The sequence below is a fragment of the Pseudomonas sp. App30 genome (assembly GCF_047947025.1).
In the GTDB taxonomy this organism is placed as follows: Bacteria; Pseudomonadota; Gammaproteobacteria; order Pseudomonadales; family Pseudomonadaceae; genus Aquipseudomonas.
Genome location: NZ_CP133165.1, coordinates 3693840 through 3749206, shown reverse-complemented (window position 1 = coordinate 3749206; position 55367 = coordinate 3693840). Strand labels below are relative to the sequence as shown.

56 protein-coding genes and 1 pseudogene (2 of these 57 cut by a window edge) are annotated in these 55367 nt (G+C 64.7%); 23 read left to right on the top strand and 34 right to left on the bottom strand.

Translation table 11 applies throughout. From position 1 onward, the window contains the following. A protein-coding gene (locus RAM80_RS17515) for a BON domain-containing protein (RefSeq protein WP_416421746.1) crosses the window boundary here: on the bottom strand, positions 1-386 show its 5' end (the start). Its footprint begins 466 nt before the window's first position; only the first 386 of its 852 coding nucleotides appear in the window; its start codon is at positions 384-386; the stop codon falls past the left edge of the window. Between the two features lie 211 nt (positions 387-597). On the opposite strand from RAM80_RS17515, the gene algB reads away from it, so the two are divergent. Both algB and RAM80_RS17505 read left to right on the top strand, forming a co-directional pair. Then, entirely contained in the window at positions 598-1944 is a 1347-nt protein-coding gene (gene algB / locus RAM80_RS17510; RefSeq protein WP_416421745.1) for a sigma-54-dependent response regulator transcription factor AlgB, read from the top strand. Beyond that, positions 1941-3728 (top strand): KinB sensor domain-containing domain, encoded by a 1788-nt coding sequence (locus tag RAM80_RS17505; protein WP_416421744.1) that lies wholly within the window; start codon positions 1941-1943, stop codon positions 3726-3728. The genes algB and RAM80_RS17505 overlap by 4 nt, the downstream gene beginning before the upstream one ends. Here RAM80_RS17505 and RAM80_RS17500 read toward each other — a convergent pair. The 7 genes and pseudogenes from RAM80_RS17500 to RAM80_RS17470 form a co-directional block, all read right to left on the bottom strand. Then, positions 3725-5344: an EAL domain-containing protein gene (locus RAM80_RS17500; protein WP_416421743.1), complete on the bottom strand. Its 1620-nt coding sequence runs from the start codon at positions 5342-5344 to the stop codon at positions 3725-3727. The genes RAM80_RS17505 and RAM80_RS17500 overlap by 4 nt on opposite strands. A 79-nt stretch (positions 5345-5423) precedes the next feature. Then, on the bottom strand, positions 5424-6200 hold the full coding sequence (locus RAM80_RS17495; protein ID WP_416421742.1) for an N-acetylmuramoyl-L-alanine amidase: 777 nt from the start codon (positions 6198-6200) through the stop codon (positions 5424-5426). A gap of 241 nt (positions 6201-6441) precedes the next feature. Next, on the bottom strand, positions 6442-8478 hold the full coding sequence (locus RAM80_RS17490; RefSeq protein ID WP_416421741.1) for a diguanylate cyclase: 2037 nt from the start codon (positions 8476-8478) through the stop codon (positions 6442-6444). Then, positions 8475-9353 carry an endonuclease/exonuclease/phosphatase family protein gene (locus tag RAM80_RS17485; RefSeq protein ID WP_416421740.1) on the bottom strand — a complete coding sequence of 293 codons (879 nt, stop codon included), beginning with the start codon at positions 9351-9353 and terminating at the stop codon, positions 8475-8477. Before RAM80_RS17485 ends, RAM80_RS17490 begins: the two co-directional genes overlap by 4 nt. Before the next feature lie 13 nt (positions 9354-9366). Further along, positions 9367-10017: a thiol:disulfide interchange protein DsbA/DsbL gene (locus RAM80_RS17480; protein WP_416421739.1), complete on the bottom strand. Its 651-nt coding sequence runs from the start codon at positions 10015-10017 to the stop codon at positions 9367-9369. Between the two features lie 156 nt (positions 10018-10173). Continuing rightward, positions 10174-10782, bottom strand: a complete 609-nt coding sequence (locus RAM80_RS17475) for a c-type cytochrome (RefSeq protein WP_416421738.1) — start codon at positions 10780-10782, stop codon at positions 10174-10176. Further along, positions 10782-10925, bottom strand: a pseudogene (locus RAM80_RS17470) (hypothetical protein); the annotation flags it as partial. The gene RAM80_RS17475 and the pseudogene RAM80_RS17470, both read right to left, overlap by 1 nt. Positions 10926-11156: 231 nt before the next feature. Here RAM80_RS17470 and yihA point away from each other — a divergent pair. Further along, the gene (gene yihA / locus RAM80_RS17465) at positions 11157-11789 is read left to right on the top strand and encodes a ribosome biogenesis GTP-binding protein YihA/YsxC (protein ID WP_416421737.1); all 633 of its coding nucleotides are present in this window, start codon (positions 11157-11159) and stop codon (positions 11787-11789) included. A 386-nt stretch (positions 11790-12175) separates the two neighbouring features. Here the strand turns inward: yihA and polA are convergent, their stop codons facing one another. Then, positions 12176-14941, bottom strand: coding sequence for a DNA polymerase I (gene polA, locus RAM80_RS17460; RefSeq protein WP_416421736.1), 2766 nt, complete (start codon positions 14939-14941; stop codon positions 12176-12178). Positions 14942-15015: 74 nt separating this feature from the next. On the opposite strand from polA, the gene RAM80_RS17455 reads away from it, so the two are divergent. Together RAM80_RS17455 and RAM80_RS17450 are read left to right on the top strand one after the other, a co-directional pair. Next, complete coding sequence (locus RAM80_RS17455; RefSeq protein ID WP_416421735.1) at positions 15016-15306, top strand: DUF2782 domain-containing protein; 291 nt, start codon at positions 15016-15018, stop codon at positions 15304-15306. A 57-nt stretch (positions 15307-15363) separates the two neighbouring features. Beyond that, positions 15364-16314: a homoserine kinase gene (locus RAM80_RS17450; protein ID WP_416421734.1), complete on the top strand. Its 951-nt coding sequence runs from the start codon at positions 15364-15366 to the stop codon at positions 16312-16314. A 78-nt stretch (positions 16315-16392) separates the two neighbouring features. On the opposite strand, the gene RAM80_RS17445 is transcribed toward RAM80_RS17450, so the two are convergent. Beyond that, entirely contained in the window at positions 16393-17316 is a 924-nt protein-coding gene (locus RAM80_RS17445) for a zinc ABC transporter substrate-binding protein (RefSeq protein ID WP_416421733.1), read from the bottom strand. A gap of 66 nt (positions 17317-17382) precedes the next feature. Between RAM80_RS17445 and zur the strand changes: the two genes are divergently transcribed. From zur to RAM80_RS17425, 4 genes are all read left to right on the top strand, one after another. Beyond that, complete coding sequence (gene zur, locus RAM80_RS17440) at positions 17383-17865, top strand: zinc uptake transcriptional repressor Zur (protein ID WP_416421732.1); 483 nt, start codon at positions 17383-17385, stop codon at positions 17863-17865. Beyond that, positions 17865-18656, top strand: a complete 792-nt coding sequence (gene znuC, locus RAM80_RS17435) for a zinc ABC transporter ATP-binding protein ZnuC (RefSeq protein ID WP_416421731.1) — start codon at positions 17865-17867, stop codon at positions 18654-18656. The genes zur and znuC overlap by 1 nt, the downstream gene beginning before the upstream one ends. Continuing rightward, positions 18649-19431, top strand: coding sequence for a zinc ABC transporter permease subunit ZnuB (gene znuB / locus RAM80_RS17430; RefSeq protein ID WP_416421730.1), 783 nt, complete (start codon positions 18649-18651; stop codon positions 19429-19431). Before znuC ends, znuB begins: the two co-directional genes overlap by 8 nt. A gap of 85 nt (positions 19432-19516) precedes the next feature. Continuing rightward, complete coding sequence (locus tag RAM80_RS17425) at positions 19517-20227, top strand: PA5502 family lipoprotein (protein ID WP_416421729.1); 711 nt, start codon at positions 19517-19519, stop codon at positions 20225-20227. A gap of 103 nt (positions 20228-20330) precedes the next feature. Here RAM80_RS17425 and katE read toward each other — a convergent pair whose 3' ends face one another. Further along, positions 20331-22469, bottom strand: a complete 2139-nt coding sequence (katE, locus tag RAM80_RS17420; RefSeq protein WP_416421728.1) for a catalase HPII — start codon at positions 22467-22469, stop codon at positions 20331-20333. A gap of 258 nt (positions 22470-22727) precedes the next feature. Here katE and RAM80_RS17415 point away from each other — a divergent pair, with 258 nt between their 5' ends. From RAM80_RS17415 to RAM80_RS17405, 3 genes are read left to right on the top strand one after another with little or no spacing between them, the layout of a single operon-like run. Then, positions 22728-23735 (top strand): methionine ABC transporter ATP-binding protein, encoded by a 1008-nt coding sequence (locus tag RAM80_RS17415; protein ID WP_416421727.1) that lies wholly within the window; start codon positions 22728-22730, stop codon positions 23733-23735. Then, positions 23735-24406 carry a methionine ABC transporter permease gene (locus RAM80_RS17410; RefSeq protein ID WP_416421726.1) on the top strand — a complete coding sequence of 224 codons (672 nt, stop codon included), beginning with the start codon at positions 23735-23737 and terminating at the stop codon, positions 24404-24406. The genes RAM80_RS17415 and RAM80_RS17410 overlap by 1 nt, the downstream gene beginning before the upstream one ends. 60 nt (positions 24407-24466) lie before the next feature. Then, entirely contained in the window at positions 24467-25240 is a 774-nt protein-coding gene (locus tag RAM80_RS17405) for a MetQ/NlpA family ABC transporter substrate-binding protein (protein WP_416421725.1), read from the top strand. Positions 25241-25325: 85 nt separating this feature from the next. Here RAM80_RS17405 and RAM80_RS17400 read toward each other — a convergent pair whose 3' ends face one another. The 5 genes from RAM80_RS17400 to RAM80_RS17380 are packed head-to-tail and all read right to left on the bottom strand — an operon-like array spanning position 25326 to position 29242. Continuing rightward, the gene (locus tag RAM80_RS17400; RefSeq protein ID WP_416421724.1) at positions 25326-25958 is read right to left on the bottom strand and encodes an SCO family protein; all 633 of its coding nucleotides are present in this window, start codon (positions 25956-25958) and stop codon (positions 25326-25328) included. Next, on the bottom strand, positions 25955-26851 hold the full coding sequence (cyoE, locus tag RAM80_RS17395; RefSeq protein WP_416421723.1) for a heme o synthase: 897 nt from the start codon (positions 26849-26851) through the stop codon (positions 25955-25957). The genes RAM80_RS17400 and cyoE overlap by 4 nt, the downstream gene beginning before the upstream one ends. Positions 26852-26868: 17 nt before the next feature. Next, the gene (locus RAM80_RS17390; protein WP_416421722.1) at positions 26869-27918 is read right to left on the bottom strand and encodes a COX15/CtaA family protein; all 1050 of its coding nucleotides are present in this window, start codon (positions 27916-27918) and stop codon (positions 26869-26871) included. 9 nt (positions 27919-27927) lie between these two features. Then, positions 27928-28521, bottom strand: a complete 594-nt coding sequence (locus RAM80_RS17385) for a hypothetical protein (RefSeq protein WP_416421721.1) — start codon at positions 28519-28521, stop codon at positions 27928-27930. Then, complete coding sequence (locus tag RAM80_RS17380) at positions 28487-29242, bottom strand: SURF1 family protein (RefSeq protein ID WP_416421720.1); 756 nt, start codon at positions 29240-29242, stop codon at positions 28487-28489. The genes RAM80_RS17385 and RAM80_RS17380 overlap by 35 nt, the downstream gene beginning before the upstream one ends. A gap of 25 nt (positions 29243-29267) precedes the next feature. Here RAM80_RS17380 and RAM80_RS17375 point away from each other — a divergent pair, with 25 nt between their 5' ends. Beyond that, entirely contained in the window at positions 29268-29471 is a 204-nt protein-coding gene (locus RAM80_RS17375) for a twin transmembrane helix small protein (protein ID WP_416421719.1), read from the top strand. A gap of 6 nt (positions 29472-29477) precedes the next feature. Here RAM80_RS17375 and RAM80_RS17370 read toward each other — a convergent pair whose 3' ends face one another. From RAM80_RS17370 to coxB, 4 genes are read right to left on the bottom strand one after another with little or no spacing between them, the layout of a single operon-like run. Continuing rightward, positions 29478-30365 carry a cytochrome c oxidase subunit 3 gene (locus RAM80_RS17370; protein WP_416421718.1) on the bottom strand — a complete coding sequence of 296 codons (888 nt, stop codon included), beginning with the start codon at positions 30363-30365 and terminating at the stop codon, positions 29478-29480. Positions 30366-30398: 33 nt separating this feature from the next. Next, entirely contained in the window at positions 30399-30932 is a 534-nt protein-coding gene (locus RAM80_RS17365) for a cytochrome c oxidase assembly protein (protein WP_416421717.1), read from the bottom strand. Continuing rightward, a complete protein-coding gene (gene ctaD, locus RAM80_RS17360; protein WP_416421716.1) occupies positions 30929-32521 on the bottom strand; it encodes a cytochrome c oxidase subunit I in 1593 nt (530 codons plus the stop codon). Before ctaD ends, RAM80_RS17365 begins: the two co-directional genes overlap by 4 nt. A gap of 34 nt (positions 32522-32555) precedes the next feature. After that, positions 32556-33683: a cytochrome c oxidase subunit II gene (coxB, locus tag RAM80_RS17355; RefSeq protein WP_416421715.1), complete on the bottom strand. Its 1128-nt coding sequence runs from the start codon at positions 33681-33683 to the stop codon at positions 32556-32558. A gap of 327 nt (positions 33684-34010) precedes the next feature. Here coxB and RAM80_RS17350 point away from each other — a divergent pair, with 327 nt between their 5' ends. Continuing rightward, positions 34011-34649 (top strand): hypothetical protein, encoded by a 639-nt coding sequence (locus RAM80_RS17350; RefSeq protein WP_416421714.1) that lies wholly within the window; start codon positions 34011-34013, stop codon positions 34647-34649. A gap of 42 nt (positions 34650-34691) precedes the next feature. Here RAM80_RS17350 and RAM80_RS17345 read toward each other — a convergent pair whose 3' ends face one another. The 6 genes from RAM80_RS17345 to RAM80_RS17320 all read right to left on the bottom strand — a co-directional run bounded on the left by RAM80_RS17345 (position 34692) and on the right by RAM80_RS17320 (position 42526). Continuing rightward, a complete protein-coding gene (locus RAM80_RS17345) occupies positions 34692-36221 on the bottom strand; it encodes a SulP family inorganic anion transporter (protein ID WP_416421713.1) in 1530 nt (509 codons plus the stop codon). 202 nt (positions 36222-36423) lie between these two features. Next, positions 36424-37143 carry a carbonic anhydrase gene (locus RAM80_RS17340; protein ID WP_416421712.1) on the bottom strand — a complete coding sequence of 240 codons (720 nt, stop codon included), beginning with the start codon at positions 37141-37143 and terminating at the stop codon, positions 36424-36426. Between the two features lie 220 nt (positions 37144-37363). Beyond that, positions 37364-38422 carry a PA0069 family radical SAM protein gene (locus RAM80_RS17335; protein WP_416421711.1) on the bottom strand — a complete coding sequence of 353 codons (1059 nt, stop codon included), beginning with the start codon at positions 38420-38422 and terminating at the stop codon, positions 37364-37366. Positions 38423-38684: 262 nt separating this feature from the next. Continuing rightward, positions 38685-39986 carry a c-type cytochrome gene (locus RAM80_RS17330; RefSeq protein ID WP_416421710.1) on the bottom strand — a complete coding sequence of 434 codons (1302 nt, stop codon included), beginning with the start codon at positions 39984-39986 and terminating at the stop codon, positions 38685-38687. 12 nt (positions 39987-39998) lie between these two features. Beyond that, the gene (locus RAM80_RS17325) at positions 39999-41783 is read right to left on the bottom strand and encodes a GMC family oxidoreductase (RefSeq protein ID WP_416421709.1); all 1785 of its coding nucleotides are present in this window, start codon (positions 41781-41783) and stop codon (positions 39999-40001) included. A 2-nt stretch (positions 41784-41785) separates the two neighbouring features. After that, a complete protein-coding gene (locus RAM80_RS17320; protein WP_416421708.1) occupies positions 41786-42526 on the bottom strand; it encodes a gluconate 2-dehydrogenase subunit 3 family protein in 741 nt (246 codons plus the stop codon). 322 nt (positions 42527-42848) lie between these two features. On the opposite strand from RAM80_RS17320, the gene RAM80_RS17315 reads away from it, so the two are divergent. Next, entirely contained in the window at positions 42849-43490 is a 642-nt protein-coding gene (locus tag RAM80_RS17315) for a dual specificity protein phosphatase family protein (RefSeq protein WP_416421707.1), read from the top strand. Here RAM80_RS17315 and RAM80_RS17310 read toward each other — a convergent pair. Both RAM80_RS17310 and prlC read right to left on the bottom strand, forming a co-directional pair. Beyond that, positions 43487-43768 (bottom strand): YheV family putative zinc ribbon protein, encoded by a 282-nt coding sequence (locus tag RAM80_RS17310; protein ID WP_416421706.1) that lies wholly within the window; start codon positions 43766-43768, stop codon positions 43487-43489. The genes RAM80_RS17315 and RAM80_RS17310 overlap by 4 nt on opposite strands. Beyond that, positions 43765-45816, bottom strand: a complete 2052-nt coding sequence (prlC, locus tag RAM80_RS17305; protein ID WP_416421705.1) for an oligopeptidase A — start codon at positions 45814-45816, stop codon at positions 43765-43767. The genes RAM80_RS17310 and prlC overlap by 4 nt, the downstream gene beginning before the upstream one ends. A gap of 89 nt (positions 45817-45905) precedes the next feature. On the opposite strand from prlC, the gene RAM80_RS17300 reads away from it, so the two are divergent. Beyond that, positions 45906-46469, top strand: coding sequence for a gamma carbonic anhydrase family protein (locus tag RAM80_RS17300; RefSeq protein WP_416421704.1), 564 nt, complete (start codon positions 45906-45908; stop codon positions 46467-46469). A 14-nt stretch (positions 46470-46483) separates the two neighbouring features. Next, positions 46484-47137: an HAD family hydrolase gene (locus RAM80_RS17295; RefSeq protein WP_416421703.1), complete on the top strand. Its 654-nt coding sequence runs from the start codon at positions 46484-46486 to the stop codon at positions 47135-47137. 104 nt (positions 47138-47241) lie between these two features. On the opposite strand, the gene RAM80_RS17290 is transcribed toward RAM80_RS17295, so the two are convergent. Next, positions 47242-48327, bottom strand: a complete 1086-nt coding sequence (locus tag RAM80_RS17290; RefSeq protein ID WP_416421702.1) for an aminopeptidase — start codon at positions 48325-48327, stop codon at positions 47242-47244. 59 nt (positions 48328-48386) lie between these two features. Between RAM80_RS17290 and RAM80_RS17285 the strand changes: the two genes are divergently transcribed. Next, on the top strand, positions 48387-48800 hold the full coding sequence (locus RAM80_RS17285) for a hypothetical protein (RefSeq protein ID WP_416421701.1): 414 nt from the start codon (positions 48387-48389) through the stop codon (positions 48798-48800). 50 nt (positions 48801-48850) lie between these two features. After that, positions 48851-49264 (top strand): hypothetical protein, encoded by a 414-nt coding sequence (locus RAM80_RS17280; protein WP_416421700.1) that lies wholly within the window; start codon positions 48851-48853, stop codon positions 49262-49264. Here the strand turns inward: RAM80_RS17280 and RAM80_RS17275 are convergent. After that, positions 49261-49497 carry a DUF1161 domain-containing protein gene (locus RAM80_RS17275; protein WP_416421699.1) on the bottom strand — a complete coding sequence of 79 codons (237 nt, stop codon included), beginning with the start codon at positions 49495-49497 and terminating at the stop codon, positions 49261-49263. The genes RAM80_RS17280 and RAM80_RS17275 overlap by 4 nt on opposite strands. Positions 49498-49582: 85 nt before the next feature. Then, complete coding sequence (locus RAM80_RS17270; protein WP_416421698.1) at positions 49583-50011, bottom strand: OsmC family protein; 429 nt, start codon at positions 50009-50011, stop codon at positions 49583-49585. A 199-nt stretch (positions 50012-50210) separates the two neighbouring features. On the opposite strand from RAM80_RS17270, the gene RAM80_RS17265 reads away from it, so the two are divergent. Beyond that, positions 50211-51212, top strand: coding sequence for an LLM class flavin-dependent oxidoreductase (locus tag RAM80_RS17265; RefSeq protein ID WP_416421697.1), 1002 nt, complete (start codon positions 50211-50213; stop codon positions 51210-51212). A 125-nt stretch (positions 51213-51337) separates the two neighbouring features. On the opposite strand, the gene RAM80_RS17260 is transcribed toward RAM80_RS17265, so the two are convergent. Beyond that, positions 51338-51553, bottom strand: coding sequence for a DUF1161 domain-containing protein (locus RAM80_RS17260; protein WP_416421696.1), 216 nt, complete (start codon positions 51551-51553; stop codon positions 51338-51340). Between the two features lie 123 nt (positions 51554-51676). Beyond that, on the bottom strand, positions 51677-51892 hold the full coding sequence (locus RAM80_RS17255; RefSeq protein WP_416421695.1) for a dodecin: 216 nt from the start codon (positions 51890-51892) through the stop codon (positions 51677-51679). A gap of 150 nt (positions 51893-52042) precedes the next feature. Between RAM80_RS17255 and RAM80_RS17250 the strand changes: the two genes are divergently transcribed. Next, the gene (locus RAM80_RS17250; protein ID WP_416421694.1) at positions 52043-52366 is read left to right on the top strand and encodes a DUF883 family protein; all 324 of its coding nucleotides are present in this window, start codon (positions 52043-52045) and stop codon (positions 52364-52366) included. Here the strand turns inward: RAM80_RS17250 and RAM80_RS17245 are convergent. After that, complete coding sequence (locus RAM80_RS17245) at positions 52363-53259, bottom strand: LysR family transcriptional regulator (protein ID WP_416421693.1); 897 nt, start codon at positions 53257-53259, stop codon at positions 52363-52365. The two genes, RAM80_RS17250 and RAM80_RS17245, sit on opposite strands and share 4 nt — an antisense overlap. A 113-nt stretch (positions 53260-53372) precedes the next feature. On the opposite strand from RAM80_RS17245, the gene trpB reads away from it, so the two are divergent. Together trpB and trpA are read left to right on the top strand one after the other, a co-directional pair. Next, entirely contained in the window at positions 53373-54596 is a 1224-nt protein-coding gene (gene trpB / locus RAM80_RS17240; RefSeq protein ID WP_416421692.1) for a tryptophan synthase subunit beta, read from the top strand. After that, positions 54593-55367 carry the 5' portion of a tryptophan synthase subunit alpha gene (gene trpA / locus RAM80_RS17235; RefSeq protein ID WP_416421691.1) on the top strand. The gene runs 38 nt beyond the window's last position, so 775 of the gene's 813 nt are visible here — the first part of the coding sequence; its start codon is at positions 54593-54595; the stop codon falls past the right edge of the window. The genes trpB and trpA overlap by 4 nt, the downstream gene beginning before the upstream one ends.

Below are 55367 nucleotides of genomic sequence, written 5' to 3'. Positions count from 1 at the left end.
GTGGCGGTCAGGGTGGCGTCATCGAAACGCTGGGCGATGCGCTTCTGCACGGGCGGCTGGTTGGCCAGGGTCGGGTCCACGGTCAGCAGATTGTCGACCTTGGTGATGCCGGAGGTCTGCGCGGCAATCTGCTCGGCCAGGTCGCGGTCCACCTCGTTCTCTACCTGGCCCTTGAGCGTCGCTACCCCGTTGGCGACGCTGACGTCGATCTTGAACGGGCTCAGGTGACGGTTGAGGGCGAAGGCCGTCCAGATCGACCCTTCCTGCCGGGCGGCTTGCAGTTGGCTGCTGACCTGGTTGGTGTCGAGGGTCGCGGCGTGGCTCATGGCGGGCGCCAGCACGGCGCCCAGTGAACAGGCCAGGGCCAGGCGTTTGAGGGCATTCATGACAAAGCTCCTTATTACAGACGGTCGGGTGAGACCCGCAACGGCCATGCCAAGGGCTTAATTTTCTATTTTTTCTTTGGGAACCAGTGGGTTAGTGCAGTTATCAACAGATAGTTACCATGCAGGTCGCCGAATGAATCAGAATTGACCATGCAACTTGCCCGATTATTCTGACACTAACCCAAGACAATTCTTAAAGGAGCGTAGGAAAATGGAAGCTGGCACGGAACACCAAGGCCGAATCCTCTTGGTGGATGATGAGTCCGCCATCCTTCGCACCTTCCGTTACTGCCTGGAAGACGAAGGCTACAGCGTCGCCACCGCCAACAGTGCGGCGCAGGCTGACGCGCTGATGCAGCGCCAGGTGTTCGACTTGTGCTTCCTGGACTTGCGCCTGGGCGAGGACAACGGCCTGGACGTACTGGCGCAGATGCGCATCCAGGCGCCGTGGATGCGCGTGGTGATCGTCACCGCCCACTCGGCGGTGGACACCGCCGTGGACGCCATCCAGGCCGGCGCCGCCGATTACCTGGTCAAGCCCTGCAGCCCAGACCAACTGCGCCTGGCCACCGCCAAGCAGCTGGAAGTGCGCCAGCTGTCGGCCCGCCTGGAAGCGCTGGAAGGCGAGGTGCGCAAACCCAAGGACGGCCTGGACTCCCATAGCCCGGCCATGATGGTGGTGCTGGAGACCGCCCGCCAGGTGGCCAATACCGACGCCAACATCCTCATCCTGGGTGAGTCGGGCACGGGTAAAGGCGAGCTGGCCCGTGCCATCCACGGCTGGAGCAAGCGCGCGAAAAAAGCCTGCGTGACCATCAACTGCCCGTCGTTGACCGCCGAGCTAATGGAAAGCGAGCTGTTCGGCCACAGCCGCGGCGCCTTCACCGGCGCCAGCGAAAGCACCCTGGGCCGGGTCAACCAGGCCGACGGCGGCACCCTGTTCCTCGACGAGATCGGCGACTTCCCGCTGACCTTGCAGCCCAAGCTGCTGCGCTTCATCCAGGACAAGGAATACGAGCGCGTGGGCGACCCGGTCACCCGCCGCGCCGACGTGCGCATCCTCGCCGCCACCAACCTCAACCTCGAGGACATGGTGCGCGAAGGGCGCTTCCGCGAAGACCTGCTGTACCGCCTCAACGTCATCACCCTGCACCTGCCGCCCCTGCGCGAGCGCAGCGAGGACATCCTGACCCTGGCCGACCGCTTCCTGGCGCGCTTCGTCAAGGAATACGCCCGCCCCGCGCGCGGCTTCAGCGAGGAGGCACGGGCGGCGCTGCTCAACTATCGTTGGCCAGGCAACATCCGCGAACTGCGCAACGTGGTGGAACGCGCCAGCATCATCTGTGCCCAGGAACGCGTGGAAGTCAGCCACCTGGGCATGGCCGAGCAACCGGCCAACAATGCCCCGCGCATTGGCGCGGCGCTGAGCCTGGATGAGCTGGAAAAAGCCCACATCGGCGCCGTGCTGGCCACCAGCGACACCCTGGACCAGGCGGCCAAGACCCTGGGCATCGACGCCTCGACGCTGTATCGCAAACGCAAACAGTACAACCTGTGAGGTTGCCGATGAAGTTGCGGACCCGGCTGTTTCTCAGCTTCTCGGCGCTGATCACCGTGGCCTTGCTGGGCCTTGCCCTGGGGTTGGTCAGCGTGATGCAGCTGGCCAGGTCCCAGGAAGGCCTGGTGCACTACAACTTCGTCTCCCTGGACCTGGGGCTCAAGCTGCGCCAGAACCTGGGCGACCAGTTGATCATGATGCTCAACGAGCAGTCCGACAAGAACGCCCTGGCCAACTCCCAGCAGCAATTCCAGGACCTGATCAGCCAGGGCCTGGCCCATGAGCAGGAGCATGACCAGCCCGCCGGTTTCACCCAGACCGCCCGCGACTACCAGCGCTTCCTGGCCGCCTACCAGCAGGCCATCGCCCAGGACGGCGACATCAGCGACAACCCAGCCTTCAGCGACGCCCTCAACGCCCTGCGCAACGGCATGCTCGACGCCCACAAGCAGGCGCTGGACAACATCAATAGCGCCCAGGAAAGCACCCATGAACGTGCGGTCATGGTCTCGGCGCTGCTGGGGCTGGTGGGCCTGGCGGTGATGTTGATCGGCTTCTTTACCGCGCACAACATCGCCCGGCGCTTCGGCGAGCCCATCGAGGCGCTGGCCACCGCTGCCGACAACATCAGCCAGGGCAACTTCGATGTGGCCTTGCCCCAGTCTTCGGCGGCCGAGCTCAACCAACTGACCCAGCGCTTCGACACCATGGCCCAGGTGCTGCGCAAGCACCAGGAAACCAACGTCGACGAACTGCTGGCCGGCCAGCAACGCCTGCAGGCGGTGCTCGACAGCATCGACGACGGCCTGCTGATGATTGACCGCGACGGCCGCCTGGAGCACCTCAACCCGGTAGCCCAGCGGCAATTGGGCTGGGAAAATGACCGCGTGGGCATGGGCCTGGGCGAAGCCTTGCAGCGCCCGGAGATGGACACGCAACTGAAGCTGATCCTGCGCGGCGGCAGCCTGGAGCGGGCGCTGGAAGACCTGAGCTTCGAGCTGGACGGCGAAACCCGCCTGCTGGCCTACAGCCTGACCCCGGTCAGCCACACCGAGGGGCATATCCTCGGCGCGGTGATGGTGCTGCACGACGTCACCGAGCAGCGCGCCTTCGAGCGGGTGCGCAGCGAGTTCGTGCTGCGCGCCTCCCACGAGCTGCGCACCCCGGTCACCGGCATGCACATGGCCTTCGGCCTGCTGCAGGAGCGGGTGCACTTCGCCCCCGACTCCCGCGAGGCCGACCTCTTCGACACGGTGAAAGAAGAGATGCAGCGGCTGATGCAGCTGATCAACGACCTGCTGAACTTCTCCCGCTACCAGAACGGCCTGCAGAAGCTCACCCGCGGGCCGTGCGCCATCGACGACCTGCTCAGCCGTGCCCAGCAGCGCTTCACCGAGCAGGCGCGGGAGAACGATATCGACCTGGTGATCGAACACCAGGACGCCCTGCCGCGCCTGCACGCCGACCAGGCCCAGCTGGACCGCGTGCTCGACAACCTGCTGGACAACGCCCTGCGCCACACCCCCCACAGCGGGCGCATTCGCCTGCAGGCGCGGCGCCATGCCGAACGGGTGATCATCAGCGTCGAAGACAACGGCGAGGGCATTGCTTACGGCCAGCAGGGGCGCATTTTCGAGCCTTTCGTGCAGGTGGGCCGCAAGAAAGGCGGCGCCGGCCTCGGCCTGGCGCTGTGCAAGGAGATCGTGCAGCTGCACGGCGGGCGCATGGGCGTGTATTCGCGCCCGGGGCAGGGCACGCAGTTCTACATGACCCTGCCGCTCTAGGCCTCGTCGTCAATGCGCCGGCCGGCCAGGCGCCGGCCGCGGGTCACCAGTTCGCTGAACTGCCGCGCGTTGAGCGGGTGGGCAAACAGCCAGCCCTGGCCGTAGTTTACCCCTTCACTGCTCAGCAGCAGCGCCTGGGCCTCCAGCTCGATGCCCTCGGCAATCACCCGCAGCTGCAACGCGTGGGCCATGCGAATGATGTGCGGGGCCACGCCGCTGCTGGCGGCGTCATGGCCCAGGGCGTCGATGAACGCCTTGTCGATTTTCAGGCAGTCCACCGGCAGCGTCTGCAGGTAGGCCAGGCTGCAATAGCCGGTGCCGAAGTCGTCGATCAGCACTTGATGGCCCACGTCCCGCAAGGCTTGCAGGTTGTCACGCGCCACCACCACGTCAATCAGGCCGCGCTCGGTCACTTCGAAGGCAATCTGGTGCGCCGACACCCGGTGCTGGGCCAGCAGCCGTGCGACCACGCGGCCAATGCGCGGCACCATCACGTCGACGGCCGCCAGGTTCACCGAGACATACAGGTGGGGGTTGGCACGAAGCAGCTGGCCTAACTGTTCCAACAGCTGTTGCAGGACAAAATCGGTGATTTCGCGAATCTGGCCGGTGTTCTCCGCCATGGGGATGAACAGATCGGGGCTGGTCAGCGTGCCATCCGGGCGACGCCAGCGCACCAGCGCCTCGGCGCCCACGCATCGTCGGCTGTTGAGGTCGAAGATCGGTTGGTACAGCACCTTCAGCTCGCCCCGGCGCAACGCCCCCTGCAGTTCATTGCTCAGGGAGCGGCGTTCGTGCACCAGTTCAAGCACCATCCAGCCCACGAACCCGGCCAGCAGCAGGCTGCCGGGGAACAGCGCCCACAAGGCCGCGTTCATTTTCGGCAGCAGGTTGGTCCGCGGTGCGATCAACACCAGCTGGTAGTCCGGCGACTTGGTGAACATGCGGTAGATCAGGCTGTCGCGGGTCACCAGCAGCGGCTGTTGCGAGGGCGGCGGCCAATCGCTGGCTGGCGGCCAGGCCTGGGCCGGGCCCAGCACCGGCACTGCGCGCTTGCCCTTGTCGAGTACCACCAGCAGGCTGCCGCCGGGTGCCAGGTCGACCACGTCGGTGAGGTGCCCGCGGGAGGTGGACACGCTGAACGGCCCCCGGCCCAGGCGCAGGGCGGCGAGGTTATCGTCGGGCTGGGTGGTGGTGTTGAGCCAATAGCTGTAGGTCGGGCCCTTGATGTCCGGGGCACGCATGGCCAGGGTGCCAGCCTCGGCCGGGCGGCTGGAGCAGCTTTGCTCGCCATCGTTGTAGACCGCGTCGTAGACGAAGCGGTTGTCGAAGCCCACCTGTTGCAGGGCCGCCGTCATCGCCGGCCCGCAGCCGCGCAGGTTCTGTTCGTTGAGCAGGTCGACGCTCTCGCGCAGCTGGCCGAAGATCTGCTCCAGGCGGTCGAGGAAACGGTCGCCACGGGCATTCATCTGCTCGATTTCAGTCTGCTGGACCTGGTGCATCACCAGCCCGAAACTGGCGCTGAGCAACAGCGCCGCGCACGCGACAGCCGCCAGCGTCGCCATTAACCAGGGACGATAAAGGGCGCTGCGAAGACGCACGTAGGCGGAAGACATGGGTGAATATCCAGTTGCTCACCTTGAGGTATAGCAACTGGACGGGATTTAGCCTTGCCGTTGGGCGGAGCTGGGCAACTCAGCGCTGGCTGTTGAGCGCCTGCAGGATGGCGGCGGTTTCGGCGTCGGGCTCGCCGTCGAAGCGGGCCGGGCGGAAGTGCATCTGGAACGCGGCGATGACGTGGCGGGTGGTGACGTCCAACTGGCCGGTCTGCACGGTCATGTAGCCCAGCCGCGACAGCTGCTGCTGGTACCAGGTCATGCTCGGCGGGTTGACCTCGAAACGGGCCTTGTTGCGCGCCACGGCGCCGGCGTCGGGCCAGATGCCCAGGCCTTCGTCGGCCAGGCGCTTCCAGGGGAACAGCGGGCCCGGGTCCTGCTTGCGCAGGGGGGCGATGTCGCTGTGGCCGATGATGTGCCGTGGTTCGATGTTGTAGCGCTTGACGATGTCCTTGAGCAGCGCTTCCACGGCCTGGATCTGGGCCTCGGTGTAGGGGTACCAGAGCCGGCCATTGGGGCCGTCGGTGAAGCCTGGATTGACGATCTCGATGCCGATGGAGCTGGAGTTGAGCCAGGTGCGGCCATCCCACTCGCTTTCACCGGCGTGCCAGGCGCGCTGGCCTTCATCCACCAGCTGGTAGACCGTGGGCGGGTTGAGGCCCACCAGGTAATGGGCGCTGACCTCGCCGTGGGTCAGCAGCGCCAGCGAGCGCTCGTCCGAGGCCGAGGTGTAGTGCAGCACCACGAACTGAATCCGGCTGTCATGGTTGACCGAGGGATGACTGTGGTCGATACGCAGACCGTTGGTACAGCCCGCCAACGCGAGCAACAGCAGGGCACAGCCGAGGAATTTCATAAAGGTGGGCGGCAACTTGGTGGGCAGTAATGCAATAGTATAACACACCGCCACCACAACCCCGTAGCAGCGGCCAAAGGCCGCGTCATGGCCGCCGCTGTGAGCCTGAGGCACCGCGCATGCAAGACGCAGCCTGCGGCAGCTGCTACATCCTGTGGGAGCTGGCTTGCCAGCGAGTTGTTGGGGCCTAAAAGCTCGCTGGCAAGCCAGCTCCCACAAGACAGTTGCTGCTACGGGGGCGTCAGGCGTGGAGCACGCGGTTGCGGCCAGCCGCCTTGGCGCGGTACAGGGCTTCGTCGGCGCGCTTGAGCACCAGTTCGCTGCGCTCGCCGCCACGGAAGCCGGCGAGGCCGATGGAAATGGTGATGGTCACGCGCTGGCCCTTAAAGTGGAACGGGCAGGCTTCCACCGCCGCGCGCAGGGTTTCCACCAGGCGCACGCCTTCGATCATGGAGGTGTGCGGGATCAACATGACGAACTCCTCACCACCAAAGCGTGCCATGAAGTCCATGGGCCGCAGGCGCTTGCGCAGTTCGTTGGCGATGATCTTCAGCACCTTGTCGCCGGCCAGGTGGCCGTAGCTGTCGTTGATGGACTTGAAGTGATCCAGGTCCAGCATCGCCAGCAGCAGCTCGCTGCCGTCCTCCTGGCGCAGGGCCACGGCCTGCTCCAGGCGCTCGGTCCAGGCCGCGCGGTTGGGCAGGCCGGTGAGCGGGTCGATCAGCGCCTTCTGGCGCTGCTCTTCCAGGTGCTCGCGGTAGCCCTGGGCTTCGCCTTCCATGCTGGCCACGCGTTCGGCCAGGCCTTGCAGGCGCGTGGCGATTTCCTGCTCGCGCTGGTCGCGTTGCTGCTGGTGGGCATCAATGGTGCCGATCAGGCCTTCCAGACGCTGTTCCAGGACCTGCTTGAGGCTGGCCACGTCGGTGGCGCCCTGCATGCTGGTCTGCATGCCATCGACGTGCTCGCGCAACTGGTTGTCCAGCTCGCGGGCGGCCGAGCGGCTGTCGGCATGGCCTTCGCTGGCCGCCTGCAGATGGTTCTGGAAGGTATCCAGGCGCTCGTTCAACTGCTTGAGGTACAGCTCGAAATCATGCTGGCCGCTGTCGTTGATGGCCAGCATCAGGGTGGCCAGGTCGTCGAGAATCGGCAGCAACTCGTACCAGTTCAGCCCGTGGCGCAGCCGGTCCTGCATGGCCTCGGCCTGCGGGCGATGCCGTTCCGGTAGCGTCAGGTCGTTGAGCAGCCCCAGCAGGGTTTCTTCGATGTGCGCGGCCACCGAGCTGTAGGACGGTTCTGGCGAGGGGGGCAGGGCGTACAGCAGCTCCTCGCCAGGCTCCTGGGGATCGATGGCGGCGATCGCCTCGGCCATTACCGAAGGCAGCGGCAGGCGGTCGATGAACACCGGCGGCGCGACCTCGGGGGCAGCGGCGGGCGGCTCGCTGGCGGCGGCCAGCACCGTGGGTACGAAGGGCTGCACCTGCAGGGCCGGCTGCTCGTCGACCGGCTGCGCCACTGACTCGTCGGGCTCCGGGGGCTGGGCCGGCTGCAGCAGGGGCTGTAGTTGGGGCGCGGGCTCAGGTGCAGCCACTTCAACAGGCGTCGGTGCAGGTTGCGGCGCCAGGGCTGGGGTTTCAGCTGCCGGCGCAACATCAAGCACCTCAACCGGCGGCGCCTCCACCACGGCCGGGGCGGCAGCAGCGACGGGCTGTGGCTGCACAGGCGAAGGCTCTGGCACGGCTTCCGGCTGCTCGGCGTCACGGCCACCGAACAGGCGCTGGAACAGCCCCTGGCGCTGCGAGTCGGCGGTATGCTCAATGCCCGCCAGGGCCTGGCCTTGCAGGCCACTGAGTTCACTGAGCAGCAGCGGAATCTCCCGCGCCTGGCCGGCGCGTTCCTCCAGCTGCTTGGCAAACTTCTTCAGCGGCTTGCTGACATCGCGGGGCAGCGGCAGCGTCTGCAATTGGTCGACCAGCGCGGTCAGTGCAGTGCTGATCTGGGTGACACGGGTTTCGCGGCGCTGTTCGGAATCCAGCACGGCCTTTTCCAGGCGTGGAATCAGTGCGGCCAGCCCGGCGTCCATGTCGTCGGTGCGCACCACCTCGCGCATTTCCTTCATGCACTGGTCCACGGCCTTGTCGGTACCCTCGGCAGCCAGGGTGCTGCGCACCAGGCCGCGGCGCAACAGGTCGAGCCGCGCATTCCAGCGGCGCTCCAGTTTCTCCTGCTGTTCAATACTCTTGAGGTACTTCTCTTTCCAGCGCTGGGCTTCTTCGGTCATGCCAAGGGTCTGCGAGGTGAGGGGAGAAGCGCCGGCAGCGCATCGGCCACGAGGGTGTCGGGCAAGCGGATCTCTACCGCCACGGGCAGATGATCGGAAATGGGTTGGGCCAGCACCTGCACCCGTTCAAGGGTCAGGCTGGGGCTGAGCAAAATATGATCAAGGCAACGCTTGGGCTGCCAGCTGGGAAACGTGGCTTCGGCCTGGGGCGCCAGCAGGCCCAGGTCGCGCAGGGGCGAATGCTGCAGCAGGTCGCTGGCATGGGTGTTCATGTCGCCCATGAGGATCTGGTGCTTGTAGCCGCCAATCAGTTCGCGAATGTAGGCCAGTTGCCGCGCCCGGGTACGCGTGCCCAGGGCCAGGTGCATCATGACCACCACCAGCGCCTCGTCACCCTCGCCAAAGCGCGCCAGGATGGCACCGCGGCCGGCCGGGCCGGGCAACGGGTGGTCTTCCAGGCTCGAGGGGCGCAGGCGGCTGAGAATGCCGTTGCTGTGCTGGGCCAGGCGGCCAAGGTTGCGGTTGAGTTGCTGGTACCAGTAGGGGAAGGCGCCCAGGTGGGCCAGGTATTCGACCTGGTTGACGTAACCGGAGCGAATGCTGCCGCCGTCCACCTCCTGCAGGGCCACCAGGTCGAAGTCAGCGAGCAGGCTGCCGATCTTCTGCAGGTTGTTGGTGCGGCCGGTGTGCGGCAACAGGTGTTGCCAGCTGCGCGTCAGGTAGTGGCGGTAGCGTTCGGTGCTGATGCCAACCTGGATGTTGAAACTGAGCAGGCGCAGCCGGCCATCCTCGGGGAGGCCGCTGGTGTTTACATGATGCTCGTTGACCCGCGGATCACGCAGGCCAACGACACGTTCGGTTCTCCAGCGGCGCACAGGTCACCTGAGGTTAGTTGGCAGCGCTCTTGTTGGCTGCACGTTCTTTGGCAATCAGTGCATCGGCCACTTTCAGCGTTTCTTCAGGGCCACCTGCAGTGCCAAGGTCAAAACGGTACTTGCCGTTGACGATCATGGTCGGCACGCCCTGCACACCGTAGGCCACGGCCAGGTCTTTGTACTGCTTGACCTTGCCCTGCACCGCGAACGATTTGTAGGTTTCCAGGAACTTGGCGCGATCCACGCCCTGGGTGGCGACGAAGTCGGCCATCTGCTCAGGGTCGGTCAGGCGCTTGCCTTGTTTCTGGATGGCGTCGAACACGGCCGAGTGCACCTTGTGCTCCACACCCATCATGTCGAGGGTGATGAACAGTTGGCCGTGCAGGTCCCACGGGCCGCCAAACATGGCAGGGATACGGATGAAGTGCACGTCAGCCGGCAGCTTCTCGATCCATGGGTTGATGGTTGGCTCGAAGGCGTAGCAGTGCGGGCAGCCGTACCAGAACATTTCGACCACTTCGATCTTGCCAGGCTGGGCGACCGGCACCGGGCTGGTCAGTTCCACGTATTGCTTGCCCGCTTCCAGCGGGGCATCGGCGGCTTGGGCGGTCATGCCGAACAGGCTGGCTGCGACCAGCGCGGCGCCGAGGATCAGATTACGCATGCTTTACTCCTGAGCAAAAAGGGATCGCCATGCGGCGACGGGCCGTGAGACCCGTTGCCGAAGGGTTCAGTTCGCTAGTGTAACGGCAGACTTCATGAAAAAGGGCAGCCATGGCCGCCCTTTTTAATTGTTTCATTTCAAGGCAAGACAAGCGCTTCAGTGCAGGCCCTGCACGTAGGACGCCAGGGCCTCGATGTCCTTGTTGCTGAGCTTGGCGGCGATGCTGCGCATGACCATGGTGTCACCGTCGTTGGTGCGGTTGCCCTCGCGGAAGTCAGTGAGCTGCTTGGTCACGTACTGCGCATGCTGGCCGCCCAGGTGCGGGAAGCCAGCCATGGGGTTGCCGACGCCGTTGGGCGAGTGGCAGCCGGTGCAGGCCGGCATCCCGCTATCCAGCTTGCCGCCGCGGAACAGCGCCTCGCCCTTGGCCACCAGGTTGGGGTCGGCGGCGCCGACGCTGCCGTTCTGGCTGTTGAAATAGGCGGCAAGGTCAGCCAGGTCCTGGTCGCTGAGGTTGGTCAGCAGGCCAGTCATCTCGGGCACCTGGCGCTTGCCCGACTTGATGTCGTGCAGCTGTTTGTCCAGGTAGCGCTGGCCCTGGCCGGCCAGTTTCGGGAAGTTGGGCGCCATGCTGTTGCCGTCCGGCCCGTGGCAGGCACCACAGACCGCCGCCTTGGCCTGCCCGGCAGCCGGGTCACCCGCCGCATGGGCCATGCCGGTCAGCCCTGCTGCGGTCACAAGCAGACTTACTATTATTTTTTTCATCAGCTAATCCAACTACGGCTAAGGGTGATAGATCTGTGCCGCAGGCTTGGGCCGCTCATCCAGTGGATTACGGTCTTGTAGTCTTCGGCACTGCAGTCCGTGCACAATCCACGCGGCGGCATAGCCTTGAAACCCTGTATTACATCAAAGACGCTAGCAGCAAGCCGCTGTTTCGTCCTGAAACGAGAGGTTCAGGGTTGGGGAAATTTGCGTTCTAATGCGCAACTACGACAGAGATGCCCCCAAGGTGTGTCCCCGGCAACGGGACAAAGCACACACGAAATCTACGGCATTATATACTACCGACGTCAGCGAAGCGGAAACGACCCGCCTGCCAGGGCCCTTGCCCGGCGTCGCCCCACAGCGGAAATCACATGCAAGTCAAAAACCCCATCCTCGGTCTGTGCCAACAGGCTACCTTCTCGCTCAGCGCCGCCAAGGTCGACCAGTGCCCCGACGACGAAGGCTTTGAAGTGGCCTTCGCCGGCCGCTCCAACGCCGGCAAGTCCAGCGCCCTGAACACCCTGACCCACGCCAGCCTGGCGCGCACATCCAAGACCCCGGGGCGCACGCAGCTGCTGAACTTCTTCCAGCTGGACGAGGAACGCCGCCTGGTGGACTTGCCCGGCTACGGCTACGCCAAGGTGCCAATCCCGCTCAAGCAGCACTGGCAGCGCCACCTCGAGGCGTACCTGGGCAGCCGCGAGAGCCTCAAGGGCCTGATCCTGATGATGGACATCCGCCACCCGATGACCGACTTCGACCAGCTGATGCTCGACTGGTCGGTGGCCAGCCACATGCCCATGCACATCCTGCTGACCAAGGCCGACAAGCTGACCTACGGCGCGGCCAAGAACACCTTGCTCAAGGTGCAGTCGGAAATTCGCAAGGGCTGGGGTGATGCGGTCAGCATCCAGCTGTTCTCGGCGCCCAAGCGCATGGGCCTGGAAGACGCCTACGCCGTGCTGGCGCGCTGGATGGAACTGCCGGACAAGGTCGAAGGCTGAATTCCAGGCAAAAAAAACCCCGGACTTCGTATGGGGAGGGGAAGTTCGGGGTCCAAGTTCCGGACCGCTAGGGCGGGGTCCAGATATCTGCCAACACTTAACACAACATAGGAGCATCGAACGGCTTCACCAGCCATTCAGGTACTCTGAGTCGGGTTTGACAGGTTTAGTTCCCGGGGCGCTCAAAACTTATTGTCCTAAGCGGGTGCGTGCTTAGACGCGGCCTTCGGCCGCTGCTACGTTGTTGTGGGAGCTGGCTTGCCAGCGAGCTGTTGAGGCCCTACAAACTCGCTGGCAAGCCAGCTCCCACAAAGACAGTTGCTGCTACGTAGGTCGGCGCATCGCCCCGTAGCAGCGGCCAAAGGCCGCGTCCGAACGCACCGCTATCAGTGCGCCTCGTCCCAGTTATTGCCCACACCCACTTCCACCAGCAACGGCACATCCAGTTCGGCGGCACCGCTCATGTGCGGGCGGATCTGCTCGCTGACCTGCTCGACCAGGTCTTCGCGCACTTCCAGCACCAGTTCGTCGTGTACCTGCAGGATCACCCGGGCGTCCAGGCCCGACTCGCCCAGCCAGCCATCCACGGCCACCATGGCGCGCTTGATGATGTCCGCCGCCGTGCCCTGCATTGGCGCGTTGATGGCGGTACGCTCGGCGCCCTTGCGCAGGGCCGGGTTCTTGGCGTTGATGTCGGCCAGGTACAGGCGGCGGCCAAACAGGGTTTCCACGTAGCCTTGCTCGGCGGCCTGGGTGCGCGTGCGCTCCATGTAGGCCAGCACGCCGGGGTAGCGGGCGAAGTAGCGGTCGATGTATTCCTTGGCCTGCTTGTTGTCGACGCCAATCTGCTTGGCCAGGCCGAAGGCGCTCATGCCGTAGATCAGGCCGAAGTTGATGGCCTTGGCGCTGCGGCGCTGGTCGATGGTGACCTGCTCCAGCGCCACGCCAAACACTTCCGCAGCCGTGGCACGGTGCACGTCGAGGTTGTTCTGGAAGGCGTGCAGCAGGCCTTCGTCCTTGGCCAGGTGGGCCATGATGCGCAGTTCGATCTGCGAATAGTCCGCCGCCAGCAGCTTGTAGCCCGCCGGCGCCACGAAGGCTTGGCGGATGCGCCGGCCTTCGGCGGTGCGGATAGGGATGTTCTGCAGGTTCGGGTCGCTGGACGACAGGCGGCCGGTGGCGGCCACCGCCTGGTGGTAGGAGGTGTGGATACGCCCGGTGCGCGGGTTGATCTGCTCCGGCAGGCGGTCGGTGTAGGTGCTCTTGAGCTTGCTCAGCGAGCGGTACTGCATCAGCACCTTGGGCAGCGGGAAGTCCTGCTCGGCCAACTCCGCCAGCACCGCCTCGGCGGTGGACGCCTGGCCCTTGGCGGTCTTGTTGAGCACCGGCATGCCCAGCTTGTCGTAGAGAATCACGCCCAGCTGTTTTGGCGAACCGAGGTTGAACTCCTCACCGGCGATCTCGTAGGCCTGGCGCTCCAGCTCGGCCAGCTTCCCGCCCAGCTCGCCGCTCTGCACGCCCAGCAGCGCAGCATCGACCAGCGCGCCCTGGCGCTCGATCTTGGCCAGCACCGGCACCAGCGGCATCTCGATGTTATCCACCACGTTGATCAGGCTTGGCGCCGCGGCCAGCTTGGCCTGGAACAGCTGGTGCAGGCGCAGGGTCACGTCGGCGTCTTCCGCCGCATAGGGGCCGGCCTGTTCCAGGGGAATCTGGTCGAAGGTCAGCTGCTTGGCGCCCTTGCCGGCGATCTGCTCGAAGGTGATGGTGGTGTGGCCCAGGTACTTGGCCGCCAGGCTGTCCATGTCATGGCGGGTAGCGGTGGAGTCCAGCACGTAGGATTCGAGCATGGTGTCGAACTTCACGCCCTGCACGCTGATGCCCTGGGCCGGGTCGCCGCCGATGGCGCAGTTGGCCAGGATGTTCATGTCGTACTTGGCGTTCTGGCCGACCTTGGCCTTGGCCGGGTCCTCCAGCAGCGGCTTGAGCGCGCGCAGCACGGTGTCGCGGTCCAGCTGCTCGGGAGCGCCCATGTAGGAATGGGTCAGCGGGATGTAGGCCGCTTCGTGAGGCTGCACGGCGAACGACAGGCCTACCAGCTGCGCCTTCTGGGCGTCCAGGCCAGTGGTCTCGGTGTCGAAGGCGAACAGCTCGGCCTGGTTCAGTTTTTCCAACCACGCATCGAAACGCGCCTGGTCGAGGATGGTTTCGTAGCGGGTTTCCACCGCAGCCACCGGGGCGGCCTCGGCCACCACTTCCTGGCCGGCGCGCTTGGCGTCGCGCTGCACCTCATCGATCCAGCTCTTGAATTCCAGCTCGGTGTACAGCTCCACCAGGGCCTCGCGGTCCGGCTCGCCGCACACCAGGGCTTCCACTTCCACGTCGAGCGCGACGTCGATCTTGATGGTGGCCAGCTGATAGGACAGGAACGCCATGTCCTTGTGCTCTTCAAGCTTGGCCGGCAGGTTCTTCGCGCCGCGAATCGGCAGGGCAGGGACCTTGTCGAGGTTCTCGTAAAGCTCCTTCAGGCCGCCACCGATACCCACCAGCAGGCCCACGGCCGTTTTCTCGCCCACACCGGGAACGCCGGGGATGTTGTCGACTTTGTCGCCCATCAGGGCGAGATAGTCGATAATGTGCTCCGGCCCCACGCCGAATTTTTCCTTCACGCCTTCGATGTCCATGACGCTGCCGGTCATGGTGTTGACCAGGGTCACGTGGCCATCCACCAGCTGGGCCATGTCCTTGTCGCCGGTGGAGATGATCACCGGGCGGTCGGCGGCGGCGCTGCTGCGGGCCAGGGTGCCGATGACGTCGTCGGCCTCCACGTTGTCCACGCACAGCAGCGGGTAGCCCAGGGCGCGCACGCTGGCGTGCAGCGGCTCGACCTGCACGCGCAGGTCGTCGGGCATGCTCGGGCGGTTGGCCTTGTAGTCGGCGAACATTTCATCGCGGAACGTGCCGCCCTTGGCGTCGAACACCACGGCGAACGGGCTGTCGGGGTACTGCTTGCGCAGGCTCTTGAGCATGTTCAGCACGCCCTTGACCGCGCCGGTCGGCATTCCCTTGGAGGTGGTCAGTGGTGGCAGCGCATGGAACGCCCGATACAGGTAGGAAGAACCGTCCACCAGGACGAGGGGAGCTTTGCTCATGAGCAGAATCAACCTTTTCGGCGGGTCCGGCGCTAGAATGTCCGGAACATTGACGACAAAGGGACAAGGTTATCATGCGAACCGCTAAACGCTTGTTGCTGGCCAGTCTGTTGATCGCCTGTCCGATGGCCGTGATGGCCGCGGATGAAGGTGTAACGGCTGATCCGGATGTCACCATTCGCCAGGAAGGCGACAAAACAGTCCAGGAATACCGGCAGAATGGCTTCCTGTACGCGATCAAGATCACCCCGAAACACGGCAAGCCGTACTTTCTGGTTCGCGCCGACGGTACCGATGCCAACTACATCCGGTCTGATCAGCCGGACATGCTGATTCCGGCATGGAAGATCTTCGAATGGAAATGACTCAACCTTAACTTCAACCGGGCACCCCGACGGGGTGCCAGTATGGGCAAATTTTTCATGTCAGTGTTTACACCCCTGTCGCGGCCTGAGCTTGAAACCTTTCTCGCACCTTACGGCCTGGGCCGTCTTCGCGACTTCCAGGGCATTGCCGCCGGTACCGAGAACAGCAATTTCTTCATCAGCCTGGAACAGGGCGAGTACGTCCTGACCCTGGTGGAACGCGGCCCGGTGCAGGACCTGCCGTACTTCGTGGAACTGCTGGACGTGCTGCACGAGGCCAACCTGCCGGTGCCGTACGCGCTGCGCACTACCGACGGCGTGGCCCTGCGCGAACTGGCCGGCAAGCCGGCGCTGCTGCAACCGCGCCTGCCGGGCAAGCACATCAAGGAACCCAACAGCCAGCACTGCGTGCAGATGGGCGAGCTGATCAGCCACATCCACCTGGCCACCCGCGACCACGTGCTCGAGCGCAAGACCGACCGTGGCCTGGACTGGATGCTGGAAGAGGGCGAGCGCCAGATCAGCCAGCTGGGTAGCGAGGCCGCTGCCCTGCTGCGCAGCGCGCTGGAAGAGATCAAGGCGCACAAGGCGCAGATCCTGGCCCTGCCACGCGCCAACCTGCACGCCGACCTGTTCCGCGACAACGCCATGTTCGAGGGCACCCACCTGACGGGCGTGATCGACTTCTACAACGCCTGCTCCGGGCCGATGCTGTACGACCTGGCCATCAGCCTGAACGACTGGTGCTCGGACGCCGCCGGCGCGCTGGACGCGCCGCGTGCGCGGGCGATGCTGGGGGCTTATGCGGCGCTGCGGCCGTTCACGGCGGCGGAGGCCGAGCTGTGGCCGGTGATGCTGCGCGTGGCCTGCGTGCGCTTCTGGCTGTCGCGCCTGGTGGCGGCGCAGGCGTTCGCGGGGATGGATGTGTTGATCCACGACCCGGCGGAGTTCGAACACCGCCTGGCGTTGCGCCAGCAGGTCAGCGTGGCGCTGCCGTTCGCGTTGTAACCCAACCGTGTGGGAGCTGGCTTGCCAGCGAGCTTTTCAGGCCCTCAAAAGCTCGCTGGCAAGCCAGCTCCCACACACTCAGAGCTGCTCCAGGCAACCCGCCAAATCGTTGCCCAGCTTCTCCATCAACTGCTCATAGCCCTGCGACGACGCCTCGGCAAAACCACCCAGGCCATCCAGCTCCGCCAGGCGCACCGGCAACCCTGCCGTCAGCGTCTCGGCCAGGCGCGGCCGTGCCGGCGGCTCGCTGAACACACACGACTTGCCCACTTCCTGCAACCGCGCACGCATGGCGGCCACGTGCTGGGCGCCCGGCTGCACTTCGGCGGCCACGCTGAACACGCCGGTGTGCTTGACCCCGAACTCATCCTCGAAGTAGTCGAAGCCCTCGTGGAACACGAAGAACGGCTTGCCGGCCACGCCGGCCAGGCGCGACTTCAGGCGGCCATCCAGCGCGTCCAGGCGGCCGTCGAAGGCCTTGAGGTTGCCGGCGTAGCGCGCGGCGTTAGCCGGGTCGGCCTTGCTCAGGTCGGCGGCCATGCGCGCGGCAATCACCCGGGCATTGAAGGTCGACAGCCACAGGTGCGAGTCCAGGCTGCCGGGGCGGTGGTCGTGGTCATGCTCGTCCGGGTCGGCTTCCTCGTGGGACTGGCTGTCCGCGGTGAAGTGGCGCAGTTTCAGGCCGGCCATGTCCTGGATGGTCACCGTAGGCTTGCCACGGGTAGCCACCACGCGCGGCAGGAAGCCTTCCATGTCCGGGCCGATCCAGTACAGCAGGTCGGCATCGGCCACCCGGCGCACGTCCGAGGGGCGCAGGGCGTAGTGGTGCGGCGAGGCGCCCGGCGGCAGCAGCACTTCAGGCGTGCCCAGGCCGTCCTGCACGGCGGCGGCAATCAGCTGCAGGGGCTTGATGCTGGTGAGCACGCGAACCTCGGCCTGGGCGGGCACGGTCACGACAGCGGCAAGGCAGAAACCGACAAAAAGAGTAAAAATGCGGGACACAATGACCACTCAACTGGGCGAGAACAGGTAATATAATAACGTCTCTTGCTGATATCGTCGCCGCTCATGCCCAATACTCCGCTGGCCAACCGCCCCCACGACCACTCCCACTGCGTGCACAGCGCCCTGTCGGAAGCCGATGCCCTGTGCGCACGCATGGGCCTGCGCCTGACCGCCCTGCGCCGCCGGGTGCTGGAGCTGGTGTGGCAGAGCCACAAGCCGCTGGGCGCCTACGATATCCTCGCCGTGCTGAGCGACCAGGACGGCCGCCGCGCGGCGCCGCCCACCGTGTACCGCGCGCTGGATTTCCTCCTGGAAAACGGCCTGGTACACCGCATCGCCTCGCTCAACGCCTTCATCGGCTGCAACCACCCCGAGCACGCGCACCAGGGCCAGTTCCTGATCTGCCGCGTGTGCCACGTGGCGCTGGAGCTTGAACAACCCGCCATCAGCCAGGCCATCATCAAGAGCGCCGCCGACGTGGGCTTCAAGGTCGAAGGCCAAACCGTGGAAGTGGTCGGTCTCTGCTCGGCCTGCCAGGCCGCCTGATGAACAATGCCCTGATCCGCCTGGAACAGGTGGCGGTCACGTTCGCCGGCCAGAACGTGCTGGATAACATCCAGCTGAGCGTGCGCAGCGGCGAAATCGTCACCCTGATCGGCCCCAACGGCGCCGGCAAGACCACCCTGGTGCGTGCCGTGCTCGGCCTGCTGAAGCCAGACAGCGGCGTGGTGTGGCGCAAACCCAAGCTGCGCATCGGCTACATGCCGCAAAAACTCCACGTCGACCCGACGCTGCCGCTGTCGGTGCTGCGCTTCCTGCGCCTGGTGCCCGGCGTGGACCGCAAGCGCGCCCTGGCGGCGCTGGCCGAAGTGGGCGCCGAACAGGTCATCGACAGCCCGGTGCAGAACATTTCCGGCGGCGAGATGCAGCGCGTGCTGCTGGCCCGCGCCCTGCTGCGCGAGCCCCAGTTGCTGGTGCTGGACGAGCCGGTGCAGGGCGTCGACGTGGCCGGCCAGGCCGAGCTGTACAGCCTGATCACCCGCCTGCGCGACCGCCATGGCTGCGGCGTGCTGATGGTGTCCCACGACCTGCACCTGGTGATGAGCACCACCGACCAGGTAGTGTGCCTGAACCGCCATGTGTGCTGCTCCGGCCACCCCGAGCAGGTCAGCGGCGACCCGGCTTTCGTCGAGCTGTTCGGCGACCACGCGCCCAGCCTGGCGGTGTATCACCACCATCACGACCACGCCCACGACCTGCACGGCGAAGTGGTGGCCGGCGAAGGCGACCCCGTTCAAACCCCTCATGTACATGGAGACGGCTGCAAGCATGGCTGATTTTCTGCTCTACGCCTTGCTGGCCGGCTTGTCCCTGGCAGTCGTCGCCGGCCCCCTGGGCTCGTTCGTGGTGTGGCGGCGCATGGCCTATTTCGGCGACACGCTGTCCCACGCCGCCCTGCTGGGCGTGGCCATGGGCTTCCTGCTGGACGTCAGCCCGGCGCTGGCGGTAACTGTGGGCTGCCTGCTGCTGGCGATCCTGCTGGTGACCCTGCAGCAGCGCCAGCCGCTGGCCTCCGACACGCTATTGGGCATCCTGGCGCCCAGCACCCTGTCCCTGGGCCTGGTGGTGCTGAGCTTCATGCACGACGTGCGCATCGACCTGATGAGCTACCTGTTCGGCGACCTGCTGGCCATCAGCCCCACCGATCTTGCCTGGATCCTGGGCGGCAGCGCCGCGGTCATGGTGCTGGTCTTGGCGCTGTGGCGGCCGCTGCTGGCGGTTACCGTGCACGAGGAACTGGCCAAGGTCGAAGGCCTGCCGGTGGCCGGCCTGCGCATGACGTTGATGCTGCTGATTGCCATCGTCATTGCCGTGGCGATGAAAATCGTCGGCGTGCTGCTGATCACCTCGTTGCTGATCATCCCGGCCGCCGCGGCACAACGTCACGCTCGCTCGCCGGAACAGATGGCCCTGGGCGCCAGTATCCTGGGCGTCATCGCCGTGTGCGGGGGCCTGGCGATGTCGTGGTTCAAGGACACGCCGGCCGGTCCGTCCATCGTCGTTTGCGCCGCTACACTGTTCCTATTGAGCTTCGCATTGCCCCGTCGTTGACGCCTCTGTGGGATTTCACAGGTTTTCGTGCCTTCAGACAGGGTGTAGACTTGGCCGCTTTTTGCGCAATTAGAGAGTCGCAGGAATGAAGCCGTTCGCCTCCCGTTATCTGCTCCTTGCCGCATTTTCGCTCATCTTGGGCGCTTGCCAGAGCCACACGCCAGACGCTGCCGCCCCGGTGCCAGCGACGGATGCGTTTTTGCAGCTGCAACAGAACATCGACAGCGGCGAGTTGGCCACCGCCGAGGACCAACTGGGCGCGCTGCAAAAGCAGAGCCCGGACGACCCGCGCCTGGAGCCTTACCAGCGCCAGTTGGCCGAGGCCTACCTGCAGCGCAGCCAGATCGTGCTGCAGAAGGGTGACGTCAACGCCGCCGCCACCGCCCTGGCCCGCGCCCGCGCGCTGATGCCCAAGGCCCCGGCCCTGACCGGCGGCGCCAACGGCCCAATCCGCCAGGCGCGCAAGGCGGAGCTGGAGAAAGCCGAGGCCGCCCTGGAGGCAGCCGAAGCCAAACCTGCGGCCAAGGTCATCGACCCCACGGCGCAGAGCACCCCGGTGGCGCTGAACATCACCGAAAGCCGCGCGCTGCAGCGCCAGCTGGATGACATTGCCACTGACGTGGTGAATTACCAGTGTGACGTGTTGGTGGTGGTGCCACGCACCCAGGACTGGCCGTGGTTGCAGACGCTGATCAAGAAGCGCGTGACCCGACTGGCGCCGAACCTTGAGTGGAAGCTGGACCACAAGGTGGTGCGCAACCAGGCGGCGCAGATGGTCCTCACGCCTAGAAAATAACCCGTAGCCGCAAATAATTTGTGGGAGCTGGCTTGCCAGCGAGCTTTAGGCCTCAACAACTCGCTGGCAAGCCAGCTCCCACATTATTGCAGCTGCTACAGGGTCAGGCAGGAACTGCCTTGGCTTTTGGCTCGCGGTCCCAGACGCGGTGCTTGGCAATGGCGGCAATGAACGCCTTGTGCGCCTTGGCGTCATCCCCCACCAGCAACCCGGCATCCTCATCCAGCTTCAGCGCATCGATAATAGCCTTGGCCTCGCTGTTCACGCCGATCGCCTTCAGGTGCTTGTAGGCCTCCAGCAGGAAATGCAGGGCCACGCCGTCGCCGCTCAGCGCCTGCACCGAAGCCTTGCCGCCCGGCACCCACACCGCATCGAACGCCACCGACGGCAGGCCTTCGGCCGAAGCATCCACCGGCAAGGCCTTGCCATCGGCGGTCGTCACCGGTGCCGAAGTCGGGCCCAGCACCTTGGCGTGGGCACCTTCGGCTTCCAGCGCTTTCTTCACCGCCGCCACCTGCGCGCCATCGACGCCATTGGCCACCAGCACGGCCACCTTGCGGCCCTTGATATCGCCCGCCAGCAGGTTCAGCTGGCTCAACGCCGGTGAGGCTTTGAGCGACAGCTCGGGGACCTGCACCGTGCCGGCCTTGGGCGCCGGCAGGCCTAGGTTGGCAGCCACGCGGGCGGCCAGGTCGAGGTCGATGTTGGCGAGAATCTCGTTTACTTCGCGGGCGCGGATGTACTCACGCTCCACCTTGCCCAGCTCGAAACTGTAGGCAGCGATCACGTGCTCCTGCTCAGGCTTGCCCAGGCTATGGAAGAACAGCCGCGCCTGGGAAAAGTGGTCGGCGAACGACTCGCTGCGCTGGCGCACCTTGTGCGCTTCGATGCGCTCGGGGTAGCTCTCGAAGCCGCCGTCCTGGGCCGCCGGTGGGGTTTCCCGCGGCCAGCCGCCGTCAATGGAGTTGGGCTCGTAGGAGGCGCGCCCCTTGTCGATGGTCACCCGGTGCTGCGCATCACGCTGGCTGCTGTGGTTCGGCGCCACCGGACGGTTGATCGGTATTTCGTGGAAGTTCGGCCCGCCCAGGCGGCTGATCTGCGTGTCGGTGTAGGAAAACAGCCGGCCCTGCAGCAGCGGGTCGTTGGAGAAGTCGATGCCCGGCACGATGTGGCCGGGGCAGAAGGCTACCTGCTCGGTCTCGGCGAAATAGTTGTCCGGGTTGCGGTTGAGCACCATCTTGCCCAGCGGCGTCACCGGCACCAGCTCTTCGGGGATGATCTTGGTGGGGTCGAGCAGGTCGAAGTCGAACTTGTGCTCGTCTTCTTCGGCAACGATCTGCACGCCGAACTCCCACTCGGGGTAGTCGCCCATCTCGATGGCTTCCCACAGGTCACGGCGGTGGAAGTCGGTGTCCTTGCCCGCCAGCTTCTGCGCCTCGTCCCATACCAGCGAACACACGCCGGCCTTGGGCTTCCAGTGGAACTTGACGAAGCTGGCCTTGCCCTCGGCGTTGATCAACCGGAAGGTATGAATGCCGAAGCCTTCCATGGTGCGTAGGCTTTTCGGAATGGCGCGGTCGGACATGGTCCAGATCACCATGTGCGCCGACTCCGGCACCAGCGAGACGAAGTCCCAGAAGGTGTCGTGGGCGGAGCCGCCGGTGGGGATCTCGTTGTGCGGCTCGGGTTTCACCGCGTGCACGAAATCCGGGAACTTGATCGCGTCTTGAATGAAGAACACGGGCATGTTGTTGCCAACCAGGTCGAAATTGCCTTCATCGGTGTAGAACTTGACGGCAAAGCCACGCACGTCACGCACCGTGTCGCCCGAACCGCGAGGGCCCTGCACGGTGGAAAAGCGCACGAACACCGGGGTAATTTTCGCCGGGTCCTGCAGGAAGCCGGCCTTGGTCAACTCGGCATGGTTGCCATAGCTCTGGAAATAGCCATGGGCGCCAGTACCGCGGGCGTGGACGATGCGCTCGGGAATGCGTTCGTGGTCAAAATGCGTGATTTTCTCGCGCATGATGAAGTCTTCCAGCAGCGACGGGCCGCGGGCGCCGGCTTTCAGGGTGTTCTGGTTGTCGCTGACCTTGACCCCCTGGTTGGTGCGCAGGGCCTGCCCGGTGGCGTCGGAGCGGAAGGTTTCCAGGCTGTCGAGCTTGGCGTTGGTGTTGGCGCGGTCCGGGGTGTCGGTACCGGCTGCCTCGCTTTTACCGGAACGGGGTGGGTTCTTTTTCATCTGTCCTAAACTCCTCATCGGCAGCCGCCCTTTGCGGGCGATCCATAGGCGAAAAACCCTGTCACGGGCAGGGATGACCTAGTTAGTGACTGGCCCGTTTTGCCGCCGTTCCTTTTATTTCGCCTGCCTTCCATCGTCTTATCGCCAAATGAAAGGATGTTCAGGAAATAAATGCTAAGTCTCTCTAAACGGACAGGCTAAAATGCGCGACCGGCGAAAACGCTGTCCCCATTCCATGCGCCCCACAAGGTTCGCTACGTGATCGAGTTTCAAAATGTCCACAAGACCTACCGCGTCAACGGTAGGGAAATCCCCGCCCTGCACCCGACCAACCTGAGCGTCGAAAACGGGCAGGTATTCGGCCTGATCGGCCATTCCGGTGCCGGCAAAAGTACCCTGCTGCGCCTGATCAACCGCCTGGAGGCGCCAAGCGGCGGCCGGATCATCGTCGACGGTGAAGACGTCACCGCGTTCGATGCCAACAGCCTGCGCCGCTTCCGCCAGCAGGTCGGGATGATCTTCCAGCACTTCAACCTGCTGGCCTCCAAGACCGTCGCCGACAACGTGGCGCTGCCACTGCGCCTGGCGGGCGAGCTGCCGGCCAGCGAGATCAACAAGCGCGTTGCCGCGCTGCTGGAGCGCGTCGGCCTGTCCGACCACGCCAAGAAGTACCCGGCGCAGCTGTCCGGCGGCCAGAAGCAGCGCGTGGGCATTGCCCGCGCGCTGTCCACCAACCCCAAGGTGCTGCTGTGCGACGAGGCCACCAGTGCCCTCGACCCGCAAACCACGGCGTCGGTGCTGCAACTGCTGGCGGAGATCAACCGCGAGCTGAAGCTGACCATCGTGCTGATCACCCACGAGATGGACGTGATCCGCCGCGTCTGCGACCAGGTGGCCGTGATGGACGCCGGCGTCATCGTCGAGCAAGGCCCGGTGGCCAAGGTGTTCCTACACCCGCAGCACCCGACCACCAAGCGCTTCGTGCAGGAAGACGAGCAGATCGACGAGAACGAGCAGCGCGACACCTTCGCCCACGTGCCAGGCCGCATCGTGCGCCTGACCTTCCAGGGCGAATCCACCTACGCGCCGCTGCTGGGTACCGTGGCCCGTGAGACAGGCGTGGACTACAGCATCCTCGCCGGCCGCATCGACCGCATCAAAGACACGCCCTACGGGCAGCTGACCCTGGCCATCACCGGTGGCGACATGGACGCTGCCTTCGCCCGCTTCACCTCTGCAGACGTTCATATGGAGGTGCTGCGCTAATGGACTTCCTCAACTACTTCGCCAACGTCGACTGGTCCGAGATTCTCGACGCCACCAACGACACCATGGTCATGCTCGGCGCCTCGCTGGTGTTCACCGTGCTGCTGGGCCTGCCCCTGGGCGTGCTGCTGTTCATCTGCGGCCCGCGCCAACTGTTCGAGAACAAGGGCATCTACGCGCTGCTGGCATTCTGCGTGAACGTGCTGCGCTCGCTGCCGTTCATCATCCTGCTGATCGTGCTGATCCCGGTCACCGTGCTGATCACCGGTACCTCGCTGGGCGTCGCCGGCGCGATTCCGCCGCTGGTCATCGGCACCACGCCGTTCTTCGCGCGCCTGGTGGAAACCGCCCTGCGTGAGGTGGACCGCGGCATCATCGAGGCCACCCAGTCCATGGGTGCCACCCCGCGCCAGATCATCATGAACGCGCTGCTGCCCGAGGCCCTGCCGGGTATCATCGCGGCAACGACGGTTACAGCGATTACACTGGTTTCCTACACTGCCATGGCCGGCGTGGTCGGTGCCGGCGGCCTGGGCGACCTGGCCATCCGCTTCGGCTACCAGCGTTTCCAGACTGACGTGATGATTGTCACCGTGGTCATCCTGGTGGTGCTGGTCCAGGTACTGCAGACCATCGGCGACAAGCTGGTGGTGCACTTCTCCCGTAAATGAATCATGTGCCGCGGCCCTGCCGCGGCGCCGAGGGCCCAGGCCTTCGCAAGGAGCTGAAAAATGAAAAAACTGCTGGCGGCCTTTGCCGCCGTGGCCGCCCTGTCGGCCCACGCCAATGACACCCTGAACGTGGCCGCCACCGCGGTGCCCCACGCCGAAATCCTCGAATTCGTGAAGCCGCAACTGGCCAAGGAAGGCGTGGACCTGAACGTGAAAGTGTTCACCGACTACATCCAGCCCAACGTGCAGGTCGCCGAGAAGCGCCTGGACGCGAACTTCTTCCAGCACCAGCCGTACCTGGATGAGTTCAACAACGGCAAGGGCACCAACCTTGTGGCCGTCACCGGCGTGCACCTGGAGCCCCTGGGCGCCTACTCCAGCAAATGGAAGAAACTGGCCGACCTGCCGGGCGGCGCCAACGTGGTCATCCCCAACGACGCCACCAACGGCGGTCGTGCGCTGTTGCTGCTGCAGAAAGTGGGCCTGATCAAGCTGAAGAACCCGACCGACATCCTGTCCACGCCCAAGGACATCGTCGAGAACAGCAAGGACCTGAAAATCCGCGAACTGGAAGCCGCCACCCTGCCGCGCGTGCTGACCCAGGTCGACCTGGCGCTGATCAACACCAACTATGCGCTGGAAGCCAAGCTGGACCCGTCCAAGGACGCCCTGGCCATCGAAGGCAACGACTCGCCTTACGTGAACATCCTGGTCGCCCGTCCGGACAACAAGGATTCGCCTGCCATGCAAAAACTGGCGGCAGCGCTGCACAGCCCTGAGCTGAAAGCGTTCATCCTCGAGAAGTACAAGGGCGCGGTACAGCCTGCGTTCTAAGCCTCCCTCCTGACGCCGCCTGGCGGCAGCTGCTACAAGAAATCCCGTAGCAGCGGCCGCAGGCCGCGTCACAGGCGCTGCATATTCAATCGCGCTGCACCAGCGCCGGCAGCTGCGCCGCCAGCTTCTGGCCGTTCAACGGCGCGCGAATAAAGCCCCGCTGCGTACCATCCGGCCCCAGCAACGCCAGGTTGCCGCTGTGCTCCACGGTGTAGTTGGGCTTGCTGGTGTCCGCCGGTATATAGGGAATGCTCAGGCCGTTGGCCAGCTTCTGCAGGCCGCTGCCATCGCCGGTAAAGCCGCGGAAATCCTTGTCGAAGTAACCCAGGTACTGCTTGAGCTGCTGCGGCGTGTCACGGTTGGGGTCGACGCTCACCAGGATCACCTGCAGGCGCGCCGCCACGGCCGGCGGCAGTTCGCTTTTCACCTGGCGCAGCTGCGCCAGGGTAGTGGGGCAGATGTCCGGGCAGAAGGTGTAGCCGAAGAACAGCACGCTCCACTTGCCCTTGAGGTTATCCAGCGCCACGGGCTGGCCGTCCTGGTCGGTCATGGTTACCGATGGGACACTGCGGTGCTCGGGCAGCAGGATAATGCCCGCGTCGATGAAGCCGGTGTTGGCGCCTTCGCGGTTGTCTTGCAGCACCCGGTGCACGGTGAGGCCGATGATGACCGCGACGATGGCGGCGAGGATGAAAACGGTTTTCTGGACTCGGGTCATAGGCTCAGCAACAGGTAGTGGTCGACGAGCAGGGCGATGAACAACAGCAACAGGTACCAGATGGAGTACTTGAACAGGCTCATGGCCGCGTGCGGATTGCTGCCACGGTACAGCACCACCGCCCATTGCAGGAAGCGCGCGCCCAGGCCAATGGCGCACAGCAGGTAGAGCAGGCCGCTCATGCGGATCACGTAGGGCAGCAGCGTGGCCACCAGCATCAGCCCGGTGTACAGCAGGATGTGCACCTTGGTGTAGTACACCCCGTGGGTCACCGGCAGCATGGGGATTTCCGCCCGAGCGTATTCATCGCGCCGGTGAATGGCCAGGGCCCAGAAGTGCGGAGGGGTCCAGGCGAAGATGATCAGCACCAGCAGCAGCGGCTCGGCGCTCATGTGCCCGGTGACGGCCACCCAACCCAGCATCGGCGGGGCCGCGCCAGCCAGGCCGCCGATGACGATGTTCTGCGGCGTGGCGCGCTTGAGGAAGCCGGTGTAGATCACCGCATAGCCCAGCAGGGAGGCCAGGGTCAGCCAGGCGCACAAGGGGTTGGTAAACACCAGCAACAGCACCATGCCGCCCAGCGCCAGCGCCGCAGCGAACGTCAGCGCCGCCGTGGGCCCCAATCGGCCTTCGGCCACGGGGCGCTTGTGGGTGCGGGCCATGAGCGCGTCGATGCGCCGGTCCACCACGTGGTTGATCACCGCCGCACCGCCGGCACACAGGGCAATGCCCAGGTTGCCGAACACCAGCACCGTCCATGGCACCCCGCTGCGCGTGGCCAGGAACATGCCGACCAGCGACGTCATCAGCATCAGCACCACTACCCGCGGCTTGGTCAGCTCCAGGTAGTCACGCCAGCCGGCCTGGGCATGCTCGCCCGTTGCCGTACTCATTGGCTTCTCCTCGAATGTCATTTACCCGGCCAGATCACCGGCAGGTGCGGGCGCCATGCCCGGCGCTGGGCAACGGCGCGCGGCACGGTGACCCAGCGCAGGCGGTAATTCACAACAATCAGCGTCATCAACAGTATGGCCCCACCTGCGTTATGGGCCACTGCCACGGCCAGGGGCAAATGCAACACCACGTTGCTGATGCCCAGCCCCACCTGCAAGGCCAAGGCCGCCAGCACGCCGACCGACAGTCGGCCCAGCCCTTCGACCCGCAGCCGCCAGGCCAGGCCCAGCAACACCAGGCTCAACACGCAGGCGCCAGCGCGGTGGGTGAGGTGGATGGCGGTGCGTGCCTCGCTGTCCAGGTGGCCGCCCAGGTAATTGGGGCCGATGTGCTGGGCCAGGTGGAAGCCGTTGGCGAAGTCGGCGTCGGGCAGCCATTGCCCTTGGCACAGCGGAAAGTCGGTGCAGGCCATGGCCGCGTAGTTGGAACTGACCCAGCCGCCCAGGGCGATCTGCCCGATCACCAGGCTCAAGCCCAGCAACGCCCAGCGCCGCAGCCGTGGCGACACCGCCGGCAGCGGGGCGAAAGCACCCGACAGCCGCAGGCTGAGCAGCAACAACAGGCTCAAGGTGGCGAAGCCGCCCAGCAGGTGCGAGGTGACCACCTGCGGCCACAACTTCAACGTCACCGTCCACATGCCGAACGCCGCCTGCGCCACAATCATCCCCAGCAGGGCCAGCGGCAGCCGGTAAGGCTGGCCGTCGCTGCCGTGGCGGCGCCAGGCCTGGATGGCCAGCAGGCCCACCAACAGCGCCAGGCTACCGGCACAGTAGCGGTGCACCATCTCGCTCCAGCCTTTTTCCGCTTCCACCGGGTGTTCCGGGAAGCGCGCCTGGGCGTGGGCCAGTTGCGCATCGGAGCTGGGCACGGCGATGAAGCTGTAGCAGCCCGGCCAGTCCGGGCAGCCCAGCCCGGCATGGGTGAGGCGGGTGTAGGCGCCCAGCAGCACCACCACCAGGGCCAGGACGGTTGCCAGCAGCGCAAGACGAAAGCCTGGTCGGACCATGGTCGACTCCTAACCGATATTGGACAGTTTCAGCAGTTGGCGCAGGTCGTCGAGCAGGTCCTTGCCGTTGACCTGGGCGCCGTAGCGCAGCACCAGGTTGCCGTGCGGGTCGATGATCCACAGGTACGGCCCAGGCTTGCCGTCGACCAGCGCGGTGTACTTGTCCAGCGCCAGCGGGTAGCGCTGCAAGCGTGGGTAGTCGCGGGCCAGCAGGGCTTCGTAGTCGGCGCTCTGCGGCTGCGGCGCGGCCAGGGCATGGCTGGCGCGCGAGGCGTCACGGCCCAGGCCGATCTGAATCTGCCGCGCCAGGTACACCAGCTGCTGGCAATCGGCGGCGCAGGCACCCGGGCTGGTCACCAGCAGCTGCCAGCGTTTCTCATCGGCCGGCACGCCCAGGTCGGCGCGGCCCTGGCCGTTGGCGATCAGCTCGCCATGGTAGCTGCGGCCCTGGGGCACCCAGAAGTCGAGCTTGTACATGAAGGTCGCCAGCACCATGGGGCCGACGGTGACGATGAAAATTAGCAGCAGCTGCAGGCGCCCGCTGCGGCGCGAGGGCCTTACCTTGGCCTCAGACAGCTCGGGTGGATTCATGGCCGCGCCCATGGCGTTTCTCCTTTTTATTATGGAAGCCGAAGTACAGGTACAGCCCCGCCAGGGTCAGGGACATGGCGAACCACTGCACGGCATAGCCGATATGCTGCTCGGGCCCCAGCGCCACCACCGGCCAGCCCAGCTGGTAGGTGGCCGGCCCGGGCATCAGGCGCAGCTCATGGTCATAACCCTCGCGCCCCAGCTCGGCCCACAGCTTGCCGGGGGCCAGTGCGGTCACCAGCCGGGGCCAGGGTTGATTGATGGGGTCGGCGCTCAGTTGATAGGTGGCGCCCGGCGGCACGTACACCCAGGCTTCCAGGTTCAGGACCTGGGCGGGGGTGTCGAAATGCGGCGAGGTACGGCGGTCCTGCCAGGGCAGCCAGCCGCGGTTGACCAGCAGCCACAGGCCGCTGGCCTGGTCGTGGAACGGCTGCAGCAGTTCCACGCCGACGTGACCGTCACGCTGGCGATTGTCGAGGATCAGGCTGTGATCGGCGTCGAACTGGCCGCGCAGCAGCACCCGGCGAAACGCCGGCGCATCCAGGCTCGCCAACTGCGTGCTGGTCACGGGCTCCGCCAACCGGTGCTGGGCATCCAGCGTCAGCAGCTGGCGTTTTTCCTCGGCACGCCCCAGTTGCCAGAAGCCCAGGCTGACCAGCGCCGGCAGCAGCGCCAGCACCACCAGGGTGGGCCACAGGCCGGGGCGAAAGCGCCTCGCTATACTTGAATTCATCGCCTGCCCCCTGTGGAGTGCCGCCATGCTCAAAGCCGCGATCGTGCTGATGTTGCTGGCCACGGTGGCCAGTTTGTTCAGCGGCCTGTTCTTTCTGGTCAAGGACGAGGGCCACTCCAACCGCCTGGTCAAGGCGCTGACCATACGCGTGATCCTGGCGGCGCTGACCATAGGCCTGGTGGCGTGGGGCTTCTACAGCGGCCAGCTCACGTCCCAGGCGCCCTGGTAGCCGCCGCTACAGCACGTACACGAAGATAAACAGCCCCACCCACACCACGTCGACGAAGTGCCAGTACCAGCTGGCCGCTTCGAACCCGAACTGGTGCTCGGCATCGAAATGCCCGCGCAGGATGCGGATCAGCATCACCGTCAGAATCAACGTGCCCATGGTCACGTGGGCGCCGTGGAAACCGGTAAGCATGAAGAATGTCGCGCCGTAGATCCCCGAACCCAGGGTCAGGCCCAGTTCCTGGTAAGCCTCGACGTATTCATGGGCCTGCAGGAACAGGAAGCTCACCCCCAGTAAGATGGTCGCCCCCAGCCACAGCTTCAGCGGGCCGCGGTGCCCGCGTTTCAGCGCGTGGTGGGCAATGGTCACGGTGACGCTGGAGCTGACCAGCAGCACGGTGTTGATCAGCGGCAGGTGCCAGGGGTCGATCACCGCCTTGGGCGGTGGGAACAGCTTGGGGTCGGGGGTGTGCAGCAGTGGCCAGGCGAACTGGAAGTTGGGCCACAGCATATGGGCGATGCCCTTGGGGCCTTCGCCGCCAAGCGCGGGGCCTGCGATGTTGCGCACGTAGAACAGGGCGCCGAAGAACGCCACGAAGAACATCACCTCGGAAAAGATGAACCACGACATGCCCCAGCGGAACGAGCGGTCCAGCTGCGGGCTGTAGAGCCCGGCGCGGCTCTCCTTGATGACCGCGCCAAACCAGCCGAACATCATGTAGGCAATGATCAGCGCGCCGACGAAAAAGATCCACGGCCCGTGGGAATGCTGGTGCGCCGCCTTCAGGTCGTTGAACCAGGTGCCCAGGCCGAACACCGTGGTGAACAGGCCCACCGTGGCAATGATCGGCCACTTGCTCTGCGCCGGGACGTAATAGTGCTCGTGGGTTGCCATGTGCGTGGTCTCCGTTGTTGCAGGTGCCCGCCCTTAGCTGCCGGTCTTGATGGGCGGGTGGCGGGCGGTGATGTCGAAGAGCGTGTAGGCCAGCGTCAGGTGCTTGATGTCCTTGGGCAGGTCACGATCGACAATGAACCGCACCGGCATCTCGATACGCTCGCCGGGGTCCAGTACCTGCTGGGTAAAACAGAAGCACTCGGTCTTGTGGAAATACTGCGCCGCCTCGGAAGGCGCGATGCTGGGCACCGCTTGGGCGCTCATGGCATGGTCGGTGGGGTTGCGCGCCACGAACAGCATCTGCGTGACCGCCCCGGGGTGCACGGTCACCTCCGGCGCCATGGAGTAGAACTCCCAGACCATGTCGGCGTTGTTGGTGGGCAGGAACTGCACGCGCACCTCGCGCGTGGCGTCCACCACCTGGCTGCCCTCGTACTGCCCGGCGGTCTTGCCGTTGATGCCGAACGCCTTGCACATCACGTCGTACAGCGGCACCAGGGCGAAGCCGAAGGCGAACATCAGCGCCACCACCAGCAACAGCCGTGGCACCAGGCGGCGGGTGTTCATTTCACCTCCGGCGGCGTGGTGAAGGTGTGGTAGGGGGCAGGCGATGGAATGGTCCATTCCAGGCCCTCGGCGCCATCCCAGGGTTTGGCCGGGGCAGGGGGGCCGCCGCGGATGGTCTTGATCACGATGAACAGGAAGAAGATCTGCGTGGCGCCAAAGGTGAACGCGCCGATGGACGAGACCATGTTGAAGTTGGCGAACTGCAGGTTGTAATCCGGCACCCGCCGCGGCATGCCGGCCAGCCCCACGAAGTGCATGGGGAAGAAGGCCATATTCATGCCGATGAACGACAGCCAGAAGTGCAGCTTGCCCAGGGTTTCGTCATACATGTGCCCGGTCCACTTCGGCAGCCAGTAATACGCCGAGGCAAAAATCCCGAAGATGGCCCCGGGCACCAGCACGTAGTGGAAGTGCGCTACCACGAAGTAGGTGTCCTGGTACTGGAAGTCGGCCGGTGCGATGGCCAGCATCAGCCCGGAAAAACCGCCGATGGTGAACAGGATCACGAAGGCCACGGCGAACAGCATGGGCGTCTCGAAGGTCAGCGAGCCCTGCCACATGGTGCTCACCCAGTTGAACACCTTCACCCCGGTGGGCACGGCGATCAGCATGGTGGCGTACATGAAGAACAGTTCGCCCACCAGCGGGATGCCCACCACGAACATGTGGTGCGCCCACACCAGGAATGACAGGAAGGCGATGCTGGCCGTGGCGTAGACCATGGAGGTGTAGCCGAACAGCGGCTTGCGCGAGAACGCCGGGATGATCGAGCTGATGGCGCCAAAGGCCGGCAGGATCATGATGTACACCTCGGGGTGGCCGAAGAACCAGAACACGTGCTGGAACAGCACCGGGTCGCCGCCACCAGCAGCGCTGAAGAAGCTGGTGCCGAAATGGATATCCATCAGCATCATGGTCACGCACCCGGCCAGCACCGGCATCACCGCGATCAGCAGGAACGCCGTGATCAGCCAGGTCCACACGAACAGCGGCATTTTCATCAGGGTCATGCCGGGGGCGCGCAGGTTGAGGATGGTGGCAATGATGTTGATGGCGCCCATGATCGAGCTGATGCCCATCAGGTGGATGGCGAAGATGAAGAAGGTCACGCTGGCCGGCGCGTAGGTGGTGGACAGCGGCGCGTAGAAGGTCCAGCCGAAGTTGGGGCCGCCACCTGGGCTGAACAGGGTCGACACCAGCAGCAGGAACGCCGCCGGCAGCAGCCAGAAACTGAAGTTATTCATGCGCGGCAGGGCCATGTCCGGCGCACCGATCATTAGCGGGATCATCCAGTTGGCCAGGCCGACGAACGCTGGCATCACCGCGCCGAACACCATCACCAGGCCGTGCATGGTGGTCATCTGGTTGAAGAATGCCGGTTCCACGATCTGCAGGCCGGGCTGGAACAGCTCGGCGCGGATGACCATGGCGAACGAACCACCGAGCAGGAACATGCAGAAGCTGAACCACAGGTACAAGGTACCGATGTCCTTGTGGTTGGTGGTCAGCACCCAGCGCATCAGGCCCTTGGCCGGGCCGTGGGCGTGGTCGGCCCCGGCGTGGCCATGATCATCGATCACTGCACTCATGTCCTGTCTCCCTGGGCAAGCACGCTTGCCCGGTTCATTTGGCTTGGGCCTGTTTCAATGCCAGCACGTCCTGGGGCGTGACCATGTCACCCTTGTTGTTGCCCCAGGCGTTGCGCTCGTAGGTCACCACGGCGGCGATATCCACTTCCGAGAGCTGCTTGCCGAAGGCAGCCATGGCGGTGCCCGGCTTGCCGAAGTACACCCGGTTGAGGTGGCCTTCCTTCGGCCCGGTGGCGATAGGCGATCCCTTGAGCGACGGGAACATCGGCGGCAAGCCCTGGCCCTCGGCCTGGTGACAGGCGACGCAGGTGGTGTGGTAGACCTTGTCGCCACGTTCCACCAGTTCCTGCAGGGTCCATTCCTTGCTGGTCAGCTCTTTCAGCTTGGCCGCCTCGGCCTTGCGCTCGCCCATCCAGGTATCGAAGTCGGCCTGGGTCTTGGCTTCCACCACGATGGGCATGAAGCCATGGTCCTTGCCGCACAGTTCGCTGCACTGGCCGCGGTAGATGCCCGGCTTGTCGATGCGCGTCCAGGCCTCGTTGATGAAGCCGGGGATGGCGTCGCGCTTGACCGCGAAGGCCGGCACCCACCAAGAATGGATGACGTCGGCGCCGGTGACCAGGAAGCGGATCTTCTTGCCCACCGGCAGCACCAGCGGGTTGTCCACTTCCAGCAGGTAGTGCTCGTCCTTGGGCGCCTGGTTGTGGATCTGCTCCTGGGGCGTGGCCAGGTTGCTGAAGAATTCCACGTCCTGGCCCAGGTACTTGTAGTGCCACTTCCACTGGTAGCCGGTGATCTGGATGTCCAGGTCGGGCTCGCTGGTGTCGTACATGCGGATGAGGGTGCGGGTGGCCGGAATGGCCATGACCACGAGGATGACCAGCGGTATGACGGTCCAGAGGATTTCCACCTTGGTGCTTTCGTGGAAATGCGCGGCGACCTGGCCGGTGGAGCGGCGGTGGATGACCATCGACCAGAACATCACGCCGAACACCACGATGCCGATGACCACGCAGATCCAGAAGATGGTCATGTGCAGGTCGAAGACCTGGTTGCTGATGTACGTCACGCCGGGGGCCATGTTGGTGGTCCAGGCAGCGTGGGCAGGTGTGAATGTCGACCACAGCGCTAGGCCCATCCAGACATGTGGATGTCGCATCATCGCGGGTTCCCCTTATCGTTCTTGTTCTACCCCAGGCTTTGCAAGCCCACGGCTAAGGGAGCGGCGGTCAAGACTACGAACTTCAACGGCCGGGGCCTTGCTGCGCTTGCAGTCGGGCATCAGGCAACGCGTTACTAAGGCGAGTATAGACAGCACCCCTAGGGGTGCAATGAAAGGCCGGAAATGAAAATTTCCTAGCAGGTGACCACAAGCCGTTATAGCCGTTCCATATAAAGGTTAAATAATTATGACAAATGCGTCTTAGGCGGCGTCAGAACCCAGCTACCCTAGGTCTTCCGTTTGAAATCGTTCCTTCCTGGAGTCTTCATGAACACCGCCGCATTGCGCGAGCAGATCCAACGTGCCCATCAACACGAGGCCGACACCGGCCATCTGACCCAGCAACTGGAAAAACAGCTTCCCCACCTGCACCCCGCCATCCAGCTTCCCGAAGCTGATCGCCAGGGCGTGCTGACCCGGTTCGTCAAGGCCTACATCGACCAGGTCCCTGACATGCTCGACGCCGCAAACGATGTCGCGGTCAAGGCCGGCATCGAGTCGCAGATCAAACCGGTGCTGAAAATCGCCGAACATTACTTCATCCAGCCGCCAAAGGAATTGAACGGACACGAAGGCCTGGACTGCCTGCTGGATGAAGCCTACCTGGCGCACCGCCTGGTGGAAGAGGTGAACGACCTGTACATCAAGCACTTCCAGCAGCCGCTGATTCCGCTGGACACCACGGTGGCCAACCTGATCGCCCACCAGCTGATCGGCGAGGCGTTTGCCAACCAGCTGGACGAGGTGGTGCACCATTCGGTGGACAACATGCTCAACGACGAAAGCTTCGCGCTGGAGTCGGTGGAGCAGTACCGCGACAAGCTGTCGGCCAAGGAAACCGGCGAGGCCTGGAGCCAGTGGCCGTGCCTGTCGCGGCAGTTCGGGCTGGAACTGGATCTGAATTAAGGCCCCATGACGCGGCCTTGCGGCCACTGCTACGGGGCTACGTCAGGCGTTTACCCCGGCCGAAGTGCGCATCTGCCCCTCGATACGCCGCTTCAGCCCGCGGCTTTCGATGATCAACCGCGAGCCACTGGCGCGGTTCGCCCGCCCCCAGTCCTCCAGCAGTTCCAGGCAGGAATGGTCGATGTAGCGCAGCCCGCCCAGCGGCACATGCACCACGCTACCCGCTGGAATGGTATCCAGCACCTGGGTCAGCGCCGGCACCTTGAGAAAGGTGGCGGCGCCAGTCAGGCGCAGTTCCAGTTCACCGTCGCCGCGCGGCACCAGGTTGATCTTCAACCGCGCCGCCTTCAGCGCCAGCATCAGCAAGGTCAGGGCAAAGCCCAGCAACACGCCGGTCAGCAGGTCGGTGAAGATGATCGCCAAGGCCGTCGCGCCGTAGATGAACATCGGCATCCGCCCATAGCGGCCCAGGCTGCGCAGCGCCTTGAGGTCCACCAGCTTGAAGCCGGTGTACACCAGCACGCCCGCCAGGCTGGCCACCGGAATGCTTTGCAGCACGCTGGACAGTGCCACCACGAACGCCAGCAGCCACACGCCATGCAACACCGCCGACAGCCGCGTCTGCGCACCCGCCTGGACGTTGGCCGAGCTGCGCACGATCACCCCGGTCATGGGCAGCGCGCCGACGATGCCACAGAGCATGTTGCCCACGCCCTGGGCGGACAATTCGCGGTCAAAATCCGAGCGCACGCCGTTGTGCATGCGGTCCACGGCCGCTGCCGACAGCAGGGTCTCGGCGCTGGCGATAAACGCCACGGCGAACGCGGCGACCAGCAGGGTCGGGTCGGCCAGGCTCATCAAGTCCGCAGGGCGCAGCCAGTCGATGGCCTCCGCCAGGTTGGCCGGCACCTCCACGCGCTTCACTGCCATGCCCAGCCACAGGCTCACGCCGGTAGCCACGCCAACACCCAGCAACGCCCCCGGCACGAAGCGCAGGCGCTGTGGCCGCAGCTTTTCCCAGGCAAACATGATGGCGATGGTGCCCAGCCCCAACAGGCCAGCCTGCCAGCCCAGGCCGCCGCCCATGACCGGCAGCGCTTCGGCCACCGCGCCGGGGAAGCCCAGCAGGTTATGCATGCCGGACGGCTGCGGCGTACGGTCGAGCATCACATGCACCTGGGACAACACGATCAACACGCCGATACCGGCGAGCATGCCGTACACCACCGCCGGCGCTGTAACCCGAAACCAGCAGCCCAGCTTGAAACGCCCGGCCAGCAGCTGCAGGAAGCCCGCCAGCAACAGGATCGGCCCCAGCATGGCCATGCCGTGCTGGCGCACTAGCTCGAACACCAACACCGCCAGGCCCGCTGCCGGCCCGCTGACCTGCAGGGGCGAGCCCGCCAGGAAACCCACCACCACGCCACCGATGATGCCGGTGATCAACCCTTTCGCCGGCGGCATGCCGGACGCGATGGCGATGCCCATGCACAGTGGCAGCGCCACCAGGAACACCACCACCGATGCCAATAACTCTCGCGGCAATACCGCCTTTAACTGTGTCATGTTCATGACGTTTCTCCTGAAAATAGTGCCTGGGACCCATTCCATGGCCGCTGTCGAAAACCCTGTGGCTTTTTTCGGGCGTGCAGCTGCCCGCAACCGGTCTGGCAGGGCCGGCTGGCATTCACATGGTTTTCGATAACGGCAACGGGGCGGACGGCGTACCGAAGTACGCCGTCGTTCAGGCCTCGTTTATCGCAAGGTCGAGCGTTTAGAAGCGCCCTTTGGGCGTTGCGCTCGGTGTCGGCAGGGAGCCGTCCAGAGGGACGAAGCAGTCACGCTCAGCATCATAGGCTTTGATTTCGCTGGTCTCGATGCTGTAGATCCAGCCATGGATGAACAACTGGCCGGCGGCCATGCGCGAGGCCACCGAGGGGTGGGTGCGCAGGTGTTGCAGCTGGGCAATGACGTTCTCTTCGGTCAGTACCTGCATGCTTTCGGCTTCGGTGGCGCAGTTGCAGTTGTCGTGCACCACGGTCTTGGCCACCTCGGCGTGACGCAGCCAGGCCTTCACCGTCGGCATCTTTTCCAGCGTGTGCGGGTTGAGCACGGCGCGCATGGCGCCGCAGTCCGAGTGCCCGCACACGATGATGTGGTGCACGCCCAACGCCATCACGGCGTATTCGATGGCGGTGGAAACACCACCGTTCATCTGCCCGTACGGCGGCACCACGTTGCCCACGTTGCGGGTCACGAACAGGTCACCCGGCGAGCTGTGGGTAATCAGCTCTGGCACGATCCGCGAGTCTGCGCAGGTAATGAACATCGCCCTCGGGGTTTGGGCCGTGGCGAGCTTCTTGAACAGTTCTTCCTGCTGCGGAAACACTTCGTGATGAAAATGCAGGAAGCCATCGACGATGGTCTTCAACGCAGCTTCCGCAGATTCAGCCTCGACGGCCGGCTCGTTCAGGGAAGAGTCCTTGTCGGTCATGATTCGTCCTCGTGAGTCGGTTAAAGGATTTTTCCCATTTTACGGGGTAAAACGTCCTACAAGAAGAAACTATGCAAGGCGTTTGATGCAGCTTAGTGACTATTGGGTCACGTGGGATTCAAGGTAGAGATGAAATCTTAATTCAACCTGAATGGAAGGCTCTGGGGCGGGGGTTTGAAGTGTTTCAGGAAGCTACGAAGTGATATCAATCTGGCACTTATCACAACAACGACATCTGCCCCCCCGGCGGGCAAAACGCCGTGCAATCCAGCGCATACCCCTCGCGCCGCTCCAGCCCATGGCGCTTGATGCCTGCCCTGAAGCGCTGTTCCAGCAAGTCGGCGAACACCCCCTCGCCGCGAAAGCGTGCGCCGAAGCGGCTGTCGTACAGTTCGCCGCCGCGGCTCTGGCGGATCAGGCTCAACACATGCTCGGCGCGCTGGGGGTAGTGTTGCTGCAGCCATTCCTCGAACAGCGGGGCAACCTCCAGCGGCAGGCGCACCATGATGTAGCTGGCGGTCAGGGCACCGGCAGCCTTGGCCTCGCGCAACAGGCTTTCCAGCTCCATGTCGTTGATCATGGGGATCATCGGCGAGCACAGCACGCCCACCGGGATGCCGGCGTCGCGCATCACGCGAATGGCCCGCAGGCGCGCCTTGGGCGCGGCGGCGCGGGGTTCCAGGGTGCGCTTGAGTTCGTCGTCGAGGGTGGTGAGGCTGATCATTACCGACACCAGATTGAGCTTCGCCAGTTCGCTGAGCAGGTCCAGGTCGCGCAGTATCAGCGAGCCCTTGGTGACGATGGTGACGGGATGGCGGTAGCGCAGCAGCACCTCCAGCACCGCGCGGGTCAGCTTGTGCTCGCGCTCGATGGGCTGGTAGGGGTCGGTGTTGGAGCCCAGGTTGATCGGCGCCACCTTATAGCCACGCTTGGACAGCTGCTGCTCCAGCAGCGCCGCGGCGTTGGTCTTGGCGATCAGCTTGGTTTCGAAGTCCAGGCCGGGGGACATGTCCCAGTAGGCATGGCTGGGGCGGGCATAGCAGTAGATGCAGCCGTGCTCGCAACCGCGGTAGGGGTTGATGGTGCGGTCGAAGGGCAGGTCGGGGGAGCTGTTGCGGGTGATGATGCTCTTGGCCGTCTCGATGCGCACTTCGGTGCCCTGGGTGACAGGCACTTCCTGATACCAGCCGTCGTCCTCGGCCACCGAGCGGTGGGCGGCGAAGCGGTTGTGCGGGTTGGCGGCGGTGCCGCGGCCGCGTGGGGGCAGGGGCGTGGACATGGGCGGGCCTCTAGGCTGTATTTATATACAGTACATCGAGACCTGGGGGTTTGGATAGGGCCGGTAGTCTGGCGGCGTCGGGGACGCGGCCTGCGGCGGATGGCCGCCCCGCCGCTGCTACATAAACCGCGTTGCCTGCATCGCGACTAAAGTCGGCTCCTACACCGCGCGTGGTAGGAGCCGGCCTTGGCCGCGATGCAGCCCACGCGATCAGCGGGTTGCGCGCATCCCTGCAGCAGCTGCCGAAGGCGGCGTCAGGGCACTACTTGGACGTCACCTGCCCAAGGTCATCCCCCGAGGTGGTCTTCAGGTCGTCGGTGCGCAACGCTTTCACGTCCTTCGCCGACACCTGCGACCCCTGGTTGCCCCAGCTGGTGCGGATGAAGTTCACCACGTCCGCCACTTCCTGGTCCGACAGGCGCCAGGCGTAGGACGGCATGGTGAAGTTCGACGGCGCGGTCTTGGTGGCCACCAGGGTGCCGCCCTTGAGCACGATGTGGATCAACGACGTCGGGTCATCGGTCTGCAGCACCGGGTTGCCGGCCAGGGCCGGGAACACGCGGGTGTAGCCCTTGCCGTCGGTGCGGTGGCAGGCGGCGCAGTTGTCGATGTACACCGAGGCGCCCGGCTTACTGTCGTCGCCCTTCCACAGCGCGTCGGCCACGGCCTTGTCGTAGACCTGCGGCTTGTCGTCGGGATTCACCGCCGGCAACGACTTCAGGTAACGGGCGATGGCGGTCAGGTCGGCGTCGCTCATGTACTGCATGCTGTGCTCGACCACGTCGCTCATGCCGCCGAACACCGCGGTACGGTCGCTGCGGCCGGTCTTGAGGAAGGCCACCAGGTCGGCCTCGCTCCAGCTGCCCAGGCCGTCCTTGTGGTCGCCGCGCAGGCTCTTGGCGATCCAGCCTTCAAGCGGCGCGGAACCTGCCAGGAACTCCTTGCCGTCGGCCGGGTTCAGGGCTTTTTCCTGCATGGTGATGGCACGCGGGGTGTGGCAGGCGCCACAGTGGCCCAGGCCCTCGACCAGGTAGGCGCCGCGGTTGATGCTTTCATCCGCGCCCGCGGCCTTGAACGGCTCGACCTTGGGCGCGAACATGCCGCGCCAGATCGCCAGCGGCCAGCGCATGCTCAGCGGCCAGGGGATGTCGACGTCCTTGTTCTCCTGGGGTACCGGCTGCACACCCTTCATGAAGTAGGCGTACAGGGCCTGCATGTCTTCGTCGGTGACGCGGGCGTAGGACGGGTAGGGCATGGCCGGGTACAGAGTGCTGCCGCTCTTGCCGACGCCGTGGCGCACGGCCTGGTCGAAGTCTTCGTACGAATATTCGCCGATGCCGGTCTTGTCCGGGGTGATGTTGGTGGAGTAGATGGTGCCGATCGGCGTCTCCATCGGCAGGCCACCGGCGAAGGGCTTGCCGCCCTTGGCGGTGTGGCAGGCCACGCAGTCACCGGCGCGCGCCAGGTATTCACCTTTCTGCACCAGGGCCGGGTCGAACGAAGGTTCGGCTGCCCACACGGGCAGGCTGGCCAGGGCCAGGGATGCGATAAACAGTTTGCTCATGATCATCGCTCCTTAAGCCTGCACCAGCGGGCCGGGGTTCTTCAGGTACTGCTCGCGGATGGCCTTGGCCGACCAGTAGGTCAGGGCTGCCACCAGGCCGGTAGGGTTATAGCCCAGGCCTTGTGGGAAGGCGGAGGCACCCGGCACGAACACGTTGTGTACGTCCCAGCTCTGCAGGTAACGGTTGATGGCGCTGGTCTTGGGGTCGGTGCCCATGATCGCACCGCCGTTGAGGTGGGTAGTCTGGTAGGCGGCGGTGTTGAATTTCTCACCGACCTTCTTGCCCAGGATGGCGATGGACTTGGGGTTCATGGCCTTGGCGATCTTGCTCAGCTTGTCGGCCATGAACATGTTCATCTTGATGTCGTTTTCCTGCCAGTTGAAGGTCATGCGCAGCAGCGGCAGGCCGTAGGCATCCTTGTAGGTAGGGTCGAGATCGAGGTAGTTGCCACGGTAGGACTGGTGCGCGCCGTGGGCGTCCATGGACACCTGGTGGGTGTAGTACTCGGCCGTGGTCTTCTTCCAGGCGCTGCCCCAGGCCGGGGTGCCCGGCGGGTTCGAGGTGCCGGCGATAGGGCGGCTGCCGGCCTGGTTGACCCAGAACGGCGAGCCACCGACGAAGCCGTGGGGGCCGTGGTCGAAGTTGTCGGCGTTGAAGTCATCGATCGCCACGCCATTGCCGCCGGCGCCGATGAAGTTGTTGGTGTGGGTGTCCTTGTCGAAGAACGCCTTCACCGTGGCCATGTTCTGGTAGGCGAAGTTGCGGCCCACCACGCCTTCGCCGCTGATCGGGTCGTACGGCTTGCCGATGCCCGACAGCAGCATCAGGCGCACGTTGTTGAACTGGAACGCACCGAGGATCACCAGGTCCGCCGGCTGTTCCACTTCGCGGCCCTGGGCGTCGATGTAGCTGACGCCGGTGGCCAGCTTCTTGTCGTCGGTCAGGTTCACGCGCAGCACGTGGGCGTTGGTGCGCAGCTCGAACTTGGGCTCCTGGCGCAGCGCCGGGAGGATGTTCACGTTCGGCGAGGCCTTGGAATACATGTAGCAGACATAGCCGCTGCAGAAACCGCAGAAGTTGCACGGGCCCATCTGCGCGCCATAGGGGTTGGTGTACGGCCCCGAAGTGTTGGCAGACGGCAGGTTGTAGGGCTTGTAGCCCGACTCGGTGGCGGCCTTGTGGAACAGCATCGCCGACACGCCGTTCTTCTGCGCTTCCAGCGGGAACGGGTTGGAACGGTCGGGCGCGTAGGCGTTGCCGCCCTTGCCTTCACCCACCACCTGGCCCTTAACCGACCAGGCGGTACCGGAGGTGCCGAAGACCTTTTCCGAGAAGTCGAAGAACGGCTCCAGCTCTTCGTAGGTCACGCCGAAGTCCTGGATGGTCATGTCCTTGGGGATGAAGTTCTTGCCGTAGCGCTCTTCATAGTGGCTGCGCATGCGCAACTCGATCGGGTCGACCCGGAAGTGCACGCCCGACCAGTGCAGGCCGGCACCGCCCACGCCCTTGCCCGGCAGGAACGCGCCCAGCTGGCGGTTCGGCAGGGCCACGTCGTTGACGCTGTGGCGAATGGTGACGGTTTCCTTGGAAATGTCCTGGAAGAGTTTTTTGCGCACGCTGTAGGTCAATTCATCAATGACCTGGGGATAGTTGCCGTCCGGGTAGGTGTCCTGCATCGGGCCGCGCTCCAGCGCCACCACGTTCAGGCCGGCCTCGGTCAGCTCCTTGGCCATGATTGCGCCAGTCCAGCCGAAGCCGACGATCACGGCGTCGACTTTTTTCAATACGGTCGCCATGCTCAAGCCCTCTCGCCGCGAATGGATACTGCCGGGAAGGGGTAAGCCTCGTTGCGTTCAACCCAGTCCATGAAATCGGCGCGCGCGCCGGGGAAGCCCACCAGGGTCCAGCCCACCAGCCCCTTGTTGCCGCCGTGCACCGGGTCGCTGAAGAAGCCTTCCTTGGTGTTCTGGATCAGCAGCGCGAAGAACGCCTTGGACGGCACGTCATCGAACTGGATCTCGCCGGACTCAAGCTTGGTCAGCACGCTTTCCTGGGCAGCGGTATCCAGCTGGGCGAACACCTTGCCCGCCTGCTTCTTGCACCAGGCGTCGGTGGCGGCGATGCCCAGGCGGTAGATTTCCTTGGGCACCAGCTTGAGCTGGTAGCCCATTTCCGGCGGCGCGTCGGCCACGAACGGGCCCTGCATGAACCACAACGCACCGCTGGCGTAGGCGGTGTTCATCTGCCGGTCGATGAATTCCGGCGCACCGGCTTCCAGCGCGCCCGGGCCCAGGTCGTCGGCCGGGATCAGCCGCGCCACGGCGGCGTTGACGAACGCCCACTCCTCGGCGGTGAAGTAGCTGGGCTGGTAGTCCTGCGCAGGCTTGACTGGCGCAGGCTCGGGCTTTTTCTCCGGCGCGGCCATCAGCTCGCCCACACCCATGCCCAGGCCAGTGCTGGCCACGGTCACTACGGGTATCAGGGTGAGAGTCTTGCGCAGGAAATCCCGGCGCGGGTTGTCGTGGTCTTGCTCAGACATGGGGGATCCTCATCCGATCACGGATTATTCGCAGCCTTGGGGCTGCTTTATCGTTTTGAATTGCTCATCGAGCTGCACAGGCAGGCATCGCGTTGCCCTTAGTAAAGAACATCGCGACGTTTTTTAGTTTTATCGAGTCTGGGCGGCACGCCAGGGTGTTGCTTCAGCCTACGTAGAGGCGTTTTGAGAAGCGAAAATGTAACCGGTTTCAGCCCGGTTTTACAGGGTTTTTATACGAAGTTTTTACAAACACCCAACACAGCTTTCACGCCATCGGGGCCATTCTTGCGCCCCATAAGCCCACCGCCCATCCGGATCTGCCATGTCTTTGCTGCGCCGTCTGTTGTTTTGCCTGCCGCTGTCGTTGAGCCTGGCCACCACCTGCTTCGCCGGCGAGCCCAGCGTGGACGTGGCCCCGCGCCCGGCGCAGTGGGCGCAATCGGTGGAGCCGCACTACAACCTGTACCAGATGAGCCCCACGCTGTACCGCAGCGCCCTGCCTGACGAACAGGCGGTGCCGTTGCTGGGCAAACTGCAGATCAAGACCGTGGTCAGTTTCCTCCCCGAGTCGGATGAAACCTGGCTCAAGGAGCCGCAGATCAACCGGGTGCAACTGCCGATGCGCACCGTGCACGCCGATGACGCGCAGATCATCGCGGCGTTGCGGGCCATCCAGGAGGCCCAGGCCAAGGGCCCGGTGCTGATTCATTGCAAGCACGGCATGGACCGCACCGGCCTGGTGTCGGCAATGTACCGGGTGGTGGTGCAGGGCTGGAGCAAGCAGGACGCGGTGGCCGAGATGACCCAAGGCGGGTTCGGCGACCTCAAGCGGATGAAATACGGTATCGACTACATCAATGGCGTTGACGTGGAAAGCGTGCGCAACGCCCTGGCCAGCGGGGCGTGCAGCACCAACCCCCTGGCCGCGTGCGCGGTCAAGGGGCTGTTCAAGGCGTTGATCTAAGCCTGGGGCTTCTTCAACTTGGGGTTGGGGAAGAACTGCACCGTCTGCACTTTCGGGTTGGCCACCTTCGGCGCGGCCTGGTTGACCCGCGTCCCCAGCTCGCTGGGAATCGACTGGCCCTGGGCGTTCAGCGTGTCGCTGTAGCCGCAGGCCACGCACTCGCGGTGCGGCACCTCGTCCTCGCTCCACATCATCAACTTGTCGGACTCGCTGCACGCCGGGCAAACCGCCCCGGCGATGAAGCGTTTCTTGGTCTTGATCACGGTCACTTCACTCATGCTGCCGCGTCCTCACTCAGGCCGCTATGGCGCAAGAGTGCATCAATCGACGGCTCGCGGCCGCGGAAGTCGACGAACAGCACCATCGGCTCCTGGGAACCGCCACGCGCCAGGATGGCTTCGCGGAATGCGCGGCCAGTGGCTTCGTTGAGCACGCCTTCTTCCTCGAAACGCGAGAACGCGTCCGCCGACAGCACTTCGGCCCACTTGTAGCTGTAGTAGCCCGCCGCGTAACCGCCGGCGAAGATGTGCGCGAAGCTGTTGGGGAAGCGGTTGTACGCCGGTGGGCGCATGACCGAGACCTCGTCGCGCACGCCTTCGAGCACCTGCAGCACGCCGCGGCCATCGCCGTGGGTGGCGTGCAGTTCGAAGTCGAACAGCGAGAATTCCAGCTGGCGCACCATCATCAGGCCAGACTGGAAGTTTTTCGCCGCCAGCATTTTTTCCAGCAGGTCCTGGGGCAGGGCGTCGCCGCTTTCGTAGTGACCGGAAATCAGCGCCAGGCCTTCAGGCTCCCAGCACCAGTTTTCCATGAACTGGCTTGGCAGCTCGACCGCATCCCACGCCACGCCATTGATACCCGACACGCCAGCGTGCTCGACGCGGGTCAGCAGGTGGTGCAGGCCATGGCCGAACTCGTGGAACAGGGTGGTCACTTCGTCGTGGGTCAGCAGCGCTGGCTTGCCGGCGTCGGCCGGGGTGAAGTTGCACACCAGATTGGCCACCGGGCTTTGCAGCGCGCCATCGGCGGTGCGGCGGTGGTCACGGGCGCCGTCCATCCAGGCACCGCCACGCTTGTTGGCGCGGGCGTACAGGTCGAAGAAGAAGCGGCCCACGTGCTTGCCGTTTTCCTTGATCTCGAACAGGCGCACGTCCGGGTGCCAGGTGTCGAAGCCGGTCTGCTCGGCGATTTCGATGCCGTACAGGCGCTGGACGATGGCGAACAGGCCGGTCAGCACCTTGTCGATCGGGAAGTAGGCGCGCAGCGCTTCCTGGGAGACGCTGTAGCGTTGCTCACGCAGTTTTTCACCGTAGAAACCGCTGTCCCAGCTTTGCAGGTCCGGGCAGCCCTGCTCGGCGGCGTAGGCCTTGAGCTGGGCCAGGTCTTGCGCGGCGAACGGCTTGCTGCGCTTGGCCAGGTCGCGCAGGAAACCCAGCACCTGGTCGCTGGACTCGGCCATCTTGGTGGCCAGGCTCAGCTCGGCGAAGCTTGCGTAGCCCAGCAGCCTGGCCAGTTCCTGGCGCAGGTCGAGGATCTGTTCCATCACCGGGCCGTTGTCATTCTGGCCGGCGTTGGGGCCCTGGTCGGAGGCGCGGGTGCAGTAGGCAGCGTAGATTTCCTCGCGAAGGGCACGGTCCTGGGCGTAGGTCATCACCGCGTAGTAGCTGGGGAATTCCAGGCTGATCAGCCAGCCGTCCAGGCCCTTGGCCTTGGCGGCGGCAGCCATTTGCGCCTTGGCCGAGTCGGTCAGGCCGGCCAGGGCCGCTTCGTCAGTGACGTGCTTGGTCCAGGCCTGGGTGGCGTCCAGCAGCTGGTTGGAGAACTTGCTGCCCAGCTCCGACAGTTTGCTCTGCACTTTGGCGTAGCGCTGCTGCTGCTCGGGCGGCAGGTCGATACCCGACAGGCGGAAGTCGCGCAGCGAATGCTCGAGGATGGTTTTTTGCGCCACGTCGAAGGACGCCGCTTCCGGGCCGTTGGCCAGCGCTTCATAGGCCTTGAACAGCTCGCGGTTCTGGCCCATCTCGGTGGAGTAGGCGCTCAGGGCCGGCAGGCAGGCTTCATACGCCTGGCGCAGTTCCGGGCTGTTGCAGACTGCGTTAAGGTGGCTGACTGGGCTCCAGGCCGCGCCGAGGCGGTCGTTGAGCTCGTCCATGGCCAGTACCAGGCCGGCCCAGGTAGGCTGCTTGGCCTGGGTTTCGAGAATCTTGGCGATCGCCGCACGGTTGTCGGCCAGGATCTGTTCAATCGCCGGCTGTACGTGCTCGGCACGGATCGCCGAGAACGGTGGCAGGTCATAAGACTGCAGTAGCGGGTTGGTCGCGCTCACGGATACACACCTTGGCTGAAGAAACACCAGCCCATCTTAATTACAATCGGCGCTGACCGCAGCTATCAACGCCAGAGAAGGAGCCTATCGTGGCCATTCGCACTTTCCAGCAGCACACGCCCCAGGTGGGCGCGCGGGCGTTTGTCGACCGTTCGGCGGTTGTCATCGGCGATGTCGAAATCGGCGAGGACAGTTCGGTGTGGCCCATGACCGTGATCCGCGGCGACATGCACCGCATCCGCATCGGCGCGCGCACCAGCGTGCAGGATGCCAGCGTGCTGCACATCACCCACGCCGGGCCCTTCAACCCCGACGGCTTCCCGCTGATCATCGGCGACGACGTGACCATCGGCCACAAGGTGATGCTGCACGGCTGCACCGTGGGCAGCCGCATCCTGATCGGCATGGGCAGCACGGTCATGGACGGCGCCGTGGTGGAAGACGAGGTCATCATCGGCGCCGGCAGCCTGGTACCACCGGGCAAGCGCCTGGAAAGTGGCTTCCTGTACGTGGGCAGCCCGGTGAAGCAGGCGCGCCCGCTGACCGACAAGGAGCGCAACTTCTTCACCTACACCGCCGGCAACTACGTGAAACTCAAGGACCAGCACCTGGAGGCCGGCTTCGCCAGCCCCAACCCGCTGTCCACCGACTGATTCGGAAAATTCCCATGCATTATCAGAACATTCTCTTCGACCTGGACGGCACCCTCACCGACCCGCGCGAAGGCATCACCCGCTCGATCCAGTACGCCCTGGAAAAGCTCGGCATCATCGAGCCAGACCTGCGCAAGCTCGAGCACTTCATTGGCCCGCCGCTGCTGCAGGCGTTCATGCAGTTCTACGGGTTCGAGGAAGAGAAGGCCTGGCAGGCGGTGAATTTCTACCGCGAGCGCTTCAAGGTCACCGGCCTGTACGAAAACGAAGTGTTCGAGGGCGTGATCGAGCTGCTGGAAACCCTGGAGGCCCAGGGCCGCCACCTGTACGTGGCCACCTCCAAGCCGTGGGAATTTGCCCGCGAGATCGCCCGGCATTTCGATTTCGCCAAGCACTTCAAGGTGATCTACGGCAGCGAGCTGGACGGCACCCGCACCAACAAGGTCGAGCTGCTCGCCCACCTGCTCAAGGAAGAGGGCCTGGACCCGGCCCAGACGCTGATGATCGGCGACCGCAAGCACGACCTGATCGGCGCCAAGGCCAACGGCCTCGACGTGGTGGCGGTGGGCTACGGCTTCGGCAGCCGCGAGGAGCTGGAGGCCGAGGCGCCGACCTATCATTTCGATACGCTGGCTGAGCTGCATCAAGCCTTCCTTACCCCGGTGTAATTGGCACTCCACTCCGGTAGGAGCCGACCTTGGTCGCGATGGGGCCACCGCCGTACGTCAGGCAGGCGAGTTTGTGGCGCCTGCATCGCGACCAAGGTCGGCTCCTACCGGGTTTGAGACAACCTTACCAGCGCCGCCTTGCGGTGATCGGCGGGCAACCTGCCCAGCCGCTCCACTTCGCTGAAGAACGTCGGCCAATCGCCGTTCACCTGCCGGAACAACGCCGCGAACGCCGGCACCCACTGGTCATACAGCCCGAACGGCAGCAGCTTGGCGTTGTTCATCGGCGCGTTGACCCAGGCGTCGTAGCGCTTGTCGCCGTTCCACTGGCTGTCGCGCAGCTGGCGGTAATCGGCGCGCATGCGCTCGAACGCCTGCTGCTTGGCCTGGCGCATGGCCGCCGGCGCCAGCGGCTGGGCGTACAGGGCTTTCAGGCGGTCACGGGTGTCGAGCACCAGTTGGGTGAACTGGTGGATCTGCTTCGACTGGTCGACGTTGGCCGGCGGCAGGCCCTGGTACGCCCGCCATTGCCGGGTGCCTTCCTGCTCGACGAAGGTGGCGTAGGACTCGTTGAACTCGCTGTCGTCCTTCACGTAGAAGCGCTGGTGCGCCAGCTCGTGGAAGATCAGCGTGGCCAGGCGCTCGTCGCCGCGGTCCATCATGGTGTTGATGATCGGGTCATCGAACCAGCCCAGGGTGGAGTACGCGTCCACCCCGCCAATGTACACGTCCATCCCGGCCTGCTTCTGCAGCGCCGCCTCACCCCGGGCAGCCCCCAGGCTGTAGTAGCCACGGTAGGCCACGCAACCGGCTATCGGAAAGCAGTGGGTTTGCGGGTCCAAGGAAAATTCCTGGGTGGCAAACACGTTCCACACCACTGAACTGCGTTTCACGTCCGCGTACAGGCGGTAACTGCGGTTGTCCGGCAGGTGCAGATGGCTGCTGGCAAAGTCCCGCGCTGCCTGGGACTGGCGCAGCTGTGCGCGCAGCTTGGCGTCGCGCGAAGGATCGGCGATCACCCGGCTCACCGGCTCGCGCGCCCTCAAGAGTTGCACCTGGCCATCAAGCAGCTGGCCGTAATAGGTGGAGCAACCGTTCAGCAGCAAAACGGCCAACAGGGGAACCAAGCGGCGAATTTTGCGGTCGAGTGCCCCAGGGTCTGCGCGCCTTAAAAAAAGAAGATCAATCATCTGTCGGGTGAATCCTTCATTGGGACGAACCGGCCACCATTGCCATCGGGAGTATTGCCATGCGTGCCTTGTTACTTGTCTGCGGTCTGGCGGCCGTGGCCGGTTGTTCGACCTTGCCCGACCCCGACCCGCACCAGGCCTGGGTGGACCTTGCAGCCGGCTCCGACAACTCGCTGAAGGCGGTGAAGGTCGACAACCACGACTGGACCGATCCACGTTACTTCGAAGTGCAGCCAGGCGCTCATGAATTGTGGGTAACTTTTCAATTCCCCGTGGCCCCCACCAATATCGGCCCAGTGGCCCAGCCGCTGTGGCGGGACTGCAAGATGAAGCTCAGCTTCAAGGACTTCAGCGCCGGCCAGCGTTACCGGCTCGAGGCGGGCAGCCTGGGCTTCCAACCCTGGGCCAAGCTGTATGACGAACAACGCTATATGGTGGGCAAGGCGCAACCGGCGGGCTGCCAAGCGACGTAGACCGCCGCGCGGGGGTATGCTGGAGGCCTGTCCCCACCTTGGAGCCCATCATGCGCCGCGCCCTTGCTGTCGCATCATTCATTATCCTGGCCGGTTGCAGCATCACCCCCTTGCCCCCGGTCAATCCCCAACAGGCCTGGGTGGACATGACCATGCTGGGCGGCAAGGTGGTCATGGCCGAACGCCTCGATGGCGTGCGCCTCAAGGATGGCCGCTACTTCCAGGTCACCCCGGGCAGCCACGAGCTGATGGTGCGCTACGACTTCGAGATCTATTCGGGCAGCATGTTCCTGATCGATGCGGATGAGCGAACCTGCTACCTCACGCTGCGCTACGACGCATTCCAGCCCGGCCAGCGCTACCTGCTGGAAGCCCGCACGCTGGGGCTGAACCCGAGCGCGCGGCTGTACGACCAGAGCAAGAAAGTGGTGGCGGAGGACAGTGCCGTGAACTGCCTGTTCTAGCGGTCGTTCTTCTGGTAGATGATTTTCTTGCTGCCGCCTTCGCACGAACCCACGATCATGTTCTTGTCGTGAACTTCTTCGTTGCTGACGATTTCGAGGGTGTAGGACGTGACGCCCTGGGCCTGGATCTTGGCTTCGATCTCGGCCTTCAGTTCTTCACAGGGCTTGGGGGCTGCCATGGCGCTGGTGGCCGCAGCACAGCAGGCGAGGGTCAATATCAGTCGCTTGATCATGATGGCATCCTTGAATTGCGGGTGGAGCCGACAGGTCGGCTCCTACATCTAGACCACAAATGCCATCACCTGTTCCAGTGCCGGCCTAGCTGACCAGCGTGGCGTCCAGGCTGATCTTGGCGCCCTTGAGCACCTTCGACACCGGGCAGCCTTCCTTGGCCTTGTTGGCCAGTTCCTGGAACTGCTCGTTGGTGGCGCCCGGCACCTTGGCTTTCAGGATCAGGTGCACGGCGGTGATCTCGAAACCTTCGCCCACCTTGTCCAGGGTGACTTCGGCGATGGTGTCGATGCGGTCGGCGGTCAGGTTGGCGCCGCCCAGGATCATCGACAGGGCCATCGAGAAACAACCCGCATGAGCCGCACCAATCAGCTCTTCCGGGTTGGTACCAGGCTGCCCCTCGAACCGGGTGTTGAAGCCATAAGGGTTGCTCTTCAGCGCGCCGCTTTCAGTGGAAATCTGGCCCTTGCCATCCTTCAAGCCGCCTTGCCAGACGGCTGATGCTGTCTTCTTCATGATGCCTCCTCGGGTTGCACGCGAAGGTTCGCGCAGGTACTGAGGTTAGGAGGGGCAGCAGGGCTTGCAAGTTCACACCGATTGACAAGATGGTATTGAAGTTTCTCAATATGCCCATACTGTTGGATAAAGGGCAGGGTGGTGTTACCCATGGCAGCGTGCACCAGCCTTCCACTCGACGCCTGAGGAAGTGCTACCCATGAAACGACTCTCCGATATCAAGTATTCGGCCCTGGACCTGGTGCCCGTGCGCGCCGACAAGGGCCCGGCGCACTCGCTGCGCAACTCGCTGGACCTGGCGCAACACCTGGAAAAATTCGGCTACCACCGCTTCTGGGTCGCCGAGCACCACAACATGGACGGCATCGCCAGCTCGGCCACCGCCGTGCTGCTGGGCTACCTGGCCGGCGGCACCTCCACCATCCGCGTCGGCAGCGGCGGGGTAATGCTGCCCAACCATGCGCCGCTGGTGATCGCCGAACAGTTCGGCACGCTGGAAAGCCTCTACCCGGGCCGCATCGACCTGGGCCTGGGCCGTGCGCCGGGCTCCGACCAGATGACCGCCCGCGCCCTGCGCCGCGAGCGCTCGGGCAGCGCCGACGACTTCCCCGATGACGTGCTGGAACTGATGAGCTACCTGGGCCCGCGCACCCCTGAGCAAAAAGTGATCGCCGTGCCCGGCACCGGCACCCAGGTGCCGATCTGGCTGCTGGGCTCCAGCCTGTTCAGCGCCCAGCTGGCCGGCATGTACGGCCTGCCGTACGCCTTCGCCTCGCATTTCGCGCCGCGCTACATGCATGAAGCGATTCGCACCTACCGCAACCACTTCAAGCCCTCGGCGGTGCTGGACAAGCCGTACGTGATGCTGGGCGTGCCACTGGTGGCCGCCGACACCGACGAGCAGGCCGACTACCTGGCCACCTCGGTGTACCAGCGCATCCTCAACCTGATGCGCGGCCAGAGCCTGGTGCAGCAACCGCCGGTAGACAGCATGGAAGGGCGCTGGCTACCCCACGAGAAAGCCGCGGTCGCCGACTTCCTGGGCCTGGCCATGGTGGGCAGCCCACAGAAGATTCGCGCAAAACTGGAGGTGTTGCTGGAGCAGACCCAGGCAGATGAGTTGATCTTTACCTGCGATCTGTATGAGCACGCCGACCGGCTGCATTCCTACGAACTGCTGGCGCAGATCGCCAAGGGCTGAAAAAAAGGCGCCTGCATCAGGCGCCGATCAGTAGCCGCTGCCGCCAGGCTGCGCTGGCCCTCTGCCTCGCTGGAAATCTCCAGCGAACGGCAAGGCCAGCGCAGCCTGACGGCAGCGGCTACAAGTTATTTCTTGTACACAATTTCCTTGCGGCCGGCCTCGCAGGTACCGACAACCTTGCCGCCGGTGCCCTTGTCGGCAATTTCCAGCGTGTAGTGGCTGACGCCCTTGGCGTCGAGCTTCGCGGCGATTTCCGATTTCAGTTCTTCACACGGCTTCCCCGCCGCCAGTGCCGAACCCGCCATGCAGAACAACCCTGCTGCCAACAAAATATTCTTCATCGGTCACATTCCCTGGTCAGATCATGAGCAGACAAGCGCCCCGGCAAGATTGCCGGAGCCCCCCAGCACTGTTTGTAGCGGAATACTGGCCGTTCGGCCAGTAAGACGCTTCCCAGAATCGTGTCAGCTGTTTGCGATGCGGAAGCCGACCTTCAGCGTGACCTGGAAATGCGCGGCCTTGTTGTTCTCGATGTGGCCGCGGGTTTCCAACACCTCGAACCACTCCAGGTGCTTGACGGTCTTGCCGGCCTCGGCCAGGGCGTTGTTGATGGCTTCCTCGATGCTGTTGGCCGAAGAACCAACCAGTTCGATCAGCTTGTAGGTGCGATGGTCAGACATGGTGAATCTCCTTTCGATAGTGGTCTTGAGCGTAGGTGGCCTTTTAGCTCTGTGCCGAATCGGGGCGCAAAAGTTCAGATGCACTGCACTTTCCTGAAGCGCCGCAGTCGGAAACTTACACACGCAACTCACCACGCAGGAGAGACACCTATGGCTACTTCACTTCGCAAAGCTTCGTTGCAAAGCATGGAAGCGGAAATCGAAAGTCTGCTCAAATCGCTGGAGAGCTTGAAGGACGATGCGTCCGACGAGTCGCGCAAAACCCTGAAAAGCCTGCGCGCCAACGCTGAAAACGCCCTGAAACACTCGCGTCATCTGCTCAGCGACGTGTACGAAGACGTGAAGGTGAAAACCCGCGAGACCGGCGTCGCCACCCGCGACTACGCGCAGGAGCACCCCTGGACCACCGCAGGCGTGGCCATTGGCGCACTGGGCCTGCTGGCTGGCTACCTGCTGATCAAACGCGGCAACTAATCCACCTGGCGCGCCAGCTCCGCGGTGAGCCAGTGCGCCAGCTGCCGGGCGCGCCCATCGTCGGCACGCCGGGGCACCCATAGCGCCAGGCGCGCCGAGGTTTCGCTGAAGCCCCACGGCGCCGCCAGTCGCCCCGCCCGCAGGTCGTCAATCACCAGCGGTTCCGGGGCGATGGCCACCCCCAGGCCGGCCACCGCCGCCTCCAGCAAATAATACAAATGCTCGAACCCCTGGCCGTACTGCAATTGGACGGGTGCGATGCCGTGGGCCCCCGCCCAATTGGGCCACGCCTGCGGGCGCGAAGTGGTGTGCAGCAACGGCTCGCCGGCAAGCACCTGCGCAGGTGCCTCGGCCAACTGTTCGAAACGGGCAAAGCGCGGGCTCAGCACCGGGCCGATGCGTTCGTGCGCCAGTTCATACACCTGCATGTCGGCCGGCCACGGCGGCTCGGCGAACACCAGCCAGGCGTCCAGGCCGGGGCGCCGCGGGTCCAGGTCGCCTTCGCCGGCGGACAGGTGCAGGCGCAGGTCCGGCAGGTCGGCGTTGAGCTTGCCCAGCCTGGGGATAAACCAGCGCGCCAGCAGGCTGCCCGAGCAGCCCAGCACGAACGGCGCGTCGCTGGCGCCCTGGCTGATCTCGGCGCACGCGGTGCGCAGGCGCTCGAAGGCATCGCCGCTGGCATCGCGCAGGCGCAGGCCGGCATCTGTGAGTTTCAGGCCACGGCCTTCCTTGACGAACAGGCTCACCCCCAGGTGCTCTTCCAGCACCTTCAGCTGGCGGCTGATGGCGCCATGGGTCACGTGCAATTGTTCGGCCGCGCGGCTTACGCTGTTCAGCCGGGCAGTGGCTTCGAACGCGCGCAGGGCGTTCAGGGGGGGCAGGTCGCGGCTCATGGTATCTGTGAGTTTTCCTGACAGGTTGCAGCAATCTTATCGGTTTTTTTCGCCGGCCGCCGTGGTTACAGTAGATTCATAGCTAGCCCATCACTTTTCACCTGGAGCGACCCATGACCCAGACTAACTTGCGCAACGGCCCGGATGCCAACGGCCTGTTTGGCGCCTTCGGCGGCCGCTACGTGGCTGAAACCCTGATGCCGCTGGTGCTCGACCTGGCCCGTGAATACGAAGCCGCCAAGGCCGACCCCGAATTCCTCGAGCAGCTGGCCTACTTCCAGCGCGACTACATCGGCCGCCCGAACCCGCTGTACTTCGCCGAGCGCCTGACCGAACACTGCGGCGGCGCCAAGATCTACTTCAAGCGCGAAGAGCTGAACCACACCGGCGCGCACAAGGTGAACAACTGCATCGGCCAGGTGCTGCTGGCCAAGCGCATGGGCAAGAAACGCCTGATCGCCGAAACCGGCGCCGGCATGCACGGCGTGGCCACCGCCACCGTCGCTGCCCGCTTCGGCCTGCCTTGCGTGATCTACATGGGCGCCACCGACATCGAGCGCCAACAGGCCAACGTATTCCGCATGCGCCTGCTGGGTGCCGAGATCGTGCCGGTCACCGCTGGCACCGGTACCCTGAAAGACGCCATGAACGAAGCGCTGCGCGACTGGGTGACCAACGTCGACGACACCTTCTACCTGATCGGCACCGTCGCCGGCCCGCACCCATACCCGGCCATGGTCCGCGACTTCCAGTCGATCATCGGCAAGGAAACCCGCGAACAGTTGCACGCCAAGGAAGGGCGCCTGCCCGACAGCCTAGTGGCGTGCGTAGGCGGCGGTTCCAATGCCATGGGCCTGTTCCACCCGTTCCTGGACGACGCCAGCGTGGAAATCTACGGCGTTGAAGCCGCCGGCCACGGCGTGGACACCGACAAGCACGCGGCCAGCCTCAACGGCGGCGTGCCGGGCGTGCTGCACGGCAACCGCACCTACCTGCTGCAGGACGACGACGGCCAGATCACCGACGCCCACTCGATCTCCGCCGGCCTGGACTACCCTGGCATCGGCCCGGAACACGCCTGGTTGCACGAGATCAAGCGCGTGAACTACGTCAGCATCACCGATGACGAAGCCCTGGCCGCGTTCCACACCACCTGCCGCCTGGAAGGCATCATCCCGGCGCTGGAGACCGCCCACGCCCTGGCCGAAGCCATCAAGCGCGCGCCTACCCTGCCCAAGGATCACCTGATGGTCGTCTGCCTCTCGGGCCGTGGCGACAAAGACATGCAAACCGTGATGAGCCATATGGCCGCCGCCGAGCAGGAGAAACTGGCATGAGCCGTCTTGAACAACGCTTCGCCGATCTGAAAGCCGAGGGCCGCGCCGCCCTGGTGACCTTCGTCACTGCCGGCGACCCTGGCTACGACGCCTCCCTGGCCATCCTCAAGGGCCTGCCAGCCGCCGGCGCCGACGTGATCGAGCTGGGCATGCCGTTCACCGACCCCATGGCCGACGGCGTGGCCATCCAGCTCGCCACCCTGCGCGCCCTGGATGCCGGCCAGACCCTGAAGAAAACCCTGCAGATGGTGCGCGAGTTCCGGGTTGGCAACGACACCACGCCAATCGTGCTGATGGGCTACTACAACCCCATCCACCGCTTTGGCGTCGAGGCCTTCGTGGCCGAGGCCCGCGAAGTGGGCGTGGACGGCCTGATCATCGTCGACCTGCCACCCGAGCACGACGCCGAGCTGGCTACCCCGGCCCAGGCCGCGGGCATCGACTTCATCCGCCTGACCACGCCCACCACCGACGACGTGCGCCTGCCGCGCGTGCTGGAACGCAGCTCCGGCTTCGTCTACTACGTGTCGGTGGCCGGCGTGACCGGTGCCGGCTCTGCCACCACCGAGGCCGTCAGCAGCGCCATCGAGCGCCTGCGCCGCCACACCAGCCTGCCGATCAGCGTCGGTTTCGGCATCCGCACCCCCGAGCAGGCCGCTGCCATCGCACGCCTGGCCGACGGTGTAGTGGTGGGTTCGGCACTGGTGGACAAGATCGCCAAGGCCAGCTCGCCAGACCAGGCCGTGGGGGATGTACTTGAGCTGTGTTCGC

Excerpts from the sequence above, each read along its gene's own strand:
- RAM80_RS17345 (WP_416421713.1), bottom strand. The coding sequence starts at position 36,221 with ATGAACATGACACAGTTAAAGGCGGTATTGCCGCGAGAGTTATTGGCA.
- ctaD (WP_416421716.1), bottom strand. The coding sequence starts at position 32,521 with ATGAGTGCAGTGATCGATGATCATGGCCACGCCGGGGCCGACCACGCC.
- RAM80_RS17310 (WP_416421706.1), bottom strand. The coding sequence starts at position 43,768 with ATGAGTGAAGTGACCGTGATCAAGACCAAGAAACGCTTCATCGCCGGG.
- RAM80_RS17265 (WP_416421697.1), top strand. The coding sequence starts at position 50,211 with ATGAAACGACTCTCCGATATCAAGTATTCGGCCCTGGACCTGGTGCCC.
- RAM80_RS17455 (WP_416421735.1), top strand. The coding sequence starts at position 15,016 with ATGCGAACCGCTAAACGCTTGTTGCTGGCCAGTCTGTTGATCGCCTGT.
- RAM80_RS17340 (WP_416421712.1), bottom strand. The coding sequence starts at position 37,143 with ATGACCGACAAGGACTCTTCCCTGAACGAGCCGGCCGTCGAGGCTGAA.
- RAM80_RS17245 (WP_416421693.1), bottom strand. The coding sequence starts at position 53,259 with ATGAGCCGCGACCTGCCCCCCCTGAACGCCCTGCGCGCGTTCGAAGCC.
- polA (WP_416421736.1), bottom strand. The coding sequence starts at position 14,941 with ATGAGCAAAGCTCCCCTCGTCCTGGTGGACGGTTCTTCCTACCTGTAT.
- RAM80_RS17425 (WP_416421729.1), top strand. The coding sequence starts at position 19,517 with ATGAAGCCGTTCGCCTCCCGTTATCTGCTCCTTGCCGCATTTTCGCTC.
- katE (WP_416421728.1), bottom strand. The coding sequence starts at position 22,469 with ATGAAAAAGAACCCACCCCGTTCCGGTAAAAGCGAGGCAGCCGGTACC.
- RAM80_RS17370 (WP_416421718.1), bottom strand. The coding sequence starts at position 30,365 with ATGGCAACCCACGAGCACTATTACGTCCCGGCGCAGAGCAAGTGGCCG.
- RAM80_RS17500 (WP_416421743.1), bottom strand. The coding sequence starts at position 5,344 with ATGTCTTCCGCCTACGTGCGTCTTCGCAGCGCCCTTTATCGTCCCTGG.
- coxB (WP_416421715.1), bottom strand. The coding sequence starts at position 33,683 with ATGATGCGACATCCACATGTCTGGATGGGCCTAGCGCTGTGGTCGACA.
- RAM80_RS17480 (WP_416421739.1), bottom strand. The coding sequence starts at position 10,017 with ATGCGTAATCTGATCCTCGGCGCCGCGCTGGTCGCAGCCAGCCTGTTC.
- trpB (WP_416421692.1), top strand. The coding sequence starts at position 53,373 with ATGACCCAGACTAACTTGCGCAACGGCCCGGATGCCAACGGCCTGTTT.
- RAM80_RS17380 (WP_416421720.1), bottom strand. The coding sequence starts at position 29,242 with ATGAATTCAAGTATAGCGAGGCGCTTTCGCCCCGGCCTGTGGCCCACC.
- zur (WP_416421732.1), top strand. The coding sequence starts at position 17,383 with ATGCCCAATACTCCGCTGGCCAACCGCCCCCACGACCACTCCCACTGC.
- RAM80_RS17290 (WP_416421702.1), bottom strand. The coding sequence starts at position 48,327 with ATGATTGATCTTCTTTTTTTAAGGCGCGCAGACCCTGGGGCACTCGAC.
- RAM80_RS17275 (WP_416421699.1), bottom strand. The coding sequence starts at position 49,497 with ATGATCAAGCGACTGATATTGACCCTCGCCTGCTGTGCTGCGGCCACC.
- RAM80_RS17475 (WP_416421738.1), bottom strand. The coding sequence starts at position 10,782 with ATGAAAAAAATAATAGTAAGTCTGCTTGTGACCGCAGCAGGGCTGACC.
- RAM80_RS17405 (WP_416421725.1), top strand. The coding sequence starts at position 24,467 with ATGAAAAAACTGCTGGCGGCCTTTGCCGCCGTGGCCGCCCTGTCGGCC.
- RAM80_RS17390 (WP_416421722.1), bottom strand. The coding sequence starts at position 27,918 with ATGGTCCGACCAGGCTTTCGTCTTGCGCTGCTGGCAACCGTCCTGGCC.
- RAM80_RS17260 (WP_416421696.1), bottom strand. The coding sequence starts at position 51,553 with ATGAAGAATATTTTGTTGGCAGCAGGGTTGTTCTGCATGGCGGGTTCG.
- RAM80_RS17450 (WP_416421734.1), top strand. The coding sequence starts at position 15,364 with ATGTCAGTGTTTACACCCCTGTCGCGGCCTGAGCTTGAAACCTTTCTC.
- yihA (WP_416421737.1), top strand. The coding sequence starts at position 11,157 with ATGCAAGTCAAAAACCCCATCCTCGGTCTGTGCCAACAGGCTACCTTC.
- algB (WP_416421745.1), top strand. The coding sequence starts at position 598 with ATGGAAGCTGGCACGGAACACCAAGGCCGAATCCTCTTGGTGGATGAT.
- znuC (WP_416421731.1), top strand. The coding sequence starts at position 17,865 with ATGAACAATGCCCTGATCCGCCTGGAACAGGTGGCGGTCACGTTCGCC.
- RAM80_RS17335 (WP_416421711.1), bottom strand. The coding sequence starts at position 38,422 with ATGTCCACGCCCCTGCCCCCACGCGGCCGCGGCACCGCCGCCAACCCG.
- RAM80_RS17495 (WP_416421742.1), bottom strand. The coding sequence starts at position 6,200 with ATGAAATTCCTCGGCTGTGCCCTGCTGTTGCTCGCGTTGGCGGGCTGT.
- RAM80_RS17280 (WP_416421700.1), top strand. The coding sequence starts at position 48,851 with ATGCGCCGCGCCCTTGCTGTCGCATCATTCATTATCCTGGCCGGTTGC.
- znuB (WP_416421730.1), top strand. The coding sequence starts at position 18,649 with ATGGCTGATTTTCTGCTCTACGCCTTGCTGGCCGGCTTGTCCCTGGCA.
- RAM80_RS17315 (WP_416421707.1), top strand. The coding sequence starts at position 42,849 with ATGTCTTTGCTGCGCCGTCTGTTGTTTTGCCTGCCGCTGTCGTTGAGC.
- RAM80_RS17385 (WP_416421721.1), bottom strand. The coding sequence starts at position 28,521 with ATGGGCGCGGCCATGAATCCACCCGAGCTGTCTGAGGCCAAGGTAAGG.
- RAM80_RS17375 (WP_416421719.1), top strand. The coding sequence starts at position 29,268 with ATGCTCAAAGCCGCGATCGTGCTGATGTTGCTGGCCACGGTGGCCAGT.
- RAM80_RS17410 (WP_416421726.1), top strand. The coding sequence starts at position 23,735 with ATGGACTTCCTCAACTACTTCGCCAACGTCGACTGGTCCGAGATTCTC.
- RAM80_RS17400 (WP_416421724.1), bottom strand. The coding sequence starts at position 25,958 with ATGACCCGAGTCCAGAAAACCGTTTTCATCCTCGCCGCCATCGTCGCG.
- RAM80_RS17285 (WP_416421701.1), top strand. The coding sequence starts at position 48,387 with ATGCGTGCCTTGTTACTTGTCTGCGGTCTGGCGGCCGTGGCCGGTTGT.
- RAM80_RS17490 (WP_416421741.1), bottom strand. The coding sequence starts at position 8,478 with ATGACCGAAGAAGCCCAGCGCTGGAAAGAGAAGTACCTCAAGAGTATT.
- RAM80_RS17320 (WP_416421708.1), bottom strand. The coding sequence starts at position 42,526 with ATGTCTGAGCAAGACCACGACAACCCGCGCCGGGATTTCCTGCGCAAG.
- RAM80_RS17295 (WP_416421703.1), top strand. The coding sequence starts at position 46,484 with ATGCATTATCAGAACATTCTCTTCGACCTGGACGGCACCCTCACCGAC.
- RAM80_RS17350 (WP_416421714.1), top strand. The coding sequence starts at position 34,011 with ATGAACACCGCCGCATTGCGCGAGCAGATCCAACGTGCCCATCAACAC.
- RAM80_RS17250 (WP_416421694.1), top strand. The coding sequence starts at position 52,043 with ATGGCTACTTCACTTCGCAAAGCTTCGTTGCAAAGCATGGAAGCGGAA.
- RAM80_RS17325 (WP_416421709.1), bottom strand. The coding sequence starts at position 41,783 with ATGGCGACCGTATTGAAAAAAGTCGACGCCGTGATCGTCGGCTTCGGC.
- RAM80_RS17330 (WP_416421710.1), bottom strand. The coding sequence starts at position 39,986 with ATGAGCAAACTGTTTATCGCATCCCTGGCCCTGGCCAGCCTGCCCGTG.
- cyoE (WP_416421723.1), bottom strand. The coding sequence starts at position 26,851 with ATGAGTACGGCAACGGGCGAGCATGCCCAGGCCGGCTGGCGTGACTAC.
- RAM80_RS17255 (WP_416421695.1), bottom strand. The coding sequence starts at position 51,892 with ATGTCTGACCATCGCACCTACAAGCTGATCGAACTGGTTGGTTCTTCG.
- RAM80_RS17365 (WP_416421717.1), bottom strand. The coding sequence starts at position 30,932 with ATGAACACCCGCCGCCTGGTGCCACGGCTGTTGCTGGTGGTGGCGCTG.
- RAM80_RS17270 (WP_416421698.1), bottom strand. The coding sequence starts at position 50,011 with ATGAAGAAGACAGCATCAGCCGTCTGGCAAGGCGGCTTGAAGGATGGC.